Raw genomic sequence first — 57,671 nt, forward strand, 5'->3', positions numbered from 1 at the left:
ATATCTAAGTCTAATGATTTCATTTTTTAATTTTTTATTTACAAAATCTGAAACAATCCATTTATTCCCGTTTAAAAGTCTTTAGCACCATTCTTTTATTGACTTTAATGTCAGACTCCCTCTTTACGAGACAAGTTGTGAATAAAGTTCCTGCTGGTTTTATGTCATCCACACCTGGATGTAGTTTAATGATTGATGGCGGACTGGGTGGGATTTGCCTTACCTGCACCTGGCCCAAGGCTAATTCCGATAGCTATCGGAACCTAAGGGATCATTTCCAAACGCCTTGTCCTACCCTTTTATCCTTTCATCTTCGATAGACATCGGGATGCAATTTAGATTTTTATACCAAACACCCAAACGAAAGATAATTCATGCGAATTGAATTACATCCCGACAGCTGTATGGGATCTACTAAATAAAAAGGTAGGAGCGAGCCTTAAGAATAGCTTTGATGAAGCTATTTAGCAAAAAGCCATATTTCAGGAAAGAAAAACTATATCTATAGGTTAATCCTTTCTACACCCAGAGGGGGTTTCGTGCAACAGCGGTTTCTTGCTTGGGCTTGCAAGCCGCACGAAAACCTAGTTGTTAGCGGCTGTTTTATTTGTCCGTTAAATTCTCTTTCATATATTCTGCAATGATTATTTCGTTAGTGTCTTTGCTATTTGATAAAGTTTCAATGATTTTTCTTTGCTCCGTATCCGTTCTATTTTGGCTCAATTTCTTTTTAGCTTGTAAGTCGGTTACTAGGATTTCAAATGCAATAATTCCTTTTGACATTTTTAGTTTATATTCTTCTGGAAAATTGTCCCAATGTTGTCGATATGCTGTTTCGTAACTGTCAATTGTCGCTTCAAGAGTTTCAAAAGTTTTTTCTTGTTCAGTTATTAGTTTCCCTTGTCCATAGGCGTGAATTGAAATGTAGTTCCAAGTTGGAACATTTAGGTTATTGTCATAGTTTTTTGTCGAAATGTATGCGTGAGGTTCGCTAAAAATAACCAAAACTGAATTGTTTTCAATGTCTTGCCAATGCTCATTAGCTTTTGCAAAATGTGAAGTCAAAACTATATGGTCGTCTTTGGTTGTTACAACAAATGGTAAATGTGTTGCAGTAGGGAAATTGTTTTTTGAGGTTATAATAGTCGCAAAACTAAACCGTTTTATAAACTCAATAATTTCTGTTTTATCTGTTGCTAAGTTTACTTTTGGAATGTACATTTTTCCATTTCGTTTTAAATTTTCGGGTCTGTCAAAATATCCGCTAACGGTTTTCGGCTTGGCGATGAGGCGGGTTTTTAGTACAAAAGTTCAATAGAATTAGTACTTTTGAACCTTGAACAATGTTTCATAGAAGCACTTCAGCCGCCATATTGCCAAACCGATGTTAGCGGTTCGGGCTTTTTTATTTAGTTGTCTCAAACACATTATCAATAATTGTTTCTACCGCATTTTTTGTTCTCGGAACACCGTCGACTTTCAAATATTCTCTAAGTCTGTTGGCAATAATTTCAGGTCTTGGATTGTCAATTAATCTTGGGTTCAATTGTCGCAACCAAAGAGATTGGTTTAATCTTTCCCCAATTGTTGTGCAATAAGTTAAACTGTCAAGTGCTACCAAACTCAATGGTCGTCCGATTGTCAACCACTTATTTGCTCTGTCCCAAGTGAACCGTGAACATGCGGCAAGTTGTCCCCAGCTTGAAGAAATATTTTTTATTCTTTCACAAACTTTCTCAATCCAGTCAAGTGTCTTGTCGCTTTGGAAATAGAGCAGTGCAGAAACATTTTCGGATAAAAATTTGTCGTCTTTGCTTTCAAGTTCTTTGCTAAGAATTTCAAATGCTTCTTCAAAGTCAAGGCATTTTGTTATTGGCTCTGCAAAGATTTGAAGTTCATTTTCTCGTCTTTTAGTCCATTCATTTTTAATCCATTCTTCTGCTGTTCTTCCAACTACTTTTCCCGCAATTTCAAACGCTTTGTAATTGATTGCTCGGTTGTAACTTACCTTTTCTTTCAGTCTTTTAAGAACATCCAGTTTGTCAAACTTTTGAAGCTCGTTGATAACAAAATCGTCCGTAAAATACTGAACAAATGAAAAGTCAATAAGTCTGTTTAAATCATTTTTGATTTGTTCGAATTCTGGAAACGGAAAATTTTCAGCGTCAATTACTTCAATGTCTGGCTGAGTAGCTTCTCCTGTGTCGTAATCGTAAAAATCATCGTGTAAATAGTAACCGTGTCCATGTATTGAAGTTAAGTTGAAAAACTCCAAAGGTCTTAACGCTTTGTTTAATAGTCTGTCGTAGCAAGCCAAGCACAAACGATAAGGATTTTGTCCTTCTTCAGCGAGTTCTTCAACTTCTTGTATGTTACAACTTTCACATTTCATTGTCTGTGTCGTCTTTTAGCCTGACCGCTAACGTCTTTCTTTCTTCTATTTATAGTGGAAAGCATCCCGATTTAGGATGCTTTCCCTACTATTGAGGAAAGATTTTCTATAAAACTAAAGCAATTTTATTATAAATCTAAACCATCAAATGCACAATTTCTGATCAAAAATCCCAATAGACATTCTTTATCTTATAATAAAGTCTCTGCTACCTTTCTCCTATACTTCCCCTAACCTCCCGCCCACCTTCCCCTATAGATACTCCGACTCCCTCCTAGGGATACTCCGTGTCCTACTTAGGGATACTCCGTGTCTGGGTTACCCTTGAGCTACTTTTGGGAGGAGTATATTGGGGATTTTGGCTATAGGAGGTGCCTCAATCGTTCACGCCTCCTATTTCAAAACAATAAACTCAGGACACCACTCCCCAACCTCTAACCTCTAACCTCTTACTACTTACCTCATACCTCATACTTCCCACTTCAAACTTCCTACTTCCAAACTTCCCAACTTCCATACTTCCCACTTCCCACCTCTCACCATTTACCTATTACCTTCGTACTTTTCACTTCGTACTTCGTACTTCGTTCTTTTTCCCTATTTTAGATCCATGAAAAAGATACAGGATCAGGAAGTCCGTTGGGGGGTGTTGGGTGTAGGTAATGTATGCGAAGTCAAGTCCGCACCTGCTATGAAGCATATTCCCCACAGCAAACTTGTGGCCGTCATGCGCCGCGATGAAGCCAAGGTCAAAGACTATGCACTCCGCCATGATGTCCCCAAGTGGTATACATCCGCTGAGGAATTGGTCTACGACCCGGAAGTCAATGCGGTCTACATCGCTACCCCGCCACACATGCACCTGCCTCTCACAAGGTTGGTGGCTGCAGCCGGCAAACCTGTCTATGTCGAAAAACCCATGGCTAGGACCTATGCCGAATGCAGGGAAATGATCGCCGTCTGTGAGGAAGCCGGAGTTCCGCTTTATGTGGCGTACTACCGGAGGGCACTGCCCCATTTTTTGAAGATCAAAGAATTGATGGATTCCGGCTCCATCGGAGATATCCGAACTGTCCACATCAACCTGAAGCAGGTACTCAAACCAGATGTGGTCGTACATCTGGAAAACAACTGGCGCATCAATCCCGAAATTGCCGGTGGTGGATACTTCTTTGACCTGGCTTCCCATCAGTTGGATTTGTTGGATTTCTTTTTTGGTCCGGTGAGCAAAGCAAGCGGTTTTTCATCCAATCAAGCCAAAGCATACCATGCGGAGGATATAGTGACTGGAAGTTTTGTGTTTGAAAACGGCGTCTTGGGATCAGGAAATTGGTGTTTTACCACATCCCGCACCGCGGAGATCGATGAGGTCATCATTTATGGCAGCAAAGGGTTGATCCGATTTGAGACTTTTGGCAAAGGGGAGTTTACCCTGGAATCAGATCAGGAAGATCCCATCCATTACCATGTCGACCTGCCCAAAAACATTCAGCAGCCTTTGATCAAATCCATTGTCGAGGACTTATTGGGAACGGGAACTTGCCCAAGTACCGGACGTACAGCAGCAAGGACCAATTGGGTGATGGGGGAGATGGTGTAGGAGGAATCAGGAGGCAGTGTTCAGTATTCAGTAGGCGGTATTCAGTAGGCAGTGTTCAGTATTCTGAAGGCAGTCATCAGTCCCGACAACTTGACAACCTGACAACGCGCAGCAGACAACCTGACAACGCGAAGCAGACAACAATTAGAACCACTAAAACAATTAGAACCAAGTACAATGTACTAAGTACCAAGTGCGATCCAATCAACCCGACAACCTGACAACGCGCAGCAGACAACAATTACAACCACTACAACCATTAGAACCTAGAGATTCTTCGCTACACTCAGAATGACGGATACCAACCCGACAACCCGACAACCTGACAACGCGCAGCAGACAACCCGACAACAATTACAACTACTTCAACAACTACAACCACTACAACAATTTCCTCCAACATTCCCCCCTCCCTCCACCATTTTTTCTCAATTGGTTGCTATAAAGGTGAATAATAATATCTTTGTCGCATTAAAAATTTTAGGGTTAACCCAAGATAATTTATGGAACAAGCAATTGTATATCTCGTCCCCGTAATGGGGATTATCGGCCTCATCGTGATGGCCATCAAATCGGCCTGGGTGGTCAAACAAGACCCGGGGGATGCAAACATGGTTGAATTGGCGGGACACATCGCCAAAGGTGCCATGGCTTTTTTGAGAGCGGAATGGAAAATTCTTTTCTATTTCGTAGTTATTGCAGGTATTATTTTGGCTTGGTCAGGGACACTTGTAGACAACTCGAGTCCGATCATTGCCATCTCTTTCGTGATCGGTGCGGTGCTTTCCGCTTTTGCCGGGTACCTCGGGATGAACATCGCTACCAAGGCGAATGTCAGGACTACCCAAGCTGCCAAAACAAGTTTGAAAAAGGCACTTGATGTGTCCTTCACCGGTGGTTCTGTGATGGGAATCGGTGTTGCAGGTCTGGCAGTATTGGGAATGGGCTCGCTCTTTATCGTGTTCTACAACATGTTTGTAGTCTCTACAGGTGGCGATGTCAACGGTGCTGCCATGGCAACAGCCTTGGAAGTATTGGCAGGATTTTCTTTGGGTGCTGAATCCATTGCGCTTTTTGCTAGAGTCGGTGGAGGTATTTATACCAAAGCTGCTGACGTAGGCGCTGACCTTGTAGGAAAAGTAGAAGCAGGTATTCCCGAAGATGATGTGAGAAATCCGGCAACCATTGCAGATAACGTGGGTGACAACGTCGGTGACGTGGCAGGTATGGGTGCAGACCTTTTCGGTTCGTATGTGGCTACCATTTTGGCTTCCATGGTATTGGGAAGGGAAATCGTCTCTGATGATAATTTTGGAGGAATCGCCCCGGTATTGTTGCCATTGGTGATCGCAGGTATGGGATTGTTGTTTTCCATCATTTCCACCTTTTTTGTTAAGATCAATAAAGACACAGACAGTGTTCAGGCAGCCTTGAACAAAGGAAACTGGATTTCTATATTATTGACTGTTACAGCTTCCTATTTCCTGATTGACTACATGTTGCCTGCTGGTGAATTGGTGCTTTCAAGAGGAGGTTCCATTGCATTCACCAAAATGGGTGTTTTTGGAGCTGTTGTCATCGGTCTGATCGTGGGCGCACTCATGAGTGCGATTACTGAATATTACACTTCCATGGGAAAGCGTCCTGTGAATTCCATTATCAAGCAATCTTCCACAGGTCATGCGACCAATATCATTGGAGGTCTTTCCTTGGGTATGGAATCCACCGTTGCTCCGATCTTGGTATTGGCAGCAGGTATTTATGGCTCCTTCTTAAGCGCAGGTTTGTATGGTGTGGCTATCGCCGCAGCCGGGATGATGGCTACTACTGCGATGCAGTTGGCAATTGATGCTTTTGGCCCGATCGCTGATAATGCAGGTGGTATCGCTGAGATGTCAGGTTTGCCAAAAGAAGTAAGAGAAAGAACAGACATCCTTGATGCTGTCGGTAATACCACTGCGGCTACAGGAAAAGGTTTTGCCATTGCCTCAGCGGCATTGACAGCTTTGGCCTTGTTTGCAGCTTATGTTGGCATGGCAGGAATTGATTCTATCGATATTTACAAGGCAGATGTGTTGTCCGGATTGTTTGTCGGGGCGATGATTCCGTTTATCTTCTCTTCCTTGGCCATTGCGGCAGTGGGAAGGGCAGCGATGGACATGGTCAACGAAGTAAGAAGACAGTTCAGGGAAATCCCCGGCATCATGGAATACAAAGCCAAGCCGGAATATGAGAAGTGCGTAGAGATTTCTACCAAAGCATCTTTGAGAGAAATGGTTGCTCCGGGAGCAATTGCATTGCTTTCACCGATCATTGTTGGTTTTGCCTTTGGCCCCGAAGTATTGGGCGGTATGTTGGCAGGTATCACGGTTTCAGGCGTGTTGATGGGAATTTTCCAAAACAATGCCGGCGGTGCTTGGGACAATGCCAAGAAGTCCTTCGAAAAAGGAGTCATGATCAATGGAAAAATGGAATACAAAGGTTCTGATGCCCACAAGGCTTCAGTTACGGGTGACACTGTAGGTGATCCTTTCAAAGATACTTCCGGTCCTTCGATGAATATCCTGATCAAATTGACTTCTATCGTCGCTTTGATCATCGCTCCGCATATTTCTGAAGGAGATGGTCATGGCCATGTTCAGATCAAGGCTGAGGATATCAAAGTAACCCAAGAAATTACGCATGAAGACGGCAAGGAAATTGAAAAAACCGTTACCGTGACGATCACCAAATAATAGAATAAATCCGATTCTATAGAAGGCCACCTGTGTATAACGGGTGGCCTTTTTTGTTTTTTTGACGGAGGTTAGCCATATTTTTATTACCTTTTTAATTCAATAACCATCATCCTATGAAATTCCCAAAATCATTCCTTTTGTTTGTTCTCTGCCTTTTGGTAAACGGGCTTTTTGCCCAGTCCTTTACCATGGAGCAGGTTTCTTCCTTTTCCTTTCCTTCAGAATTGGTAACCTCTTCTGCCGGAAACAAAATGGCATGGGCCATGAATGAAAAAGGACTCAGAAATGTCTATGTAGCTCAGGCTCCGGATTTCAGCCCAAGGAAAGTCACAGCTTTTGACAAAGATGATGGACAGGAGATCAGCAGTCTTCAGTTTTCCCCGGATGGAAATTGGTTGCTGTTCGTCCGTGGCGGAGAGCATGGCAGCAATTGGGACCCAAATGTAGGTTTCAATCCTGCTCAATCTACTTCCATCCCGAAAGTGGAACTCTGGACGGTATCTTTCGAAGGAGGAAATGCCAAAGCCTTGACGGAAGGGGATTATCCCACTATTTCTCCTGACAGCAAAACCATAACTTACATCAAAGGAGGTCAGGTCTGGTCGATTTCCCCTCAGGAAGGCAAAGCTTCCCAATTGTTTGAAGCCAAAGGAAATATCCATTCCATTGAATGGTCGCCTGATGGAAAAAAGTTACTTTTTGTAGCCAACAGAAATACACATTCATTGATTGGAATATTTAGCGGTGCTTCCAATCCTATCCAATGGGTTGCCCCATCTTTCAGCCGCGATGTCAGTCCAAGATGGTCTATCGATGGCACCAAGATCGCCTTTGTGAGGTTACCTGGCGGCAAAGGGCAGGAATTGCCAATATTGGAGCAAAGACATAATCCTTGGGAAATCTGGGTGGCCGATGCCGATACCGGTACGGCTTACAAAAGGTGGAAAGCGCCGGAGACGCTTCGCGGTTCTGTTCCTACCACCAATGGCGGCTTCAACCTCCATTGGGCAGCAGAAAATAGAATTGTGTACCTGTCTTACGAAGACGGGTGGCCACACCTGTATGCCATGAATCCGGTTAGCGGTTCTTCTATGCAGCTGACCAAAGGCAACTACATGGTAGAGCATATCAGGTTGAGTCCCGATAAGAAATTTTTGGTTTTCTCGGTCAATACCGGGCCATCCAAAGAGGACATCGACAGACGACACATCGGTTTGGTGTCTGTCAATGGGGGAGAAATGAAACTACTTACCCAAGGGGAAGGCATTGAAGCCATTCCGTCTGTACTTTCTGATAACAAGTCGGTGGCTTATTTTTCTGCTACCGCAAAGAGATCTCTCCTTCCGACTATGGTTGGCATTGAGACCAATAAATCAAAGCTCATTGGAGAAAACATGATCCCTAGTGATTTCCCTTCAAAAAGCCTTGTGGTTCCAAAACAGGTAACATTTAAGTCCCCGGATGGACTTACGGTTCACGGGCAGCTTTTTGAGAAGGAAGGTGGTCCTGCCAAAAAAGCTGCGGTGCTTTTCGTACACGGCGGTCCGCAGCGACAGATGCTGATGGGCTGGAGCTATATGGATTATTATTCCAATACCTATGCTGTGAACCAATACCTCGCTGAACTAGGATTTGTAGTCCTTTCTGTCAACTTCAGGTTAGGCATCGGTTATGGGTATGAATTTCACAAACCTGCAAGAACCTATTGGCAGGGTGCCGAGGAATACTTGGATGTCAAGGCTGCAGGGGAATACCTTGCAGGTCTTCCTCAAGTCGATCCAGAAAGAGTGGGCATTTATGGTGGTTCCTATGGCGGGTATTTGACGGCTTTGGCATTGGGAAAAGATTCAGGTCTTTTTAAAGTCGGAGTAGATATCCATGGAGTTCATAACCTTTCCGGAAGGTTGGAAATGCCGGAAGGCTACGAAAAAGCCCCCGATTTTGATGAGGCCGTAAAGACAGCTTGGTTTTCATCTCCCCTCGCTTATCTCGAGACATGGACTTCCCCTGTTTTATTTATCCATGGAGATGATGATAGGAATGTTCAGGTCAGTCAGACCACAGATCTGATCAGGAGATTTGAGGAGCGAAAGAAGCCTTATGAGTACTTGATCATCCCTGGTGACAGCCACCATTGGATGGTGTTTTCCAATATGGTCAAAGTCAACCAAGCCACTGCTGATTTCCTTAAAAAACACTTAAACCCATAACTGACGCCTTTTATCAGTTATGGGACAAACATCGGTTTTTAATTTTCCAATATTTGTTCCATTCTTTGATTCCAATCAAATATTCCTGTTTTATTGAAAAACCCGGATTCGTCTGGATTTTATTGAAAATTCTTAGGGTTTGGCGACTAATTGATGATGAGGATCAAAGAATCGTTTGGGAACGACTACCTATAAAAAGCAATGCTTTGATCTAAAGGAAATTTTTATAATTAAATATTAAAAATATACTATTTTTTTCCCTTCTTTTTGACTTTTAGCAAAATAAATACCCAGTTCTGGGTATTGTTTTCAACTAAGCTGATAAATATATTTATGCCTATCATAATTGGTTATCGGAACTTTTAATTGGTTATTTATGGATTCGGATAGAAAACAATGTCATTATTGTGGAAAATCAATTCTTGGAAGAGTAGACAAAAAGTTTTGTGATGATTATTGCCGCAACAGCCATAACAACCAACGACGGATTGGCGACAGTCCGGATGTGAGAAACATCATGGCCTATCTCAAAATTAACCGCAACATTCTTGAAAGCATTCTTGTGGATGGGGTTGAGAAGGTCAAGGTTCCCAAAGAGCGTCTTCAGAGGCTTGGATATTTTTTTAAATACCATACCCATACCTATATCAATTGGAAAGGAAACGTGTACACCTACAGTTTTGATTACGGGTTTGTGGAATTGGAGGATGGTTGGGTCTTGGTGGTGAGGGACCTTGGAGATAACCCATCAAAAACCTCCAACAGAAATTAATTGGTTTTGGGTATCCGAAAATGGGTATATACCGTAAACTATACTGCATTATGAAATCATCCTCAATGCATTTTGGATTTGAACAACAAGAAACAATTGAATTCAGGAATAGGACAACCTTTGGCAAAGTCACTGTATAATGAACTCGCCTTTGCAGAACTGCAAGGATGGTTGTACAAAACCCGGAAAAAACCCGGATTTATAAACAAGCTCACCAAAAGCACCCAAGAGGGAATCAACAGCCTTATTCCGGAAAAAGTCCATCAAGTCATTACCTATGCGATAGAGAAAATGGTAAAGGGCGTTTTGTTCGGCACCATATACATTACTCCCTCACCACTGTATGCCATGACTTTGGAGGAAAGAGAGAATAAAGTGAGGAAAATCATCAAGATTTATCAAAACACGGCATCTGCAGAGGGAGCGATCACAGGGGCAGGGGGGATTTTATTTGGATTGGCGGATTTTCCGGCATTTCTCACCATCAAAATGAAGATGCTCTTTGAAATTGCTGCTGCATACGGGCATGACGTAAAACAATTTGAAGAGAGACTATACCTTTTGTATATTTTCAAACTGACTTTTTCAAGTCAGGAAACCAGAAACCAGACTTTGTCTTTGCTTGAAAATTGGCAGGATTATATATCCAAACTTCCTTTAGAAGTTTCTGATTTTGACTGGAGGGATTTTCAGTTGGAATACAGGGATTACCTCGATTTGGTAAAATTGGCCCAACTTGTACCGATTATTGGTGCGGGAGTAGGGGCTGTCGCCAACTACCAATTGGCCAACAAACTCGGAATCAATGCCATGCAGTGTTATAGATTAAGGCATTTTGATTGGGAAATTTAACTTTCCTTTATTTTTTGATTGATGAAAGTTGGCAGAATAATTGATTTTAATTTCTTTTATGTTAAATTTGTCGGTCTATCTCGGTATCAAACCGCATTGCTTAGTACCCACCTAAATTAAATTTTGTATGTTGAAACTTAAATTATTATCGCCAAAATCGATGGTGTTGATTTTGTTGAGCGCTGTTATCATTTTTTCTGGATGCGTAAAAGAAGAAAGTCCTGAGGATGTTACTATCGGCGAACCTTATCAAGGTGGCGTTGTTGCCCATATTTTTGAACCTGGCGAAGAAGGATATGTTGAGGGCAAAAAAACAGGGATCATCATCGCCCCTGTTGAAGAAGTGTTTTTGTCCCAATGGGGCTGCCAAGGAAGGGCTGTAGGAGGGACATCTCCGGAAGTTGGTTTTGGAAGATCAAATACGGAAAGAGTTCTTGCTTTTCATGATGCCTTGCCTAATTATTACAGTAACCCGACCCAATGTCATCCAGCAAATAACGGGACAGTGGCTGCAAGGGTAACCATTGATTTTAATTTGGGGGGATTCAATGATTGGTTTATGCCAAGTCAGGAAGAAATGAACTACCTCTATAAAAACAGAGATAAAATCGGAGGATTTTCTTCAGTAGAATACTGGAGCTCTTGTGAAAGCAATGCAGCCAATGCCTGTGTGATGTCTTTTGTTACCGGAGAATTGTTATCGAAACCGAAAAGCGAAGTCTTAAATGTAAGGGTTATCCGATTCTTCTAAATTTGAAAAACAAATAAGAAAAAAACCTGCGGATCAGTTCCGCAGGTTTTTTTTTGCCAAAGATTTTGATTTAAATTCAGGAAATTCCACTTCCGATATGTCAATGCAAATTCCTGATTGTTTCTATCGTGTATCAGTCAAAGCACTCGTCGTGGATTCTTCCCATAAGTTTCTCTTGGTCAGAGAGGACAATGGCTTGTGGGAACTTCCCGGTGGAGGATTGGATTTTGGGGAAAATCCTCAGGAAGGATTGAGGAGAGAGCTCTTAGAAGAAATGGCTTTGGAAGCAAAGTCGATTTCCGACAAACCCGAATATTTTTTTCCCGCCATCAATCCTAAAGGCCATTATATAGTCAATGCAGTTTACCAAACAGTGCTTTTTCACCTTGATTTTGTTCCATCACCCGAATGTCGTGAAATCAGATTCTTTAGCCCTGTTGAAGTATTTGAAATCAAAGAATGGATGTATCCAAATGTTTTGGAATTTGCCAGGCTGTATAAAATGCCTTGACAATCATTCTTGACCTCCGCTCATAGATCAGAAATCTGTTCCTTTTTCTCCAAGATCAAGGCTTTTGATCCAAATGTTCCGGTAAAGTACATTATGTCCTTCGGCTTGTAATTTGATACCACCCGGACGATCTGTGATACCTTTTCCGCCATCATTTCCGCCGTCTTGTCCTGAATTGGGACCTCCCCAAACCTGGCTGATGGACTTATCTTCATGGATTTTTTTGCCGTTGAAGTAGATGGTAACGCGGGCTTTTTCGACCAACTTTCCATCTTTAAATCTCGCTGCTTTGAAGTTGATATCGTACGCATTCCATTTACCCAATCCATTGTAAGCCTGAACTGTAGGGATGTGCTCATTGATGATGGCTGCGAGACCATGGTCCCCATAATCACCGTCAAGTATCTGGATTTCATACCGGTTTTGAAGGTATACTCCGGAGTTACCACCGGCCTCTTGGATCAGAAACTCAACATGCAACCTAAAATCCCTGAATTCTTCCTTGGTGACAATATCTGCCGCACCATACAATCCTCCTGCTGCGGCGGGGTCATTGCTGTTCATCGCTGTACCTTTGTTTACCGGATCTTTTACGATTTCCCATTTGATGGGTGGCTCGGCCTTTAATCTTGGGCCTTCCCAATAAGTCCATTTTTGGTCCAGCATTTTTCTGCTTCCATCAAAAAGCTGTTGCGCATCTTTGGGTTTCTTGGCACTCACCCCAATTTGGGCCATAGCCAACACAGGCGAGATGATGCAAATGGCAAATAGTATTGTTCTTTTTAAAATTTTCATGGTCATCTGGTTTGATTCAATCATCAAGATAATCAGCAATCGGTATTATTTGAAAATATATTATGCAGTCGGATTTTATTTACTTTTATTCCTGTTCAAGGCAGGAATTTTTTTGGAACGGATAATTTTTGGACAATAAGATTTTTAAATTGCCTCGAATACCAACCTATCCACCTATGAAACCATTCCGATTCTTTCTGATTTTAACTTATTTCACCATTGCTTTTGCCTGTGGTTCAAAAGAAAATAAAATCAGCACAGAGGACCACGCCTCAGAGGTGGAAGCTTGGTATCAAGAACGGATAAAATCCCTGAAAGCAGACGAAGGTTGGCTCAACCTGATAGGCTTACATTGGCTCGAGGTAGGAGAAACTACTTTTGGAACGAGTTCTGAATCCGGCTTTCGGTTGGAATCGGAGGGTTTTCCTGATTCGATAGGGGTTTTTTCTTTGGAAGAAGGAAAAGTTTACTTCACGCCGCAAACTGATAGCATCTTTATTGGTGAAAGTGAAGTGAAAGAAAAAATCAAGATTTTTGATACCGAGGGCCAACTGTCTGAGAAACTTTCCCTCGGAAGCCTCAGGTGGAACATCATCAAAAGGGCAGATGCGTATGGGGTTAGATTGAGGGATTTGAAGACAGCTGCAGTAACCCAATTCGAGGGCATTGAAAGGTTTCCTGTTGATATTGAATGGAGACTTGAAGCTAAATTCGTTCCTTATGTACCTGTCCGGGAAATCCCGATCACAAATGTTCTGGGGCAGACCACCCCAAATCCATCACCGGGTTATCTTGAATTTGAAAAAGACGGTAAATCATACAGAATCGATGCTTTGGATGCTGAAGACGAATTATACCTAATCATTGCAGACAATACCAGCGGTGGAGAGACTTATGGAGGAGGCAGGTATATGTATGTCAAAAAACCCGTTTCAGGAGATCTTGTGATTTTGGATTTTAACAAAGCCTATAACCCTCCCTGTGTGTTTACCCCACATGCCACTTGTCCTTTGCCACCAAGACAGAATATGCTTGATTTGCCGATTATGGCTGGGGAAAAGACATTTGGAGAACACTGATTGAAGCGAGATATGAGACATGAGACAAAAGTGAAAGTTGAAATTTTTTCAAACTTTTTGGGCCCGGAATGATTTTTTCTGTATGAAGAAATCGGAATTGCCAACCAAGACTTGCCCAGTCTGCAATCGGCCATTTGCATGGAGAAAAAAGTGGGAGAAGAATTGGGAGAATGTGAAATACTGTTCCAAAAAGTGTGCAGGTACCAGGAAAACATTGCAATAAAAAACCCGATTGAAGTAACTCAATCGGGTTTTCCATTTAAATAGGGATCATTTTTAATATTCAAAATCGCAACTCAAATCAGTGGTTCCGATAGGGGCACCGTCAGGTATGGCTAATTCTGCTGGAATGCTGAATTCCTCTTTTTCACTGAAGAAATTATTGATTTTGTCAGCCAAATATCTGTGGAAGTCGTCAGAGGTTCCTTTTGTAGAAACGGATTTCTTTTCATTTTTATTCCAGTTCCAATAGGCAATCTCCCTTAATTGGTTTCTTGTGATGCCTTTTACTGTGGCAGTCGCTCTTGGGTCTTTTGCAAGATTTATCAGGTGGTCTGTCAGCTTGTTTTGGACCAAAAGGTTGATTTCTCCCTGATAGGTACCATCATAGCCATTTTCAAAAACCTGTGCGGTAACCTTTTCCAATACATCAGAAAAAGAAGGTAACCCTGCATCAAACAGATGCTGTTGATGCAGCCTGTTAGCCCTTCCTGCCTCAAACAAGAATCCGAAAATGTGGTCCACTACGTTTTCGGCCGGGGCCAAAGGATCAAAGTTCAGTCCGTTTCTGGAAGGGAAAGTCTCTCTGTTTCTTGAATATCCCATCGGACGAGGGGGAATTCTGTCCAAAATCTGTGTCGGCACAGCCAATTGTTCCGACTGAATGGCGACCAGCAAAGCATCCAAAGCACTGTTTTGCTTGGATGCCTCGAGCCTGGATTGAACTCTTTGGTTATCTCCTTTGACTTTATAGGTGTAATCCAATCCTCCGACAAGCTTGGTCGTAGCTTCCAATTGGTACCTGTGCATCAAAAACAAAGGAACCATCACCTCTTCCATCAATGCTTCGGGCTGGTTTTCTTCTATGGAATTCAATCCAAACGAACTCAGTTTTTTTGCACGCATGGCCATCATCCTCATCAGCTCTTCCGGTGCGGAAGCCCCGTTGTCCCAAAGATGGGAAGTGGGATGGCTTCCACTGGGATGCCTGGAATCAGTGTCAGAGATAAAGGTATGTCCCGCAGCATAGGTGTCTTCAAGTAATTTTTTGAGATGCTCTTGCTCTGTTTTTCCGGCAGGAACGGTCTCATACCCATAGCGGATTGCCCATTTGTCCCATTCTCCGATTTTGTCATCATAGGCATCTGATATGTCAATGTTCCCATTGTCATCCATCTTGATCATCGGATAAGGATAATCCATGACTGAGGCGCGGTTGGTAGGGGAGGAGGCATACGCGTGTGCCAAACCCAAAGTATGTCCTATTTCATGTGCAGAAAGTTGTCTCAGTCTCGCCAAGGCCATTTCAAGCATCTTAGGGTTTTTTGGTTTTCCGTCCTCAAATGGCTGTAGCAGTCCCTGCGCTATCAAATAATCCTGTCTTACTCTCAGACTTCCCAAAGTCACGTGGCCTTTGATGATTTCACCGGTTCTGGGATCTGTGACCGAGGAGCCGTAAGACCAACCTCGGGAAGAGCGGTGAACCCATTGGATGACATTGTACCTGACATCCATCAAATCTGCACCTTCGGGCATCAATTCTACACGGTAAGCATTCTTGAATCCCGCAGCCTCATAAGCCTGTGCCCACCAATTTCCACCTTCCAACAAAGCTGAGCGGACAGGTTCAGGCGTACCTCTATCGAGGTAATAGACTATGGGTTCAACAACCTCCGAAACGGCAGCAGTTGGATCTTTCTTTTCTAACCTATGTCTTGAGATATATTTTTTGACCATAGGTTCGCCTATTGGGCTTGTAAAATCCATGTAATCGATATGGAAATATCCTGCCCTTGTGTCGAATTCCCTAGGGGTGTATTTGTCATCGGGAAGTTCGATAAATGAATGCCTTTGCCTTACAGTTACTGATTCAGGCGAAGGAGTTACAGACCTGATATAGGCACCTGTCGGGGTCCCAGTCAAAGTCACTATGGCTTCCACTTCTGTATTTTTAGGAAAATTTTTGGTCATCGGATAGTGAAGTGCGCTTCGCGAAGGATCAGGCTTATAGGTTCCCTGCCTTGCAGACCCAAGCTTTTCACCTACCATGTGCGCATCCTGCATGTAAAAATTGGTAGCATCAACTAGGTATTTGCCACCCTCAGAGTTGATGATTTCAAAACCCCAAAGTACGGATTCTGCAAATGCATCCCTGACGGATTTGACTTCCGAGGCATTGTCACTGAAAGCCCGGAAATCATAATTTTTGTGTACCAACAAAAGTTTGTTGCCGGCTTTTCTGAATTCCACGATCCGGGTTCTTCCAAGCTGTCCGCGATCAAGACCGATATCATTGGAGCCGATTCCTGCCGGCATAGAATTCACATAGAGAAATTCAAAGTCAAGTTTCTCTACTTCAAGGAAGATTTTTCCTTTGTCCTCATCTGTATAAAAGGTGAAGAAACCTTCTTTTTTGCTGAGCTTACTTTTGTCCACTGCCTGACCCAAAAGGGGTACAGAAAGTAGAGCCATACAAATTAGATGTAGTAAAAATATTTTTTTCATAGAATGGTGGTTTGATGCCTCAATTTATCAAAAACCCTGTTTGAGGGGTGTACCGATGGTGGAAATTATCGGTTGAATTGATATTGGAGCTGAAAAACAGTCTCAGTGATGGCGTTGCCTTGGATCTCCTGTAGACCACTTCCGATGACATCCCGATCGGTGTAAATGGTCCTACCAAACCTTGCCCAGAAAGTAAGTTTGGGGCTGATTTTATATTGGCCCAATATGTAATATCGCATTCCCTGACCGTTCAAGGCCGGGATGGAAAACAGCCATAGGACATTTCTTTCAAAAATAAATTGCCTGTTGTCATAATCCTCTGTGTCAAAAAGAACAATTCTCGTCGATAGCCGCCACTTTTGGTAATCTACGTTGATGTCTTGACTTATCGCAAAACCCCGTGTTTTCTTGCCATTGAAATCAAAAGTGCTCGACATAATCCTTGATTTGATGCTCCAATGATTGTCGATGGCATAGTCGAGGTTGAAGGCATAATTCCATTTTTTCCCCTGTGAAAGCTGGTAGCTTGACTGGAAGTTATTGGGTAGTTCAGAGACATTCCGGGCTTTGGATTCTTCCCTGATTTGGGCAAAAAGCAGAATTTTTCTTGATGGGGAATAAGTGAATCTTGTTAGCCATTCGTTACCCGAAGAAGGTGCATAAACCCGATATCTCAACCAAGGGAATTTGAAGTAATCGTAATATAATGCCCAGGTAAATTTTTGGTTGGGCTTGTAATTCAAACCAAAATAAACTCCATGTTCATTGATGGGTCTCGTTCCTTCCGAAAAGGCATTGCCATAGAAGCTATGGAAATCCCGGTCAAATCGTCTCCACAAAACCGAAAAACCAAGCTTTGGATGCAGGCTGCTCATCATTCCAAGGACAGAACCTTTTCCGCCGCTTTTCGATACTGCTGTTTCTCCGAAGAAAAAGTAGTTTTGAAAATTGTAAGCAAAGTAAAGGCTATGCAGGTGGTTTTCTTTTCCAAAGAATTCATACTGATTGTAGACTTGTCTGTTTCTTTGGAAATCCTGTCCGAATTGTGTGTAGAGGCTGTTTAGGCCAACCTGCAGGTCCCTTTTGCGACTTTGGAAATGGACATTAGCACCAAGATTTTTTTCACGGGTTCTGTTTTTGTAATTGATTTCTGTGGCAGTTCGGTGAAGTCCGCTGCTTTGGAGAGACGTGATGATTTCTTCCTTGGTTTCCAAGGTATCAAGTTGGATTTGGATGTTCCCGTCTCTTGGAGCATTGGATGCCATCAGAGTGATGTTGACTGGGCCGGCTTTGTATGTCGCCGATAATCCTCTGAAAAAGCCAAATTCCAAGGCAGCCGTATAGGGTCGGATCCCAATGGTACTCCGTCTGACTGTGGTGATGGTTTCGGCCCCTTTTCCCACACCAAATCCTGCTCCGAATACCAAACCCTGTCCGGTCTGCATCTGAAAATCCCCTACCGAAATCGACCTGAACTTCCCTTGATTGTATAGGGTGAAATGGTACGAAAAAAAATTGAAGCCATATCTTTTTGAGTCGGGATTCCAGATAAACTGCTCGCCGGAATCTTTGTCAATGGTAAACCCAAGGCTAAAATCCTTAGAATGTTGGATCCGAAATCTGCCGTATAGGTTACTGGGATCGCCCAAATACCTGCTGGTCAACCCACCATTTCCCAATGTATCAGCAGGGGTATATCCTTTTCGGGTTTCCCAAACTCTGTTTTGCCTGAAAATGAAATAGGCATCTTTTGACTCTATAATCCTGTCTTTCAGTGAACCCTGCATCCGGTCAGAATCTTCCAAAATCACGAAGGGCAGCAATTTATAGATGGTTTCTAAATCAAAATCAGGAATGGCCTGTAATTCATAGATTGAGATCAGTTTCCCGAACTGATTTCGATAGGCAATGAAACTGTTTACTTGCACTGGTGTCAGGATAAAAATGGATTTCAACTCCTCTGCATTTGTATTGTTGAGGTTGATGGGATTGAGAAAGACCTGCAAAAGACTTTCATAAAGGTCTTCGTAATTTTCATCTGTTCTCTGCATCCCAAATAGCTCCTCTACAAAATTCTCTATATTGATTTCATCTTTTCGATACGTCTGTGCCATGCTACAAAAGCTAAAAATCAGCATCAATATTCCTATGGCCAGCAAGGTTTTCATTTGCCAATAAATAGGTAATTAAAGGAAAAATGATGGGTATTTCCTAAGCTTGGATGTTGGGTCAAGGCATAGTCGATATGGAATCTTTTTGGTCTGAAGCCGATTCCAAAAAAGAATTTTCCCGGATTGGTATTCATTCCCACCCTTGCCCATAACCTTTCCAACAGGTTGTATTCCAATCCCATTTTCAATAGGGGATCAAGAAGAATGTCTTTTTCGGCTTCCAGATTAACCATTAATTTGGAAGATGGTCTGTATGAAATGCCCGCTTTGACAGTGGTGGGTAGCCGGTCATCTGAATTTTTTCCGAATTTTGCCCTAGTGATATTGTACACATGGGCTCCAAAAAACAGTTCGGGAGTCAATTCTGCTACCCCACCAAATTCGATGACTGCGGCCGCACCTCTTCCAAATCCCTCAATACTGGTCTGCAAATAGTTGACTTTGATCCCCAAACTTGCAATTCCTAACTGGTTGGATAAACCGATCCCGATTTGGTTTTGAGAGAAATACTCCGATCCGAAACTAGAAATCCCAAGTCCAAAAGCTTTGTTTTTTCCTTTGATGGCCGCGCCTGCTGCCAATGTGGTGAGTTCGTCGATACCAAGCCGGTGGTCATAGGAAAAGGTGGCCTGAGAAAAATCGATTTTGGACAGTCCTCCAATATTGTTAAAAATGCTCCAAACGTCTCCTATGGTCACGTTTGCATTTCCCATTCCCATACTCCTGCCACCTCTGGGAAATGCCTCAGTGCCTGTTTGGGCTAGTGCGATATTCCAAAAGGAAGTCAGCCAAAGAACAAGGAATAATTTATAACACTTTGCCATACCTTGCAAAACCGGCGAGAAACCGGTTCAATTAAAAATACAAGGACAAAAGGAAAGGAAAAAATAACTATCCGATCTTAAACGTTTAACATTCGACTAACTCAAAATGGCGCCCTGAAGTTTACGAAAAATGCCTGCTCACCTTGGTTATTGAGGGAGTATTCAAACCTGAAAACCATGTCATAAAGTGTCACAATATCAAGGCCGGGACCATAGCCAAAAAGGTATTTGTTTGTTAGACGGGCATTGTCGGGCAGGTTGTTTCGGTCGTTGACGAAGCCATGGTCGAAATTGAATCCCAGATACATTTGAAGTGGGAGGTAGGAAAACTCTTCTAACGGAACATACTTTCCTATATCATAACCCATATCGATAAATCTGAACCGGAAGCTGTTTTTGTGGACAAGTGTCTGTTGGCCTTCTACCACATTGAGTTCATACCCTCTTATAAAATAGGGGTTGTATCCAATACCTCTCACCAAGGTAAAGGGTTGTCTTTTTTCAAAAAATGAGCTGATAGACAAACCTGAAACGAAATTGAATTTTTCACCGATCAGAAAATACTTGTTAGCATTGATGGTAATTTCCGCATCATCTATGTCATCAGCGGTAAACAAACCAAATTTTGTCAAACCGATACTGAGCAGCTCGCCTTCTGTGGCATATTGGATATTGTTTCTCCGGTCATGCCTGAATGTATAACCCAAGACGAAATAATTAAGCTTGGTGCTTTCATGTAGGAAATAGTCGGGGTTTTGAACAAATACGTCAGGATTGATGATGGTATTGTTATAACCGAACGTTACAAAATGGAAATTATAGAAACTTGCCCGGTAGCTGTACCTGAAATAGGCGGAAGAGTTTTTCCTTAAGACTTCCTCATTTTCATTGGTATAAAAAACCTGTTTATTGAAAGCTGATTTGACAGGGATTGTTTTCTGTGTAAAATATGTAAACTGACCACTGATTCCATGATTTTGGTTCCTGTCGAGGTAAGGAATACTGTACATGACTTCAAATGCCTTTACGAAGCCAAATTGAGCTCCGACCTTCAATTTTTCATTCCTGCCGCCGACGTTGTTATGGACCAGTCTTGCTCCGTAATTTACCCTGGAGAAGTCACGGTTTTGGTTGGTCCACCATTCAGCTATGTTCCTGTCAGCAAGGTTGAAAATGATATTGGGAATGATGTACCACCTTTCGGTGACCGATACCAATAGCTCTATTTGCTCATTGTCGGTAAGGAGAGGGGTTATCTCCACACTGTTGAATAGCTGGAGGTTATAGATTTTTTGTTGATCAGCTTGTATCATCGACATCAGCTCATCCCAATCATAACTGACTCCTGTCTTTAGGTCTATTTCCCTAAGGATTATATTCTTACGTGTCTTTTCATTTCCGACAATAAAGATATTGTTGATCACGACCTTTTCAGGATGGTCTATTGCAGTGCTGTCCGGCTGTATAGGTTCCGTTTGGGCAATAGTCATCTTCACCTCAAAAAATCCAAGGAAAACGAAGAAAGCTAGAAGACTAAATTTGTAAAGTTTTTTCAATAGGAACAGTACTTAATTTAAATTTAAGGAACTTTACCTTGCCATATTTCTTTATCTCTGAAATATATCTGCTTTGAAGACAATTCTCCGCAAAATCGCCATTTTCCCTGTATTGGTATATCAATATGTGATTTCGCCGCTTTTTCCTGCCTCCTGCAGGTATACGCCTACATGCAGTCAATATACCAAAGAAGCCATATTGAAACACGGTGTTTTCAAAGGAGGATGGCTAGGAATCAAAAGAATTTTGAGTTGCAATCCTTGGGGAGGTCATGGTCATGACCCCGTTCCTTAGCTGACTTTTTCTTTAAATCCTTTTTTTAAGGCCAATCCCACCAAGAGCAGTCCTCCAACTACCAATGGAATACTTAGCCATTGACCCATATTGAGAGTGAGCCCCTGCTCAAAATCAACCTGGTTTTCTTTCAGGTATTCCCAGACAAATCGCATTCCAAAAACCGAGATTAAAAATAATCCCAACAACAATCCATCAGGAATTCTGGACTTATAGGTTATCCAAAGCCAAAGTAAAACAAGGAAAATCACAAAATAGGAGGCAGCTTCGTAGATCTGGGTTGGATATCTGGCAACACCAAATGTATAAACTGTAGCCAAATAGTGGTCTCCTTTATCCATTAAATCAAAATTCAAAGGAGTTTCGGGACTCTCGGCCATGTACTTTTGGGAGCTTTTGAATTTTGTCAAAACATATTTGACATCGGTATCCAAGGTTGTCTTGAGGTCTGCCTCGCTGAATCCCCCTTTTTCTATTTTGATGTCTATATTGACCGGTACTATTCCGGTACCTGTCAATTCTGCATCTCTATTTTCAGGTTTGTACGCGCGAACTTCTTGAACAGGAATCCGAAGTGTTTCCAAAATTTCTTCGCTGTCTCTGGCGTAAACGAAGCCGCTGTCGTCACCGGTTGGTTTGCCGCCGATTTCAGAATTCATCAGGTTTCCAATCCGGATCATGGCACCTGTCATGGCAACCACAATGACTATACGGTCCACCACCCAAAGGTAGGTTTGGGTAGGTACTTTCCTAGCATAGAGGTAAAGTGCAAATAATATGGCAATGGCTGCCCCGTGGCTGGCCAATCCACCTTCCCACACTTTGAGAATTTCAATCGGGTTGCTGAGGTATTTTTCAGGTTCATAAAAAAGCACATGACCCAATCTCGCTCCAATGATGGTGGCCAATACCATGTAAATCGTCAGCTTGTCAACAAGCTTATCGTCCTGTCCTTCTTTGCGGTAAATGTAGATCATCACCTGTTGGGAAATGATAAATCCTAAAGCAAATAACAAGCTGTACCACCTTAATCTTTCAAAACTTGGAAAAACCGCAGGATTTGGACTCCATACGATATAGTCAATTATCAATTGTAATGTCATATTGTTATCTTTTTTTGGATCAGGTGATTTTTTATAGATTAATTATCATCCAATTCTTTCAATTCCTCAACGTAGCCTCCGGACAAAATCGGGAACCTATACCAGGTTTTGGGATCTACATTGAACTCATCCAAATGAAAGGAAGGCGCAAGACGTTCCCTTTTCCATTGGTTTCGCGACCAAAGCCGGAAGAATTTTTTGATATAAATTTTAAGTAATTCACTTTCTACGTTGATTTCCTCTTTTAGGATTAGGAAAATATCGACAGGGGATCTTTTATCCCGGATGGCAAGCCTCTCTATTTCGACAATAATGGAATAGGGCATCAGATCGGCCTCATCGGTCTGTTGGTTTTCTGAAGGACGGAGTTCAGCGGTCGGCTGAAGACCGTTGACTTTTTTCAAACCAGGATAATGGAGTTCAGTCTCGGCCCACCTAAGCCATTGAATTACAAAATGCTTGTCAATTCCTGCTATGGGAGAGATACTTCCACTTGTGTCACCGTCCATAGTTGTATAGCCCACATCCCCTTCACTTCTATTGGAAGTACTCAAAAGCAAGGCGTTTTTTACATTGGCCAGCATCCAAATAATCGGAGACCTAGCCCTTGCCTGAATGTTTTGAAGTGCTATGTCATCTTCCTTCCAAGACAGTTTCCTTCCTATGGATTTTTCGATTTTTTCTGTGTATGATTTGACCTCATCGGTGATTTCCCAATGAAGGAATTCCGCCCCTAAACTTTCCGCCAGATTCTTTGCACTTTGATAGGTGGCAAATGATGAGTTGTCGGATGCCTGATAAGCAGTGGTGAGAACCTGTCCAATGATTTCTTTGACGGGATTATTTGTCAAAGGAATAAATGTTGATCCTAACTTTTGAAGGAAGGCAGGTACTCCGAGTTCTTCAACCCCACGTCTTACCATTTCCGAAACCAACACAGCAATGGTTGATGAATCTGCTCCACCGCTGAGTGAAAGCACAAAACCTTTGCTTTTGCTTTTTCTCAGGTAATCAAAGAGGGCTAAAGCAGAAGCCTTTACAAATTCCTCGTTCTTTTGATGCAGGCTTTCGATTTCTGGATAGTCTTCGGTTTGTTTGTTATAATCGAAAATCAAAACCTGAAAGTCATCAAATGAAAGCAGTTTGTTTTTGAAAATAAGCCTCCCGTTTTTGGAAGCAAGGATTTCCCCATCAAAAATCATTCTTCCGGCCTCATTTCCAAGGAGGTTGATATAAAAATAAGTGGCGTCAAAAAACCTTGAGCTGTCATTTACTAGCTGTTCCCTCAACAGGCTTTTTCCCATAGCAAAGTGACTTGCACTTGGATTGAAGATAATGTCTACTTTTCTTTCTTTGAGTCGATATCCGGGTCTGACCTTTCCCCTCCAGGCATCTTCACAGATTTCAAAGCCATATTTTAATCCTTTTTTCTCTAAAACCAGGTCACCGAATGGCACCTGATTTCCGTGAAATTCAAAACTGACCACTTTTCCATGTTCCCATGGGGTAAACCAGCGAAACTCATAATGTACACCATCTATGGCCATAAATTGCTTGGCTACAAACCCGGTGACTTTTTGGTCTTCCAGGATAGCCACACAATTGTAGACTTTTTCCTGTATCCTTACCGGAAGCCCTACCGCAATGGTGATTCCATTGGAATAGGGAATTAGCTGTTCAAGTTGTTTAAGTGCTTTTTGGGGATACCAATAGCTTAAAAATAAATCTTCACTTCCATAGCCTGTAATGGCCAATTCAGGAAAACAGATGAATTCGGCATTCAGGGATTTTGCTTTCTCTATCGCCTGTGTGATGTGCCCAAGGTTTCCCGTCCAATCTAAAGGTGTTTGGTTGACAGTGGCACAAGCGATTTTTAATGTTGACATTTTACCGGAATAAAAATTTAATTCAAGCCTCAAAGATACTCTTCTAAACAGCTATTTGGAGAATTTCACAGGCATTTTTAGCAGCTTCCTGTTCGGCTTTCTTTTTTGTTGCCCCTTTTCCAATAGCCAAAAGTTGCCTATTGACATGGAGTTCGACGATAAATTCCTTAAACCTCTGCTCTCCGTTTACTGAAATGGTTTTGAAATCAATTTCGGAATTTTCTCTTTGTCCCCATTCAATGATTTTACTCTTGAAATTGGTCGTAGTGGTAATTATATTATCCAAATCGAAATGGATGATGATCCTTTTCAAGATGAATTTCTTACAAAAATGAAAATCCCTATCCAAGTAAACGGCCCCTACAATAGCTTCAAGAGCATCTCCATAAAGTGATTTGTGTGAACTGAGATTTTTGCCCTTGTATTCCTCGCTGATGATTTTTGAGAGTCCGATTTTTATGGCAATCTGGTTGAGGGCTTCCCTGTTTACCATCCGGCTTCTCGTTTCTGTAAGGAAACCTTCGTCTCTGTAGGGGTATTTGATGAAAAGAAATTCAGCCACTACCGCACCCAAAACAGCATCACCTAGGTATTCCAGCCTTTCATTGGAAATTTTCATTCCATTGATTGATTCCTCTGCTGCGGATGCATGCTTGATGGCAAGTTTGTAGAGGGTCAAATTAAAAGGCTTGCTTCCAACCATATGTTTGATGGAGGAGGCAAGCCTTTTTTCGTATTTGGAATAAAACAGTGACCTAAGCCGTAGTAATCTGGACAGTTTCAATGTTACTCGGTTATTTTTTTGAAGATGATGGAAGCATTATGCCCACCAAATCCAAAGGTATTACTCAATGCTGCCCTGATTTCTCTTTTTTGGGCTTTATTGAAAGTCAGGTTCAATCTAGGATCAAACTCCTCATCATCCGTAAAGTGGTTGATGGTAGGGGGGATGAGACTATTTTTAATGGCAAGGATGGAAGCAATAGCTTCGATGGCACCTGCCGCACCGAGGAGGTGCCCTGTCATTGACTTGGTACTGCTTATATTGATTTTATAAGCATGTTCGCCGAATACCTTTTGAATTGCTTTTACCTCACTGATATCTCCGAGAGGAGTGGAAGTACCGTGTACATTGACATAGTCAATATCCTCGGGCTGCATTTCTGCATCCTCGAGTGCATGCTTCATCACATTGGACGCGCCTTCTCCTTCAGGATGGGGAGCGGTTATATGATAAGCATCAGCAGTCATTCCGCCACCTACCAGTTCAGCGTATATTTTTGCCCCACGGGCCTTTGCATGTTCATAATCTTCTAAGATCAGACATCCGGCGCCTTCACCAAGGACAAATCCATCTCTGTCTTTGTCAAAAGGTCGGGAAGCGGTCGTGGGAGAATCATTTCTTTGGGAAAGGGCTTTCAAGGCATTAAAACCGCCTACACCTGCTTCGGTAATGGTAGCTTCTGTACCACCTGTGATGAAGATGTCTGCTTTGTTTAGCCTGATATAATTGAAAGCATCAATAATGGCGTTTGTGGCTGAAGCACAAGCCGAAACTGTTACAAAATTTGGTCCTCTAAATCCGTATCTGATCGAAATGAAACCTGCGCAGATGTCAGCTATCATTTTAGGGATAAAGAAGGGGTTGAATCTCGGGGTGCCATCTCCTCGTGCAAAGTCGGTCACCTCATCCTGAAAAGACCTGAGACCGCCAATACCCGAACCCATGATCACTCCGGCTCTGTGTAAGTTGATTTTTTCTAGATCAAGACCTGCATCTTTGATCGCCTCATCAGCGGCAATAAGCCCCATCTGAGTAAAAAGATCCATTTTTCGGGCTTCCTTTCTATCAATAAACTGCTCGACGTCAAGATTCTTGACCTCGCATGCAAATTGGGTTTTGAAAAGGGTAGCATCGAACCTAGTAATAGGTGCAGCACCGCTTACACCAGTTGACAAACTGTTCCAGAATTCCGGAACAGTATTTCCAATCGGTGTAAGGGCACCTAAACCTGTTACTACAACTCTTCTTAAATTCATAAATGAATTTTGAATGAATATTTTATTTTACGTTTGCCTCCAGATAGCTGATAGCCTGACCCACTGTACCGATTTGCTCAGCTTGGTCATCTGGAATAGAAAGGTTGAATTCTTTTTCGAATTCCATAATGAGCTCAACTGTATCCAGTGAGTCTGCACCAAGATCATTAGTGAAGCTAGCCTCGGGAGTTACTTCAGATTCTTCAACGCCTAATTTATCAACGATAATGGCTTTAACTTTTTGTGCAATTTCAGACATTTTTCGAATAGTTTAATTTAAAACACTTCGCAAAGAAATAGATTTAAAACCTTATTGCCAAAAAAATGCCGTACCTAAATTGAAGATATTATTTAGGGCGTCAGAAGTTGATAGATTATTTTTAATTTTGTTTGGTTAAATTCTTCCACAAATGAGGAAAAGCAGATTAATTGTAGAACACCTGTATGAATTTGAACTTCTTGGTTTTGTGGCCCCTGTCAAGGACTACAAACTGGCCTGGATCGTCAATACTTCTTTAGATTTGAAATTGGCCAAAATCGAAGATTATGAACTCGAATTTATAAACGGTACCAGACTCTGTGTTTCCCAATATAAATGTGAAAAAGAAAACGGATTCATTCAGCTACTGAAAAACAAATCCTTTGTCCCTGATACCCATTCCTTATACCTCATTCCTGAATTGAAAATCTTTGATTACTTCCTTCTCATCCAAGATTTTACTTCAGAAGTAGATATTAATGACTATATTGAGCGCCTTTCGAGCAATGCATTAATCCAAAATGTAGTCAAACTCGACATCGACAAAATCAAATCAAAAGAAAATCTATTAACCTATTAAAACCCAATATTCTATGAGTATTGCTCTTTATAATAAGACAAAAATATTAGCTACTATCGGTCCTGCGTCCAACAATATTGACACTTTGAGAAGTCTAGCCAATGCAGGGGCCAACGTTTTCAGACTTAATTTTTCTCATGGTACTCACGCCCAGCATGCTGAAGTGATCAAAATGATCCGTGAAATCAATGAAAAACTTACCGTCAAAATCGGAATTCTTCAAGATCTCCAGGGTCCAAAAATCCGCGTAGGCGAAATGGAAAACGGTGGAGTGCAGATCGTTCCGGGAGGAAAAATCACCATCACCAACGATCCTGTTGTCGGCAATGCCGAGCTTGTCAGTACCGTCTATGAAAATCTTCCAAATGATGTAAAATCAGGCGACAGGATACTGATCGATGATGGTAATATCGAACTTGCTGTCAATAATACAGACGGCAAAAATGTCCGCTGCGTGGTCATCCATGGCGGTATTTTGAAATCAAGAAAAGGCATCAACCTACCCAATACCAAAGTTTCCGCACCTTCTCTTACTGAAAAAGACCTTGAAGACTTAGAGTTTGGTTTGGCCAATGACGTGGACTGGATTGCACTTTCATTTGTGAGGTCCGTGGATGATATCATTGATTTGAGGGAAAGAATCACCAAAGCTGGAAAGAGCTGTAAAATAGTGGCCAAAATTGAAAAGCCCGAAGCCCTACAGAATATAGAATCCATCATCGAGGCGACAGATGCCATCATGGTGGCGAGAGGAGACCTCGGGGTGGAAATGCCAATGGAAACCGTTCCACTATGGCAGAAGAAAATGGTAACGCTATGTAAAGTTGCCTGCAAGCCGGTAATCATCGCCACTCAAATGCTTGAAAGTATGACCACCCATCCAAGACCAACCAGGGCAGAGACCAATGACGTTGCCACTGCTGTATTGGATGGCGCAGATGCAGTGATGCTTTCTGCAGAAACAGCCTCAGGGCAGTTTCCTGTCAATGCTGTCAAAGCAATGAGTACCATTATCAATTACATTGAAACCAACGAGGATGTTTTCCATCATCTTTATAAAATAGAAGAAAACGATCCCAATTTCCTCAGCAAAAACCTCACTTTGATGGCTGCAAGGCTTTCTAGAAATGTGAAAGCCAAAGCCTTGGTCGGAATTACAACCTCAGGTCAGACACCATTGAGATTGGCTTCCTTCCGACCTCTTGCCAATCTTTTGATATTTACCAGAAACAAAAACCTTTTGACCCAATTGAGTTTGGTTTGGGGAGTGAGGGCTTATTATTATGAGAGTAGCACTTCGACAGATGCCACTTTTATGGATATCCAAGACCAGTTGAAAAAGGACGGCTATGTCAAAATCGGTGACATCATCATCAATACTGCCAGTATGCCTTTGAAAGAAAAAGGAAAAACCAATATGCTTAAAATCCACCTTGTGGAATAAATTCAGTCAGATTGCATTAAAAAAGGCTTCCATCTCGGAGGCCTTTTTTGTTTGTTTTATTGCTTAATTTTTTTCTTACTGATGTTAATTATTGTCTTCTTTTGGTCCGGTAGGCTTTACCATCAGCACATTTTCTTTTTCGACCATTACTGCTCCGGGTGGTGTTCCTTTTACTTTTCTCACAAACTTGGCCGGAGTATACATCACAGGAGAAAGGCTTTCGTTTTTGTTTTTTGAATAATACGCTGCCAATTCAGCCGCTCTTTCCAAAACTGTTTTCGGAAAATTGATGCCTGAGCGGTATTTGATCAGCACATGTGATCCGGATACGTCTTTGGCATGAAGCCATAAATCTTCCTTCCAGGCAAAATTGCGAAGCATATCGTCATTGGATTTTGCTGATTTTCCGACAAGAACCTCAAAGCCTTCGATTTCAAATCTTTTGAACGGTACCTGTTCCTCCTGTTCCTTTGATTTAGGAGTCAGGTGGTTGTTTTTGACAAAATCCCGAAGGCTCCTAAAGTCTTTAAACCCTTCGATTTCTTCTAGCCACGAAGCTGTCTGTAGGGATAGTTTTTCTTTTTCCGCAAGGTTTTGGGAAAGTTGTTCAATTTCTTTCTTTCTGTTTTTGGATTTGCGATAGAGGTTTTCGGCATACTTTTGAGGACTTTGTCCCACCTTGAGTTTGAAAATCTCCTTTTTTCCTGAGTAGAAATTAAAAAGCGATATCTGTTCGGTATTGGGTTCTATCGCATGGAGATTGGCCATGATTACATCTGCCACTTGAGAAGGCGGGGTCTCATGGAGAAGTTGCTCCAATCTTTCCCCGGTCTTTTGGATGTAGGACTTCGTTCTCTTTTGTTGTTCCTGAAGCTGCTTCAGCCAAGAATGTTTTTCTTTTTCAAATGACTGGATGACTACCCTATATCTGAAAAGTTCATTACATGCTTTGATAGGATCAGAAGTCTTAAATATTGCTTCCTTCTCAGGGAGCAAAGACAGGAGATATTCATTTTCATCGCTGATGATGGCATATAGCGGGCTCTCCAACATATCCAAAAGTTCCTGCATCAACTCCCATTTCTCTTCTAATCCGGCCTCTATATAGCCTTGGTTTTTGAGCCATTCTCTTGGGATTTTTCCCAGAGTCGGCAAGAATTTTGAGGCATTGCCTTCCAATGAGGAGAAAGTATTCCAGTCTAATTGGAGGTTTTTTGAAAGATCGGAGACCAACAGGTTTTTGTCATCCCTCAATTCGTTCCTAAACAACAAAGACGGTAAGGCTTCTTCTTTTGGATAAAAAAGGATGTTACTTCTCGTTCCGTGAAGCTTGAAAACTATTTTGTCACCGGAATCCAAATAGGCTATAAATGCCCTTTCAAAATTGATGACATCGATCTTGCTGATCTTTTTTCCGATGATTTCAGGGAAAAGGGAAACAGTATTTCTTTTGCTTCTTTTGAAATTGTCGGGAAAGGAAAGACAGGAAATTGAAGGAAGCAGGTTGGCCCGAATGAAAATATCCTCACCATCTTTCGTACAGCCGATTACCAATTCGTCTTTATTTTGGGAAAAACATTCCACAATCTCAGCGCCTGAAAAGGTTTTATCCAGCTCTGGGCAAAGGAATTTTAAAAAGTGGAAATTGAAGTGCATCGTTAAAGGGAGATTTTCAATCCATCAAAAGCGAGATGGATATGAGGAGGTAATGTTTTTTCCACCTCTTGGTGCGTGCCCAGGCGGTGGCTGATGTGTGTAAAATAGGCCAATTCAGGCTTGATCAGGTGCACGAGTTGGATTGCCTCCTCCAAGGTGAAGTGAGAAAGATGGTGTGATTGCTGTAGGGCATTCAGCACAAGGACTTTGGTTCCTTTTATTTTTTCAAGTTCAGTGTCATCAATGTATTTGGCATCTGTGATATAAGTAAAATCTCCAAACCTAAACCCAAATACAGGTAATCTATAATGAAGCACCTGAATCGGGACGACCTGGATTCCTTCTGCGGAAAAAGGTTCGTTGACGATTTCATGGGTAATCACCGAAGGAACTCCAGGGTACCTCACTTCCTCAAATATGTAGGCAAATTCACGCTTGATCTGATTGAGGACTTTTTTGGTCCCATAGATTGGCATGTCTTTTTTTTGAAGGAAATTATAGGAGCGGATATCATCCAGTCCGCCCGTGTGGTCTTTATGCTCATGGGTAAAAAGTACCGCATCCAGATGATGGATTTTTTCCCTGATCATTTGTTGTCTGAAGTCGGGACCTGTATCTACGACAAGGCTTTTGCCTTCTATTTCCAGGTGGATCGAACTTCTCAATCTTTTATCCCGGTAATCAAGTGAACTGCACACCGGACAGTCACAGGCTATCACGGGTACGCCCTGAGAAGTGCCTGTGCCTAAGAATGTGACCTTCAAAGTTTTAGTTCGGTTTGTTGTAATTCGGAAATTAAATCCTGCAGTTTTTTATCTGAAAAATCTTTGGGGCTGAACCCCAACTCTTTGATAATATCGAGCAAGGTATTGATCTTGCCTTCTAAGGTATAATATTTATTGACGATGACGATCTTGTTTTCTTTGAGAACACAATATCCTGATTTGAAATTTCCTTTTTCATACCTCAAAATATATTCTGATGAGGCAAAGAGATCTTCGATTTTGTCCAGAAAGTTTTTTGTGTATTTGACTGTCATTCCGGTTCTTTCTATTTAAGAAAGGTGTTTTCTTACAGTTGCAAGTAACAAATCATAATCCAATGGTTTTTGGATGTAGTCATTGAGGCCTGCTTTTTTGAAATCATCCAGCGTGTAGTTTTTGTAATTCCCTGTAATAGCGACGATCGGAATGTTTGCTTTGTTTTTGTCCTCCAGGGCCCGGATGGTTTTTGTACATTCTATCCCGTCCATGACAGGCATGTTGATATCCATCAAAATCAAATCAAAATCCTCATTCAAAAGTTTTTCCAAAACTTGCTTGCCGTTTTTGACAGCTGTAATTCTATATTTCTCGAAAAGGAGTACGTTCTTGGTAAGGTTTATTATAACAGAACTGTCTTCTGCTACCAAAACTTTCTTATTTTCCGTCATGGATTAAGCAATTGAGATGATTTGATTTTTGAACTAAATGACTGAATTAAGTCTGTCAAATATAAATATTCTTCTGTGGTATTCTCAAAGTTGGAAGATTTTATGTTTTTTTCAAATTTTTGACAAAAATAGAAAATGTCCATCGCGCCAAGCGTTCCGGAGTTTCCCTTGATGATGTGGAGCTTTTCACCTATTTCCGAAAAATTTTCTGAGGCTATCAAAATCTGGATTTCACTTAACAAATTTATACTCTCTTGCACAAACTCTTCATATACCGACCTGATGTTATCCGCATTGTTAAATTTGAGCAAGGTATTTACCACCTTGGGGTCCAATTCCGAATCGGGAGTTTTAATATACTCTTCTGTTTTTGTGGGCTGTTCGGATTTTCGCAAATGCCTGTCAAGTGTTTCAAGTAGATTACGGGGTTTGATGGGTTTGGCAATAAAGTCATCAAACCCGGTCGAAATAAAATATTCCCGGTCACTATCATTGGCGTAAGCCGAAACCGCGATAACAGGAATATTTGAAAGTTTTTCGTTTTTGATGATGTTCAAAGTATTGATGCCGTCTAGGGTAGGCATCTGGATGTCCATCAAAACAAGGTTGTATTCTCCCGTCTTGATTTTTTCCAAAGCCTCGCTGCCATCAGATGCGGTTCCAAATTGATATAGCTGACCGATGATATGCTCAAAAACTTTTCTATTAAGCGAATTGTCATCTACAATAAGTACCTTTTTGGTTTTCATTATTGAATATTGATAATTTTGATCCCGACTTATTGTATCCCAAAGACTTTGGAACCGAAAAATAAACATTTATTGGTAATTGCTGGCCCTACTGCTGTGGGTAAAACGGAAATCTGCCTCCAACTTGCCGAAAAATTTCATACAGAAATCATTTCTTCAGACAGCCGACAGTTTTACAGGGAGACCAATGTGGGTACAGCCAAGCCTTCTGTTGCTGAATTGGAACAGGTTCGGCACCATTTCATCAATTCACTCTCTATTTTTGATGCCTATGATGTCAAAAAATTTGAAAGTGACGCCATCAAACTTTTGGATCAACTATTTATCAAACACGATATAGTGATCATGACAGGAGGATCGGGACTTTATCTCGATGCTATCTGCTTTGGTTTTGATGAAATCCCTGACGTAAACCCCGCCATCAGAAAAGAACTGATTTTGGATTTTGAAAATTTGGGGATCCAAAATTTACAATCGAGACTCCAAAAACTTGATCCCGATTATTTTGAGAAAGTGGATATCCACAATCCCCAAAGGCTTATGAGGTCATTGGAAGTATGTATCGGAACAGGGAAAACGTATAGCTCATTTAGAAAAATGAAAAAAAATACCAGGCCTTTTAATATTATTTTTATAGGTCTGGAAAGGGAAAGGGAAGAGCTGTACCAAAGAATCGAGGAGCGGATGGATAGAATGATCGACCAAGGGATTTTTGAGGAAGCTGAAAAATTATTTCCTTACAGGGATCTGAACGCCCTTCAGACGGTCGGCTATTCTGAGATTTTTGGGTTTTTGGAAGGGAATTATGACAGGGAAGAAGCCCTGAGGTTGTTGAAAAGGAATTCCCGCAGGTACGCAAAAAGGCAAATGACCTGGTTCAAAAAATACGATCAAATGGCTTGGTTCCATCCTTCAGACCTAGAAGGAATTACAACCTTTATTGAAAATAGAATAGAACAAGGTCAGTGAAAATAGAATTTTAGAATTCACCGACCTTGGTTTTATAGATTTACTCTAATCATACAATCAACCAAGATGTCTGTGCCCCATCATCTTGGCCACAAAACTGTATGGCTTTTTCACAATTAACTTGTTGTATTGGGAAACGGTGATTTTTAAAGATTGAAATATTGGCCTGACTTCAGTTTCAAACGGTGATTTGCTTTTAGGGCTATTTTCAGATTTTGCTTTAGCGAATTCTTCATCAATTTTCTTCAGGACAACAGCATCAAGTCCCACTTCTTTTTGATGCACAATTCCCAATTTTTCTAATTCATTAAAGAAAGCTTGCTGGATTTGAAGTATCGATTTTTTTTTGGCTATCAGAGATTGGTTGACAACCAAAAAAAACAACCCAATAAAACAGGAAAGTGTAATGATAATTGGCAGATACCCCATGTTTTTAAATACTTAATATTTCAATTAATTTCAAATGGTCGGGATTTAAGGCTTTGCTTTTTCCGATGCAATCAGCAAATGGTGTATATACGACCAGGCCGTTCATGACACCGGCCATACAGTTCGATTCTCCCGCGATCAATCCTTCAACAGCAGCCATTCCACACCTTGAAGCCAAAACCCTGTCACGTGCGGTTGGGCTACCGCCTCTTTGGATGTGTCCCAATGTTGTCACTTTGAATTCTTTATCTGGATCATTTACTTTTTCCCTGACTTTTTCCATGATTTCTTCAGCACCGCCATCTACATCGCCTTCTGCCACCACTATAATGCTTGAGGATTTGGATTTCCTCAGGTTTTTGAGGGATTTGACTACTGCATTTAGGTCTGTGGAGGTTTCCGGGACCATTACAAATTCTGCCCCTCCGCCAATACCACATTCTACTGCAATGTAACCGCTATCCCGTCCCATCACTTCTATGAAGAAAATCCTGTCGTGGGCAGCAGCAGTATCCCTGATTTTGTCTATAGCATCCAAAGCGGTATTTACAGCAGTATCAAATCCTATGGTATAATCAGTGCCATAAATGTCATTGTCGATTGTACCCGGACAGCCGATAATTGGAATTCCGTATTCTTCAAAAAATATCTTTCCTCCTGTAAAAGTGCCATCGCCCCCGATCGCTACCAGGCCTTCTATCCCGTTTGCTTTTAGCTGTTGATAGGCTTTCTCCCTACCTTCTTTGGTTCGGAATTCTTCACTTCTTGCAGATTTTAAGATCGTCCCTCCGCGTTGGATGATGTTGCTTACTGAGTGGGATTGCATCCTTTTGATGTTTCCATTGATCATCCCGTCATAGCCGTATGTTATTCCATACACTTCCAGATCTCTAAAAATTGCTGTTCTGACTACAGCTCTGATGCAGGCGTTCATTCCCGGGGCATCACCGCCCGATGTGTATACTGCTATTTTTTTCATGTTTAATAGGTTTTCAAACCTCAAAAATACGCTTATTTGGATGTCATTGTAATACAATCCGAAAATCTTTTGAATTGTTCAAGTTTCTTGAGCTGTTTGGTTCTTACGAAAAAAATAATGCATGATTTTATAGAATCAGGAAAAATTTGGCTTTAATAAAAGTCTGGTTTTTGGGCTCTTTGTTTTTTTAAAGCAACCGTCATCCTGAAAGGATCACTTTGAGGATGACGGCGGTTTTGGTAGGTCAGGCGGAAGTGACTTTTTCACCGAGCAGCAATACCTCTTCAGCCACTACCTCAGTAATATATTTCTTTTGGCCATCCTTGTCTTCGTAGGACCTGTTGGTAAGCTTGCCTTCAATCGCAATTTCAGAGCCTTTGTCAGTATATTTTTCGATGACTTCGGCGGCGTTTCCCCAGGCGATGATGTTATGCCAAGTGGTTTCTTCTACTTTTTCCCCTTTGGCATTTTTAAAAACATCCTTGGTAGCAATGCTGAAGGATGCCTTTAATTTCCCTGAATCAAAGCGTTTTGTTTCTGCTTTGGCACCCAATCTCCCGATCAGTTGTACCTTGTTTCTCATGTTGCCCATGTTTTTGTGTGTTTTGGTTTTGAAGAATACATGTTGCCGGTTTTGTTTGGCAATGAGTCAAAGGTCTGCAGGGAAAAATGGCTTAGTCGGTATTTTGTCGTTTCTAGTCGATTATAAGCGTTTGTGAAACGGATAATTTGGCCCCCTCAAAAAATCAAACTGAGGAAGTTTCTTTTGTAAGCACTCAAGGCGGAATTAAGGAGGGTCTTTCGGTCGAAATAATTCCCTTGAAATTTTATTTTGAAAATTATTAGATTGCCTGACAAATGACCATCAACCAATCTGACAGAATATGAAAAAACCAATTTTACTCCTTTATGTTTTTCTGCTCTTATCCATAAGCGTAATTGCCCAAGAAAAGCCTGCTGAAAAGCCCATTCCGGAAGGCGAAGTATTTACCTCTACCCAAACGGTAAAAATCAACGGTGCCACCCACAGTCTAAAAACGCGGGCAGGTACGCTTCAACTCCGTGATGAAAACAATGAACCGATTGCCTTGCACGGCTTCACAGCCTATTTCAAAGAAGATGGACCATCCAAGAGACCGATTATTTTCTCTTTCAACGGCGGCCCCGGTTCCTCTTCCTATTGGCTTCACATGGGTGTTATGGGACCAAAAAGGATTGTTGTCAACGATCCCGGATATACCAAAGCTGCTCCTTATGAATTGGTCAACAATGATTATTCCATCCTCGATGTAGCTGATGTGGTGATGATGGATCCGATTGGGACGGGATTGAGCATGCCGATTGGAAAAGCGGAGGGAAAGGACTTTTGGGGAGTGGATCAGGATATCCGTGCTACAAGCCTGTTTATCATGCAGTTTTTGAAAGAATACGACCGCATGCAGTCACCCAAATACCTCTTGGGGGAAAGCTATGGGACATTTAGAAACGCCGGAGTCATGAGTTATTTATTGGACAAAGGATATGCCCTCAATGGTGTGGTCATGGTTTCTTCGGTATTTGATATCAGGTCATTGGCTTTTCCTGTCCAAGAAAGTACTTCCTACCTTGTTCATTTCCCATCCTATGCTGCTACTGCTTGGTATCATGACAAGATTCCCAACAAAAACCCCAACTTGGAAGCTTTTGTCGATGAAGTGAGAAAATTTACCGAACAGGAATATTTGCCGGCATTGTTTAAAGGAGGAAGGTTGAGTGATGCAGAAAAAAACAGTGTTGCCGAAAAAATGGAAAAGTTTACCAGCATTTCTAAAGATATCTGGTATCGTACCAACCTGAGAATGACCGCAAGCGAATTTTTCAATGAATTGCTGAGAGAAGAGGGAATGACTGTGGGTAGATTGGATTCACGATTCAAAGGCATCAATCCTTTTCCACAAAACCAGTATGCCATCACTGACCCTCAAAGTGATGCTATTTCGCCCGCGTATACCACAGGATTCTTGGATTACTTCCACAGGGACTTGGGTGTAAGCAAAAAACTGACCTACAAAACTTCCGCCTATGCTTCTCCGGGATTTAAATGGGATTGGTCTCACCGAGGGAATGAAGGTTGGGGCAGTATGATTTCTGTGAATACGGCCATCGATATGGCGGATGCAATGAATAAAGATCCAAATGTAAAAGTGCTGCTTATGAACGGTTACTACGATTTGGCTACCGTATTTTATGGAGTGGAACATACCATTGACCAAATGAACCTGAGACCTGAAATCAGAAAAAACATCATCATGACCTATTATGAAGGCGGTCATATGTTCTATACCCATATGCCGTCTCTGCAAAAATTCAAGAAAGATTTGGCGGACTTTATCAAGGATACGACCCATTGATTTGGGATTTTGATTATGACAAAAAAGAGGGCGAGCAATCGCCCTTTTTGTTTTTTCTTAATTTGAAATGAAAGTTTTTTGATTCGATCAAGGCAAAGATATTGGTGAAGAATAATCAATAACTTTTTCGTTCTTTACACCAAAAAATCAAAGGATTTTATGTATAAAATATTTTTTGTAGATTGTTCTTTTCCACCAAAACAACCTTTAAATGAACTACTTATCAATTTTGAAATTGTGGGCTTTTGTGCTGATTCCTGTGTTTTTTGGGACAATTTATTTCTTTAAAGAAGAAGAGGAAAAGCCTGCGGTCATTACCTTTTTAGGAGAAAATAACCTTGACCAGTTGATGGGGATCACCCTTTGCCGGGAAATGGCCTATGTCCCTGAGGATTTTCTGACCAAACCGATAGGGGTTTCAAATGTCCAAATAGGTTCCATTGATTTCCCGATCAGTACCGCTTCAAGGGAGGCGCAGGAAATGTTCAATCAAGGCATGGCGTATTATTACAATTTTGACTACGTCCAGGCGGCCCGGTCATTTCATGATGGCGTGAGACTAGACCCGGAGGCTGCCATGATATGGAATGCTTTGAGCGTTACTTACACCAACCTCGCAGATACTGTCAAATCCAAGGAATTTGGAACCAAAGCTTTTGAATTGGCAAGAAAATCAGGAAATAGATTTGAATATCTTTATACAAAATCTAATTTTTTGGCTTTGGAGCCGCCAAGTGGAATGGAAGGTTATCAGGCACTTTATGACAGTGTTTACGCCGTAAAAGACGCCCTGATTTCCGAGTTTCCTGACAATGTAGAGTCTTGGGTATTGGCAGCTGAAATCCGCCTTTACTTTAGGGGCCTGGAAGAAAGCGAAGTGGAAGGGAATATTGCCAACCTGGAAATGTTGGAAAAAGCCCTTGCCACCGATCCTGACCATTTTGGCGTTTGGCATTTGCTCATTCATTCCAATGAAAGTTTGTCCAGATTCGAAGATGCTTTGAAATATGGGAAAATGTACACTGAGGCCGCACCGGATATTCCACATGCCTGGCACATGTATGGCCATGACCTTATGAAAACAGGAAATATCGATGAAGCCATCATTAAGTTTAGTATAGCGTTGGATCTGGAAAAGAAGAAGTATGACCGGGAAGATATGCCCTATCACTATGATTGGCACTATCCACACAACCTTGAACTGTTGGCTTATTGTTATCAATACAAGGGACAGTTCGAAAATGCCAAAGCGATTTTTGTTCAGCTAGATACCATCCAGGCTTTCCAAGAGGAAAGTGAAGGAAAAATCCGAAAGGGCCACCCTTTTTTCCTTTTACAAAATGGAGAATATGACGAGGCGATTTATTTAGCTGATAAGCTGGCCAAAGGCGAAGGTATCAATACCAAGTTGGTGGCGAATATTTCCTCCGGTTTGGCCCATATGATGAAAAGGGATGAGAAAAACGCAATGAAATCTGCCGGAGAAATCCAGATATTATTAGATTCTCTAGTGAATGAAGTATCCAAATATGGGATTCCGGAAGAAATGTTCACCTCATCTTCCTATTTCCAGTTTTATAAAGGATTGCAGGACCTCATTGAAAATGGTCTGGTGCTCCAAAAAGATCCTGATAATAAAGAAATAAAGGAAAAAATCGAAACCTTCCAAAAACAGATGCTCAGCCAGACCGGTCCTGACCCATGGATTGAATCCCTGTATTTCCTACAGTTACTTTCCAACATCACTTATTCCACAGGCAATATGGAATTGGCCGAATCTTCCGCCAAAGCCCTCCTCGAACATGATCCCGAATTTGGTGGAGGACACTACGCCATGGCTAGAGTTCAGAAAAGAAAAAACAACGAAGCCGCAGCCTCTGAATCTATGGCAAAAGCCAAACTTGCCTACCAAGATGGAGATGGGGAATTTTTAAAAAGTTTGGGATTTTGAATTCAGGTTTAAAGAAAATGACAAAGTTCAATTGACAATATTCCTAAAGACTAACTGAAATAATTTCTGTGGATATTAGGGTTTTCAAAATTTATAAAACACATTCTTGGATCTGATCGGTTTTAAAAAAGCTCAATTGAAAAGATTGAATTGGGTAAACCCTCAAAATATTTCTCATGAAAAATATAATTGCTTTTGTTTTTGGATTTTCAATCCTGTTTTCTTGCAAGGAAAAAACTGATCCTTCACTATTTTTCTTCCCTGCAGAATGGGAACCTCAAGAAGCAATCTGGATGGGTTGGGATGGTAATCTTAAAAAAGATGACACTTTGCACATCATTACTTCCAATATTATCAGGGAGTTGCAGAAGGACATAGATGTGGTGCTGTGGGTGACTTCTGATAGTTTGGCGGACAATGCCCGCAGTTTTTTGAGCAAGCTTCAAGTACCCATGGATAGGGTAGAGATAGCTGTGGTCCCTGCTGACAATGTTTTTTGGTCAAGAGACAGTGCGCCGGCTTTTGTCATCAACAGATTGGGGGAAAGAAAAGCAATTGATTTCAACCATACAGGGTTTTTCAGGTATATCAAAAGGCAAACCGACATGGCCGCAGATTCAGCGGCTTTGGCTAAAACCATCAAAGAAACTCATTTGATGATGCAAATTGACAGTTTGGTGGCTGTGGAGAAAAATGAGGTTTTGGATAAATCATGGATGTTTATCGAAGGAGGTGCTTTTGATGTCAATGGCAAGGGGTCGCTTTTGGTCTCGGAGTCCTTTTTGTTCAGAAATATTTCTGATGCGATGCGTGATACTTTGACCAAAAAACATTTTGAAGAGGAGTTTAACAGGACCTTGGGAGTAAATAATGTGATTTGGCTTTCAGATGGATTGGCGGAAGACAGCGGTGGAGGATTTTTTGGAAAATATACTTCAAGCGGTACAAATGGGCATACAGATGAATTTGCCCGGTTTATAAATCCAAACACGATTCTTTTGGCATGGGTGGATGAGGAAGAAAAGAACCTCAATCCTATCAAAATGGCCACTTATGAACGTATGAATCGAAATTATGAAATTCTCAAAAACGCAAAAGACCAGGATGGCAAGCCTTTTAATATCATCAAATTGCCAATGCCTGACCATGTGATTGAAGACAGGGTTTTGAATGCTCAGATAATGTCCAAAGACGGGGTACGTAAATTTTATGAAAATAATGGTTTTGTAGAGGGGGATACCTTGAAGCTTGTGGCGGCAACGAGTTATATGAATTTTCTTTTTACCAATGACAAAATTATCATTCCGTCTTATACCGCTCAAGGAAGTTCAGTCCACAAGGAGAAACAAGTACAACAGATTTTTAGGGAACTTCATCCCGATAAAAAATTGGTATTCATTGACGCCACCTATGTCAATGCAAATGGTGGAGGCATTCATTGTATGACCCGACAGATACCCCAAAGAATTCTAATAGGAAATAATAAATAGCAATCCAATTACCAAACAGATATTCCTCCAGACCTCCAACTCATTCACAGCACCATGAATATTCAGACCACCACCGAAACCGAATTGGTTGACAAATCAAGTAAACCGGCAGTTCAAATTGACAGAATCGACATCATTGACATCATCCGCGGTGTCGCCCTTTTGGGGATTTTACTTTTGAACATCCCGTATTTTGCCATGCCGGAATATTTCGAAGAGGCCTGGATTCAAGATACTTCTAATACCAACTTCTGGGTAAATGCTGTCAATACCGTTTTCTTTGAAGGAAAGATGCGAGCGCTTTTTTCAATGGTTTTTGGGGCAGGGATTATTCTTTTTACCTCCAACAAAGAAAAAGCAGGGAAATCTGCCACCTGGCTTTTTTATAAAAGGATGATCTGGTTGACCATATTCGGATTGATCCATGCACATATTCTATTGTGGATCGGGGATATCCTTTATTACTATGGAGTAATTGGGATGTTGGCTTTTTTGTTTAGGAAAATGAAACCCAAATACCTTGCCTTGGGTGTTCCGATTGTGGCTATTATCGGTTTTGTGGCCAACACCCTGTTTATGCAAAATATCAGGGGAACATACCTGGAATACAAAGAAGTGAAAACACTGCAGGATCAGGGAATTGCACTCAGCCCAACTCAGGATTCCATTGTCCTGGAATGGACAGAAATCCAGAAAGAATTTATTCCCAACAAGGAAGAGGCGGCCGAACATACCGCTTTGATGAAAGGAAGCTACTCGGATGTGGCGAGCTACATCAGGCCAAAATCCTGGGATGGTCAGTTCAAATACCTGATTTTTAGTATTTGGGACATGCTTGCCCTGATGATGCTGGGTATTGCCCTTTACAAATGGGGTTTTCTGACACTCAAATGGACCAAAGCCCAATACAAAAAGACTGTTTTGATTGGTTATGGAATCGGTCTTCCTTTGGTAATTTTCGCCTTTGTTTATAATACAATCCATTTTCCGAATGTCGAGGCGGGATTAAAACACATTGAGGAGCATGCGGTCAATTGGGTTTCTTTAATTTACGATTTTCAACGGATCGCGATCATGATGGCTCATGTTGCTTTGGTGATGTTGATCTATCAGGCCGGTTATCTGAAGAGGTTGATGAATGGGCTGAGGGCAGTGGGTCAGATGGCATTTACCAATTATATCATGCATACTGTGATTTGTAGCTTGGTGTTTTTCGGATATGGATTGAACCAATATGCCGAATGGGAATATTACCAACTCTATTATTTGGTCATAGGAATCTGGATTTTTCAGTTGATCATCAGCCCGATATGGTTGAAATATTTCCTTTTCGGACCTTTGGAATGGCTATGGAGATGCCTCACATATAGCAGGATTCAGCCTTTTGTCAGAAAATAGACAGCCAAAAAATAGCGCTGTATCCCTATTATCATTTTCCTATATTTGCGCACTATTCTCTAGCAGCTATGAATAAATCAATCCAAACCATTTTAATTATCCTCACAGGAATGAGTATCGCATGTTCTCAACAAAAGCCGGAATTCACTTTGCCGGATGTAGCACCGCCTTTGGCTACAGTCAAACCGTTTGAAATCACTTCCAAGCACGGACACAAAAGAACTGACAACTACTATTGGCTCAATGACCGTGAAAACCCTGAAGTCATCGATTACCTGAATGCTGAAAATGCCTATTTGGACACCATGATGGCGCATACCAAGGGCTTTCAGGTAGAATTGTTCAATGAATTGCGTGCAAGGATCAAAGAAGACGATTCGTCTGTTCCATACAGATTGGACGATTACTATTACTACACCCGCTATGTGGAAGGAGGAGAATATCCGATTTATGCAAGGAAAAAAGGCTCTCTCGAAGGTGCTGAAGAAATCATCATGGATGGCAATGAACTGGGAAAAGGGAAATCTTTCCTCAACTTTTTTACTTCAGTAAGTCCTGACCATAACCTCGCCGCCATCATTATGGATACGGTGGGTAGAAATTTCTACACCGTGATGATCAAAGACCTCCGTACCGGAGAAATACTTCCTGACAAAATCGAAAATATCAGAAGTTCGGCAGTCTGGACCAATGACAACAAATCATTTTTCTATTCCATCCCGGATCCGGTTACCCTTAGAAATTTTCAGGTGAAGCGACATTTCCTTGGCCAAGACTCCTCCAAAGATGAGGTGGTGTTTGAGGAAAAAGACCAGACTTTGAGCTGCGGTGTCGGAATTACCAAATCCAAGAAATACATCATCATTGGTTCAGGCCGTACAGATGCTTCCTATGCCATGTTTATGGATGCAGACAATCCCGGCAAACCCAAACTGATTGCTCCGGTGCAGGACAATGTGCAGTACAGTGTGGACCATGCTATTGGCGATAAATTCAATATCTACACCAACCTGAATGCAGTCAATTACCGATTGGCAGAAGCACCTGTTGCTGATCCGTCTGTTGCCAATTGGAAAGATTTGATCCCACATAGGGCAGATGTTTTCTTAGAAGGAGTGGAATATTTCAAGGATTATTATGCTGTGCAGGAGACCTTAGAGGGCCTTGCCAATATCCGCATCATCAAGTGGGCTGACAATTCGGAACATCAGATGGTATTTGAAGAGCCTGCTTATTCTGCAGGGATAGGTTATAATCCTGAGTTTGAAACCAAGACTTTGCGGTATTCATATACTTCAATGACCACGCCAAATTCCACTTACGACTATGACATGGAAACCAAGGAAAAAACCTTGATGAAAGAGCAGCCTGTCTTGGGGGATTTTGACAAAGCCAATTACAAGACAGAAAGAATCATGGTTCCTTCCCGTGATGGAAAAAGAATCCCCATGTCCATTGTGTACCGTGCCGACCTATTCAAGAAAGACGGTACTTCTCCAGGATGGATTTATGGTTATGGGTCTTATGGCGCATCCATGGATGCATACTTTAGCAGTTCGAGGTTGAGTCTGTTGGACAGGGGTTTTGTCTATGCCATCGCGCATGTGCGTGGAGGTCAGGAAATGGGTGGAGATTGGTATGAGGATGGCAAGATGATGAATAAGAAGAATACCTTCAATGACTTCATCGATTGTTCCAAATGGCTTCAGGATAACCAATATGTGGCCAAAGACAAACTCTTTGCCTCTGGTGGAAGTGCAGGAGGATTGCTGATGGGAGCGATCGCCAACATGGCCCCGGAATTATATAGGGGTATTGTTGCAGATGTTGCCTTCGTGGATGTGATCACCACGATGATGGATGAGACGATTCCTTTGACCACTTTTGAGTGGCAAGAGTGGGGAAATCCAAACATTCAGGAGCAATATGAATATATGCTTTCCTATTCGCCGTATGACAATGTCGAAGCAAAGGATTATCCTAATATCCTGGCGACCACAGGACTTCACGATTCACAAGTTCAGTATTGGGAACCTGCAAAATGGGTAGCTCTACTCAGAACCAAAAAAACAGATAAAAACCGCCTTTTCCTCAAAACCAATATGGATGCGGGACATGGTGGCGCAAGTGGCAGGTTTGAAAGTCTGAAAGAACTGGCGTTTGAGTATGCTTTTGTGTTTGATATTCTTGGGATTTCTAAATGAAATATGCTCAATTAGAGCGAAATAAATTGAAATAAGCCTTCGGCGAAATAACTTCAGCACCAATCTTTTTAATAAGGATTGGTGCTTTTTTTTGATCGTCTAACCTTCCTGCAATAACATATGAAATTGAGGTAAAGGATCTGAACTGATCCAATATCAACTAATATCCAATATCAATGAATATCTGTGCCTAATCCAATAAACATCAAGTTTGATGCTTTTTTATTTCCATTTTATTTCAATGTATTTCTACCTTATTTCAATTTAGCCATCCAATATCAAGTAATATCCAATATCAATGAATATCTAATGGTTGATGCCTTTTTATTTCAATTATATTTCAATTTATTTCTATCTTATTTCAAAATTTCTATAATCTCATGTCCCATTCAATTTTTAATAACCAAGTCATCTGGATCACCGGCGCTTCCTCGGGATTGGGGAAGTACATGGCCTTTGAATTTGCGAAGCAAGGCGCAAAACTTGCCCTCAGTTCGAGAAGAGTTGATAAGTTAGAGGAGGTTTTAAAAAAAATCCAAGAATTAGGAGCTGAGGGAATTGTTGTCCCCTGCGATGTGCTGGAGGAGGAATCGTTAGAAAATGCGGTAAAAGAAGTCATCCGGCATTTCGGTAAAGTTGATGTGGCTATTGCAAACGCAGGTTTTGGAGTATTAGGAAAAATAGAAGAGTTGTCAGCCAAAGACTGGAAAAGGCAATTGGACATCAACGTCACGGGCTTGGCTTTGACTTCAAAGTATGCCATCCCTTACCTAAAAGCCTCCAAAGGAAGATTAGCCTTGATCGGAAGTGTGGCCGCTTACGTTCCCAATCCCAAAACCGGTGCCTATGGTGCATCTAAAGCTGCCGTCCGTTCTATCGGACAGACTTTGCAGTTGGAATTAAATGGAACCGGTGTAAGCTGTACGGTAATCCATCCGGGATTTGTGGATTCTGATATTACGCGGGTGGACAATGAGGGAGTTTTTCATGAAGATTACAAAGACCCAAGACCGAAAAATCTCATGTGGCCAACGGATAAAGCCGCCCGGGTTATGTTAAATGCAATTTCAAAGAGGAAAAAATCTTTTGTCTTTACCGGACATGGCAAATTTATCGCTTTTATCGGTCAGCATTTTCCAAGACTAGGGGAGTGGATAATCGGGAAAATGGGCAATTAAAATAGAAAAAGTGTAACCTTTTATAATTAATAATCCTGTAAATTCAGGTCATCAAACCTGTCTCATATGAAATACTTCAATGCTATTTTTTTAGGGTTAATATTTGTTTTTAATTTTTCCTGTGACTCTTCCCAAGAGTCTGTCTTCCCGAAAAGAGAAAGTATCTCGGAATCCGTCTATGCCTCCGGTCTTATCAAAGCACAAAACCAATATCAGGCTTTTGCTAATGCTAACGGGATTGTTCAGGAGATATTTGTCAGTGAAGGTGATTCTGTAAAAGTAGGAAGCCCGATTTTGGTCATTTACAACCAAACTGCCAGGCTGAATAGGGAAAATGCCGAACTGACTCGGGCATTTGCAGACCGAAAAGCGAATCAATCCCGGCTGCGAGAATTGGAAAACAACATTGAAAATGCAGAAAATAAATGGCGGAACGATTCCCTTCTTTATGAAAGGCAAAGAAGGTTGAAAGAACAGGGGGTGGGATCAGCTGTTGATTTGGAACAGAGACAACTGGCATTCGAAAATTCCCGAAATGCCTATCAAAGTGCCAAGCTCATCTATCAGGATGTCAAAAGGGAAATAAACTACAACGAGAAAAGCGCTACCAAAAACCTCTCTATCTCCAAAGCCCTGGAAAGTGACCTTGTCTTGAAAAGTGAGGTGAATGGAAGGGTTTATGATTTGCTCAAAGAAAAGGGTGAAATGGTCAATGCCCAGACACCCTTGGCAGTATTGGGAAGTGCTGATGAGTTTGTTTTGGAGATGCAGGTGGATGAATATGATATCGTCAAGGTAAAACATGGACAAAAGATAGTCGTGACTATGGACAGTTACCGGGGAGAGACATTTGAGGCGGTAGTGTCCAAAATCAACCCTTTGATGAATGAAGCGTCCAAGAGCTTTTTGGTGGAAGGGGTTTTTGTACATGCACCTCCTGTTTTGTATCCCAATCTCACCTTGGAAGCTAATATTGTGATAGAAGTAAAGGAAGACGCGCTGATTTTGCCAAGGTCCTTTATCCTGAATGATGCTTTTGTGATCAATGCTGCAGGGGATACCTTACCGGTCAAATTGGGGCTGAAAGACCTCCAAAAAGCCGAAATATTGGAAGGAGTTGACGAGAAAACTGCTGTAATCAAACCTGCCAAATGAAAGTTTCCCTCATCCTAGAGATTGCCAAGGCGCTGATGCTTGCCCGGTTCAAACAAACCATGATAGCTGCAATAGGCGTAGTATTCAGCATTACCATGTTTGTGGCTTTGCTAGGATTTATGAATGGCTTGAACAAACTCTTGGATGGCTTGATCCTCAACCGCACACCCCATATCCGATTTTACAATGAAATCAAACCATCGGTTAACCAGCCGATCGACCTTGCCGATGAATTCAGCAATTTTTACAATATCATCAGGTCAGTCAAACCCGCTGCCAGCCGCTTAAGCATTTATAACAATGAGGCCATTATCAGGACACTTGAAGAAGATCCAAGGGTTTTGGGTGTGGCACCAAAGTTATCCGCACAGGTTTTTTACAATGTTGGAACCATTGATATCACCGGTGTCATCAACGGCATAGACGTCGAAGCTGAGAGCAAACTTTTTGCTTTCACAGATTACGTGACGGCGGGGAATTATATTGATTTAAAAAATACCTCCAACAGCATTATTTTGGGAAAAGGCGCTGCGGACCGGATGATGGCAGAAATAGGAGATGTCATCCAAGCGACTACTTCTCAAGGCAACAGGGTTCAATTGAAAGTTGTGGGTTATTACCAATCCGGTTTGGGGGATTTGGACAATGTGCAATCTTACGCCTCCATTGGCACCGTCCAGAAAATGATGGGAGAAACCGCTTCTTACGTGACTGATATCCAAGTCAAACTGAAGGATTTTAACCTTGCTCCCGCTATGGCACGGGACTACAGGGATATCTTTGGGATCGATGCGGATGACATACAGACTGTAAATGCACAGTTTGAAACGGGAACCAATATCAGGACTTTGATCAGCTACGCCGTGGGAATTACCTTGCTGATTGTTTCAGGATTTGGGATTTACAATATCCTGAACATGATGATTTATGAAAAAATGGACACCATCGCCATCCTGAAGGCCATTGGCTTTTCGGGTAGGGATGTGAATAATATTTTCATCACCATCGCCTTGACCATCGGTTTTGTAGGAGGAACTATCGGATTGATTCTTGGATTTATGGCTGGTTTGGGCATTGAGCGGATCCCTTTTGAGACGGAGGCACTTCCGACGGTCAAAACCTTTCCGGTAGATTTTAACCCGAAGTATTATATCATCGCGGCGATATTCAGTATTGTGACGACGTATTTTGCCGGATATTTCCCTGCCCGCAAGGCGAGTGGGGTCGATCCGGTTGAGATAATTAGGGGAAAATAATGAGAAGCGAAAGACGAGTAGCGAGGGACAAGTTGGCAGTCATAGAAAACGAGGTTAGTTCAAGTGCAGGCCTAGTTCAAGTCTCCAGACTTGGACTTACATTGCTTGTAAATCTAGTTCAAGTCTTCAGACTTGGACTTGAATCTCGACTTATTTCAAAGCAGTCTGAGACTGCAATATTCTGGTCCAAGTCAGAGACTTGAACCATTCTTGCAAGAATACCGACTTCTCAACCCGATAACCCGACAACGCGAAGCAGACAACAATTATAACGACTACAACCATTACAACAAATACAACAAATACAACAATTACAACCACCAACATGCTTGAAACACCTGTCCTAGAAGCACAAAAAGTAAACAAATACTTTTTCAGCCCTGATAAAACCCAGGTGCTGAAGGAGGTGACTTTTCAGGTGACCAGGGGAGAATTCGTGTCCATCATGGGAAAATCAGGCTGTGGCAAATCAACCCTCCTTTATATCCTCAGTACCATGGATACAGATTATGAAGGTAAATTATTGATTGACGGTGAGGTGATCAGTGGAAAAAGCCCAAGTTACCTTTCCAAAATCCGGAATGAAAAAATCGGATTTGTTTTTCAGTTCCATTATTTGCTCAATGAATTTTCGGTTTTGGAAAATGTCATGATCCCAGGCCTCAAACTCAACAAGAAATCCCGGCCCGAACTCGAACACATCGCCATGGAAAAGCTGAAAATTTTTGACATGCAGGACCATGCGCTCAAGAAAGCAAACCAACTTTCCGGTGGGCAAAAACAAAGGGTCGCTATCGCACGCTCCTTGATGAATGATCCTCTCATTATCATGGGAGACGAACCGACCGGCAATCTTGACAAAAGAAACTCAGATATTGTCTTTAATATTTTCAAAGAACTGGCAAAGGAATTCAAACAGACCATGCTCATCGTCACCCATGATGCTGAATTTGCCGCAGGCACCGACAGGATTATCGAAATGGAAGACGGCTATATTATCAAACAATAAACTTTTGTTATTAAACCTGACACTTTTGGTAGTGTCTAATGGTCAAATCTTTTTTTAAAAAAATCTATCTCATCACCCATGAAAAACCCCTTCATTGTTCTCCTTTTTTTGGCAGTATTATTTTCCTGTACCGAAAAAGAAACCCCCAATCCCAATCCTTCTGCTTTGTATTTTCCACCTTTGTCCGGCAATACCTGGGAGACTACCACACCCGCTTCCCTCAATTGGGACTTGGAAAAACTGGAAGAACTCAAACAATTATTGGAAAACAACAGCTCCCGTGCTTTCATTATTCTCAAAGACGGGAAGATCGTCGTAGAAGAATATTTCGGAACCAAAATCAGCGGAGGCCAGCCTTTTGACCAAAGTTCTCTGTGGTATTGGGCATCAGCGGGGAAGACCCTCACCGCAACATTGGCCGGAATAGCACAGGAAGAAGGAAAGCTGGACATCCAAAAACCGAGTTCTATATACTTGGGCAAAGGTTGGACTTCGCTGAACCCTACTCAGGAAGATAAAATCAGGGTCTGGCATCAACTCACCATGACCACAGGATTGGATGATGCCGTGGCAGATAGGGATGATTTTTCGCCGGAGGCGCTCCTCTATAAAGCCGAACCGGGTACAAGATGGGCCTACCACAATGCACCCTACACACTTTTGGACAAAGTCATCGAAGGGGGAACAGGGAAAACCTTCCCCCAATATTTCAGTGAAAAACTGGGTTCAAAAATCCGTATGACAGGGGCTTGGCAGCGGGTTGGTTCCAATAATGTTTTCTTTAGCGATGCCAGGTCGATGGCGAGATTTGGGCTTTTGATATTGGCAGACGGCGACTGGGACGGGGAAAGCATTATCAAAGACAAAAACTACCTGAAAGACATGGTCAACACCTCCCAAAATATCAACCTAAGCTATGGTTATCTTTGGTGGCTGAATGGGAAAGATTCCTTTATTCCGCCAACTGTTCAGGTCAAAGTCCCCGGTTCATATGCTCCAAATGGCCCTGATGATATGTTTTGTGGCTTAGGCAAGGACGGACAATACGTTTGCGTGATCCCTTCACAAAATCTCGTTTTGGTGCGAATGGGGGAAAGTCCCGATCAGGCTTTGGTTCCTTTTACTTTTTTGGATGATATCTGGGGAATCCTGAGAAATATCATTCCGGCCAATTAAGGACTTCAGTCAAATGATTTGTATCTTCGGGCCATAACCAAAATACCAGTTTTTATGAGCAAGAAGACCGAATACAGTTTGTTTCAGGATGTTTGTGGGTTTGTGGATGAGGCAGCCAAGTACATGGATATCCATCCGGGATTATTGGAGCAGATCAAAGAGTGCAACAGTATTTATAAATTCAATTTTCCGATCCGAAACGACGATGGGACCTATGAAACCCTGACGGGCTATAGAATTCAGCATTCCCATCACAAACTTCCCTGCAAAGGAGGTATCCGGTATAGTGACCATGTAGACGAAGAAGAGGTAAAAGGACTTGCTTCCCTGATGACATACAAATGTGCTTTGGTCAATGTGCCTTTTGGTGGCGCAAAAGGTGGAGTCAGCATCGATCCAAAAAAATATACAGTCAATCAGCTCGAAAGAATTACAAGAAGATATACCTCTGAGCTGATCAAGAAAAAATTTATCGGTCCGGCCATCGATGTTCCTGCTCCTGATTACGGTACAGGTGCCCGCGAAATGGCTTGGATTGTGGATACTTATGAGGCTTTCAATCCCGAAGTCATCAATGCCAAAGGCTGTGTCACAGGAAAACCACTTTCCCAACACGGGATTGATGGCAGGACCGAAGCTACTGGACAGGGAGTATTTTTTGGAATCCGGGAGGCTGTCAGTGTTGCTGAAGACATGGCTCCACTTGGACTTTCCACCGGATTGAGAGGGAAAACAGTCATTGTTCAGGGACTGGGTAATGTAGGATTTTATTCAGCCAAATACCTGAGCGAAGCCGGTGCCAAAGTGATCGGCATCGCAGAATGGAATGGGGGTATTTACGATGAGAAGGGAATCAATATCGAGGCTTTAAAAAAATACCAAACACAAACAGGCAGCTTCAAAGGCTATTCTTCAGGAGAATTCATAGAGAAAAGTAAAGAATTACTTACTTATCCCTGTGATATCCTAGTGCCTGCTGCCTTGGAAAACCAGATCACCAAAGACAATGCCGCCAAGATCCAAGCAAAGATTATCGGTGAGGCTGCCAATGGTCCGGTGACCCAAGAGGCTGAAAAAATATTGGTCGAAAAAGGAATAATGATCATCCCTGATATGTATCTCAATGCCGGTGGGGTAACAGTTTCTTACTTCGAATGGCTCAAAAACCTTTCCCGTGTATCTTTTGGTAAACTCGAAAAGCGCTATGACCAGGAAAAATACAGGAAACTTCTCGGCACTATCGAAAATGCCACCGGAGAGGAGTTCACAGATGATGAAAAAGAACAGTTGATCCAAGGAGCATCTGAAAGGGACTTGGTTCTTTCCGGTTTGGAAGAGACCATGGTCAATGCCTACCATGCCATGAATAAAGTGAGGCAGGAAAAAAACATCAAAAGCCTCAGGACTGCCGGATTTATCCTGGCTTTGGAGAGAATTGCAGTGAGTTATACCGATTTGGGAATTTTTCCTTGATCAATTTTGGTTAAAAGGAAAAAGTTATTGGGTTAATGGGATTTGATTCAAAGGTTGGAAAGTTCCAAGGTTGGAAAGTTGAGACCTGCCAATTTCTTTGTACTTAATTCTATGTTCTTTTTTCTTCCATCTCATGTCTCAAGTCTCCTGTCTTTTGTCTTAAAAAAAATGTTAACAAAAAGAATAATCCCTTGCCTCGACATCAAAGACGGCAGAACAGTCAAAGGAGTAAATTTTGTCCAGTTGCGCGATGCTGGAGATCCGGTGGAGTTGGCCAAAATTTACTCCGATGAAGGGGCAGACGAGCTTGTTTTTTTGGATATCACTGCTACCGTGGACAAGCGTAAAACCTTGGCAGAATTGGTAACCAAGATTGCAAAGGCTATCAATATCCCATTTACAGTCGGTGGTGGAATATCTACCGTGGAGGATGTAAAAGTCCTGTTAAACGCCGGTGCGGATAAGATCTCGATCAATTCTGCGGCGGTCAACAATCCACAGATCATCAATGACATGGCACAGGAATTCGGCAGTCAGTGTGTAGTAGTGGCCATTGATACCCGAAATGTCGATGGATTAGACTTTGTTCATACCCATGGAGGAAGAAAGCCGACCCTACTCCAAACCCAAGCTTGGGCCAGGGAAGTATGTGACCGTGGTGCTGGAGAAATCCTCCTTACTTCCATGGACCATGATGGTACTAAAGGAGGCTTTGCCAATGAGATTACAGCAGAGATTTCTTCCATGCTTTCGATTCCGGTAATCGCTTCAGGTGGTGCGGGAAACAGCGAACATTTCAAAGATGTGTTTACCTTCGGCAAAGCGGATGCGGCATTGGCGGCAAGTATCTTCCACTTTAAAGAGATCCCAATTCCTGAACTCAAGGCCTATTTGAATTCAGAAGGAATATCTATAAGGAAATAATGTTGAAATATGCTTCGCGAAATAAAAACTGAAATAATGTAGAAATATGCTTCGCGAAATAAATAGAAATAAGCTTCACCTATTTGCCTTATTTCCATTTATATCAACCTTATTTCCACTTTATATCGATTTAATGAAATAATGTTGAAATATGCTTCGCGAAATAGATAGAAATAAGCTTCACCGATTAACCTTATTTCTATTTATATCTACCTTGTTTCCACCATATATCAATTAAGAGAAATAATGTTGAAATATGCTTCGCGATATAAGTTGATATATACCTCTCTACTTAGCCTTATTTCCATTTATATCAACCTTATTTCCACTTTATTTCTACCATATTTCTTTTTCCCGTAACCCTACTTAGATTAAAAAATGAATAACCTAAATATAGATTTTGACAAAGTAGATGGTCTGGTGCCTGCCATCATTCAGGATGAGGTCACAGGTGCTGTCCTGATGCTTGGCTATATGAACCAAGAATCTTTGGACCTGACCATTTCTACCCAAAAAGTCACTTTTTACAGCCGGACCAAACAACGGCTTTGGACCAAGGGTGAAACCTCCGGTAACTTTCTGATGCTGAAATCCATCAAACTTGATTGTGACAAAGACACGCTTTTGGTCAGGGTAAATCCTGTAGGACCTGTTTGTCACAAGGGCGATGATACCTGTTTTGCTGAAGAAAATAAAAGCAAAACACTTTTTATCGACCAACTCAGGGAGATCATCAAGGACAGAAAAGCCAACCCAACCGAAAAATCCTATACCGCCTCGCTTTTTGCAAAAGGGATCAACAAGATTGCTCAAAAAGTAGGAGAAGAGGCAGTGGAAATCGTCATTGAAGCCAAAGACGACAACAAGGATTTGTTTTTAGGTGAAGCGGCCGATTTGCTTTTCCACTACCTTATCCTCCTGGAAGCAAAAGAAATCGAACTCGACGAGGTGATGGAAGTTTTGATTAAGAGGCATAAGGGAGGGAAATAATACCTGCATTATGGCTGTTTGAAATTGCCAAGACAGATTTGAAATTCTGTTTTGGGTTAAAAATCCCGCGCATCTTTATCCTGGATCCACCAGAAAACAAAAGATTTTTTGATTTCTTACCACTGATATCAAGGATTGCAAAAATCACAATACATAGGGTCCTCGTCCTTCTTCTTGTGGGGAAACATTTCTTCCTCTAAATAGTGACAATGAACACATTGGCGAATGTAGGATAATGTTGATCGAGTCGGAGACCCGCACAAGCTACATTTTAAACCACTTTTGGCATCAGTAATTCCAAAGCCAGGCATTCTACATTGGGGACATTGAGAATTTATTTTGTCCAGTAATTTTTTTGTAGCTTCTTCAATGACGCCCATTCGGGTGGGGTTGTACAAAGCTCTCATATCTGTTTCAACATAAAGGGAACCGTATTTCTGTTGAAGATGACCAAACACATTTTTTAACTGTTTTTCATCTGTGATGCCTTTAAAAATATCTGCGTTTTCTTCTCTCCCTTTACGAAGTATGAGACCATGTGAGGGGAAACCAACCGAATTGGCAAATTCAAAAAGCGCTTCTTCGGTTTTTATTTCCCTACCGTTAAAGTTGGTTTCAGTACTTAGCTCTCTGCTGATAATTTCAAGGTTGTTTTTTTTATCGATGAAAATCAAAAATTCTTCGTCTGCATTGACAAAATATAACGATGGATGTTGCCCAAATGATCCTTCACTTGCAATGGCTAAATCGCAATTTGTCATTTCCATGGCAATCAGACATTTTTGCCTGGCTGTCGCAATAGGATCAAGTTTACGGTCTACTTCACCTGTGAAGGTGCCCAAAAGGTCAGAATCAAAATCTTTAGGGACAAAGCAGGAGACTCCCAATGCTTTTTCTGCAAGAGGGGCAATGACGCATTCTTTTTCATGTTTTGTGGCAATGAGTAACCTTCGGCCTTGGAACATTGTGACTCAGATTTTTTGGTTTTCCTGAACCGACAGAGCCTGACCTTTTACCTTTTCTGAAAAAGAGCCATTGTCAAAAACCAAAATTCCGTTTACGAATGTTTTTTCAACTTTGGAATGAAAAGTCGTTCCTTCCAAAGGAGACCAAGCGCACTTATAAAGAATGTTTTCTTTAGATACTGTCCATTCTGTGTTGAGGTCAACCAAAGTTAAATCCGCACAATAGCCTTCCCGGATAAACCCTCTTTTTTGGATTCTGTACAATACAGCAGGATTATGACACATCTTTTCAACAATTTTCTCCAACGATATAAGCCTTTGATGATAAAACTCCAACATACAGTTTAAAGAATGTTGCACCATAGGTGCGCCGGACATGGATTGGAAATAGGGTTTCAGTTTTTCTTCTAAGGTATGTGGTGCATGGTCTGTAGTGACAAGATCAATCCTGTCGTCCAATAATGCCTTCAAAAGTCCTTTTCGGTCTGCTTCGGTTTTTATGGCAGGATTCCATTTGATCAACGTTCCCAATTTTTTATAGTCTTTGTCACAAAACCACAAATGGTGAACCGAAACTTCGGTAGTTATATTTTTTTCTTGTAAAGGAATATCGTTACGAAAAAGATGGGTCTCGGCTTCCGTTGTCAGGTGCAGGATATGGAGTCTTGCTTTGTGTTTGTTGGCAATTTCAATGGCTCTTTTGGTTGCTTCAAAGCAAGCTTTTTCACTTCTTATCAGCGGGTGAAATTCCACCGGGACATTATCACCATATTTTTCGCGGAAGATATTTTCATTCTCTTCAACGATTTGTTCCTTTTCAGAATGAATGGCAATAATTGATTTGCAATTCGCAAACAGCTTTTCCATTGTATCGGGATTGTCTGCGAGAAGATTTCCTTTTTTTGTAAAGTATAGCCCGTCATCGGAGACTCCCAAAAGTTTTGAGGTATCCAGTGCGATGACTTCATCAAGATTGTCGCCATTGACTCCCAAGAAAAAACCGAAATTGGCCAAAGACTGCTCTGAGGCAATCCGGTACTTTTCATTCAGGATGTCCATCGTCAATACATTAGGACTGGTATTGGGCATATCGATGAATGAAGTAACACCTCCTGCAACCGCAGCCTTACTTTCTGTGTACAGGTCTCCTTTGTGGGTCAGTCCGGGTTCACGGAAATGTACCTGTCCATCAATAATACCCGGTAATAAAAACTTACCTGTCCCGTCAATCACATTTGCAGAATCGGCTTCGTTGAGATTTCCTATTTTTTGGATGATCCCCTCGTCAATAAGAAGGTCTGCGACGGTTATTTTTCCCTCATTTACGATGCTGACATTTTTTATCAAAGTCCTTGCTGCCATCTTAATTTCTTTTTCTTTTTTGGGCGATTTGTCTTTTGTGAAGCAATTGGTATTCACACTAATTTCTCAAGCAAAGAAATATCAAAGCAACTCTAATTCCAAGGAGAACAACTAAGAAAGCGCTGTCTTTTTCAATGATGACAAGCCATAATTATACCGATGGATTATCGGGATTAATGTCTCATTTCTCCCATCTAATTATTGTTTACAAAAAGAATAATCCCCTGCCTCTCTACTTAGCCTTATTTCCATTTATATCAACCTTATTTCTACCATATTTCTTTTTCCCTTAACCCTATTTAGATTAAAAAATGAATAACCTAAATATAGATTTTGACAAAGTAGATGGTCTGGTGCCTGCCATCATTCAGGATGAGGTCACAGGTGCTGTCCTGATGCTTGGCTATATGAACCAAGAATCTTTGGACCTGACCATTTCTACCCAAAAAGTCACTTTTTACAGCCGGACCAAACAACGGCTTTGGACCAAGGGTGAAACCTCGGGCAACTTCCTGATGCTCAAATCCATCAAATTTGATTGTGACAACGACACGCTTTTGGTCAGGGTCAATCCTGTAGGATCTGTTTGTCACAAGGGTGATGATACCTGTTTTGCTGAAGAAAATAAAAGCAAAACACTTTTTATCGACCAACTCAGGGATATCATCAAGGACCGAAAAGCCAACCCTACCCAAAAATCCTATACCGCTCCGCTTTTTGCAAAAGGGATCAACAATATTGCTCAAAAAGTGGGAGAAGAGGCAGTGGAAATCGTCATTGAAGCCAAAGACGACAACAAGGATTTGTTTTAGGTGAAGCTGCCGATTTGCTTTTCCACTACCTCATTCTCCTCGAAGCCAAAGAAATCGAACTCGACGAGGTGATGGAAGTGCTTATAATGAGGCATATAGGAGGTTAATGTTCAAAATTTCTGTTCTACTCTTTCTTTTTTTCCAATGAAAAAAAATTGGTTGTTTGAAAATAAGCAAAATGTCGACTTACCTTCTGAAATATGTCTTTAAAACTGCTTATTCAAATCATGGTATTCTATTTTTGACATAAAAGGAAAGTATGGCAATGATTCAATAAGCTTTTTGCTATTGGGTTCATCTATGTCTTTGAATATTAAAACAGCACTTTTCTTTGAAACTGAAATAAAGAAATTTTCCAGAATGCTTTCTTTTTTCCATTGATTTATTAATTCCATTTCTTTTTCCGGCAATTCATGATTGGACTTAATAATTTCTATACCACTGTCTGAGAGTGTGATTAAAACCAATATTCTATGCATGTTATTTAATTATTTTAAAATTTAATTTAAATCATTTACTAAATTAAAGAATAATATTTTGTGTTTTTAAGCAATTTGTTTTATAAAAAATTTGTCAGCAAATATTTCCCCCAAAAGGATTACCTGTCATTTGCTGAATTTACTCTTTAAATATTCCTCCAATCGTCCTTTATTATTTATTCAAATTGTCAGTGTTTTAGCAATTTAGAACTTATCGAAAACAACGCCACTGAAGTAGGGATGATCAGAATTTCCCAATCCAATGGTCCGTTTGCCCTCAAAACATGGGTCCCGAAAGTGATGAGCAATGTCAGCAAAATGGCATTCCATGTTAAGTTTTTAAGTTCAAAGAAATTATTGATGAGAAGCCATGGCAATTCCAATTTTTTGAACCCGCCAAAATCAGGATAAAACAATTTCATGAAGCCTAAGGAGAGAATAAGAAAAACCAAAGCTACCAAAAACAGGTCGAGAGATTCGACAATTTCAAGTCCAGGTTTTCCTTTTATTCCTTCAGAATACAAAATCGAATAGGCATGTATTGTTTTATATACTCCCAAACCTGCCGTAAAAAGGAAGTTTGAAAACATGGTTAAGGAAATAATCAAAACAGTAGATTTATATACCTTAACCATGATTTTGTTTATTTTTTACCTTCTTATT

Annotated in this window: 52 protein-coding genes and 1 pseudogene (1 of these 53 cut by a window edge); 28 read left to right on the forward strand and 25 right to left on the reverse strand. The window is 41.4% G+C overall.

All coding sequences use genetic code 11. The features are described 5' to 3' along the window. From DQW11_RS17760 to DQW11_RS17770, 3 genes are all read right to left on the reverse strand, one after another. Nucleotides 1–23, reverse strand: partial view of a pyridoxal phosphate-dependent decarboxylase family protein gene (locus DQW11_RS17760; RefSeq protein WP_113925454.1) — the 5' portion only. 1,417 nt of this gene lie to the left of the window's left edge; the window shows 23 of its 1,440 coding nt (coding positions 1–23); its start codon is at nucleotides 21–23; its stop codon lies off the left edge, out of view. A 580-nt stretch (nucleotides 24–603) separates the two neighbouring features. Beyond that, nucleotides 604–1,221, reverse strand: coding sequence for an FMN-binding negative transcriptional regulator (locus DQW11_RS17765; protein WP_113925455.1), 618 nt, complete (start codon nucleotides 1,219–1,221; stop codon nucleotides 604–606). Between the two features lie 184 nt (nucleotides 1,222–1,405). Continuing rightward, entirely contained in the window at nucleotides 1,406–2,392 is a 987-nt protein-coding gene (locus DQW11_RS17770; RefSeq protein ID WP_113925456.1) for a hypothetical protein, read from the reverse strand. Between the two features lie 610 nt (nucleotides 2,393–3,002). On the opposite strand from DQW11_RS17770, the gene DQW11_RS17775 reads away from it, so the two are divergent. The 7 genes from DQW11_RS17775 (at nucleotide 3,003) to DQW11_RS17805 (ending at nucleotide 11,826) form a co-directional block, all read left to right on the forward strand. Then, nucleotides 3,003–3,992: a Gfo/Idh/MocA family protein gene (locus tag DQW11_RS17775; protein WP_113925457.1), complete on the forward strand. Its 990-nt coding sequence runs from the start codon at nucleotides 3,003–3,005 to the stop codon at nucleotides 3,990–3,992. 503 nt (nucleotides 3,993–4,495) lie between these two features. Beyond that, nucleotides 4,496–6,727 carry a sodium-translocating pyrophosphatase gene (locus DQW11_RS17780; RefSeq protein WP_113925458.1) on the forward strand — a complete coding sequence of 744 codons (2,232 nt, stop codon included), beginning with the start codon at nucleotides 4,496–4,498 and terminating at the stop codon, nucleotides 6,725–6,727. 116 nt (nucleotides 6,728–6,843) lie between these two features. Continuing rightward, nucleotides 6,844–8,940, forward strand: a complete 2,097-nt coding sequence (locus DQW11_RS17785; RefSeq protein ID WP_232826787.1) for a S9 family peptidase — start codon at nucleotides 6,844–6,846, stop codon at nucleotides 8,938–8,940. A 376-nt stretch (nucleotides 8,941–9,316) separates the two neighbouring features. Beyond that, complete coding sequence (locus DQW11_RS22505; RefSeq protein ID WP_232826788.1) at nucleotides 9,317–9,712, forward strand: DUF2116 family Zn-ribbon domain-containing protein; 396 nt, start codon at nucleotides 9,317–9,319, stop codon at nucleotides 9,710–9,712. Between the two features lie 78 nt (nucleotides 9,713–9,790). Further along, a complete protein-coding gene (locus DQW11_RS17795) occupies nucleotides 9,791–10,564 on the forward strand; it encodes an EcsC family protein (RefSeq protein ID WP_232826789.1) in 774 nt (257 codons plus the stop codon). A gap of 127 nt (nucleotides 10,565–10,691) precedes the next feature. Further along, the gene (locus DQW11_RS17800) at nucleotides 10,692–11,315 is read left to right on the forward strand and encodes a DUF1566 domain-containing protein (RefSeq protein ID WP_113925459.1); all 624 of its coding nucleotides are present in this window, start codon (nucleotides 10,692–10,694) and stop codon (nucleotides 11,313–11,315) included. A 97-nt stretch (nucleotides 11,316–11,412) separates the two neighbouring features. Beyond that, nucleotides 11,413–11,826: an NUDIX hydrolase gene (locus tag DQW11_RS17805; protein WP_113925460.1), complete on the forward strand. Its 414-nt coding sequence runs from the start codon at nucleotides 11,413–11,415 to the stop codon at nucleotides 11,824–11,826. A 27-nt stretch (nucleotides 11,827–11,853) separates the two neighbouring features. On the opposite strand, the gene DQW11_RS17810 is transcribed toward DQW11_RS17805, so the two are convergent. Then, nucleotides 11,854–12,621 carry a 3-keto-disaccharide hydrolase gene (locus tag DQW11_RS17810; protein ID WP_394337149.1) on the reverse strand — a complete coding sequence of 256 codons (768 nt, stop codon included), beginning with the start codon at nucleotides 12,619–12,621 and terminating at the stop codon, nucleotides 11,854–11,856. 176 nt (nucleotides 12,622–12,797) lie between these two features. Between DQW11_RS17810 and DQW11_RS17815 the strand changes: the two genes are divergently transcribed. Together DQW11_RS17815 and DQW11_RS17820 are read left to right on the forward strand one after the other, a co-directional pair. Beyond that, complete coding sequence (locus DQW11_RS17815) at nucleotides 12,798–13,700, forward strand: DUF1684 domain-containing protein (RefSeq protein WP_113925462.1); 903 nt, start codon at nucleotides 12,798–12,800, stop codon at nucleotides 13,698–13,700. Between the two features lie 82 nt (nucleotides 13,701–13,782). After that, complete coding sequence (locus tag DQW11_RS17820) at nucleotides 13,783–13,923, forward strand: DUF2256 domain-containing protein (protein ID WP_113925463.1); 141 nt, start codon at nucleotides 13,783–13,785, stop codon at nucleotides 13,921–13,923. 53 nt (nucleotides 13,924–13,976) lie between these two features. Here the strand turns inward: DQW11_RS17820 and DQW11_RS17825 are convergent, their stop codons facing one another. The 4 genes from DQW11_RS17825 to DQW11_RS17840 all read right to left on the reverse strand — a co-directional run bounded on the left by DQW11_RS17825 (nucleotide 13,977) and on the right by DQW11_RS17840 (nucleotide 20,975). Then, entirely contained in the window at nucleotides 13,977–16,424 is a 2,448-nt protein-coding gene (locus DQW11_RS17825) for a zinc-dependent metalloprotease (RefSeq protein ID WP_113925464.1), read from the reverse strand. A 65-nt stretch (nucleotides 16,425–16,489) separates the two neighbouring features. Then, the gene (locus DQW11_RS17830; protein WP_232826790.1) at nucleotides 16,490–18,592 is read right to left on the reverse strand and encodes a ComEA family DNA-binding protein; all 2,103 of its coding nucleotides are present in this window, start codon (nucleotides 18,590–18,592) and stop codon (nucleotides 16,490–16,492) included. Then, complete coding sequence (locus DQW11_RS17835) at nucleotides 18,589–19,419, reverse strand: PorV/PorQ family protein (RefSeq protein ID WP_232826791.1); 831 nt, start codon at nucleotides 19,417–19,419, stop codon at nucleotides 18,589–18,591. The genes DQW11_RS17830 and DQW11_RS17835 overlap by 4 nt, the downstream gene beginning before the upstream one ends. A gap of 101 nt (nucleotides 19,420–19,520) precedes the next feature. Next, a complete protein-coding gene (locus DQW11_RS17840; protein WP_232826792.1) occupies nucleotides 19,521–20,975 on the reverse strand; it encodes a POTRA domain-containing protein in 1,455 nt (484 codons plus the stop codon). Between the two features lie 73 nt (nucleotides 20,976–21,048). On the opposite strand from DQW11_RS17840, the gene yidD reads away from it, so the two are divergent. Continuing rightward, the gene (gene yidD, locus DQW11_RS17845; protein WP_113925465.1) at nucleotides 21,049–21,270 is read left to right on the forward strand and encodes a membrane protein insertion efficiency factor YidD; all 222 of its coding nucleotides are present in this window, start codon (nucleotides 21,049–21,051) and stop codon (nucleotides 21,268–21,270) included. On the opposite strand, the gene DQW11_RS17850 is transcribed toward yidD, so the two are convergent. Genes DQW11_RS17850 through DQW11_RS17870 form a run of 5 tightly spaced genes read right to left on the reverse strand, consistent with a single transcriptional unit; the run spans nucleotide 21,267 to nucleotide 26,558 of the window. Continuing rightward, nucleotides 21,267–22,373 (reverse strand): prolipoprotein diacylglyceryl transferase, encoded by a 1,107-nt coding sequence (locus DQW11_RS17850; protein WP_113925466.1) that lies wholly within the window; start codon nucleotides 22,371–22,373, stop codon nucleotides 21,267–21,269. The genes yidD and DQW11_RS17850 overlap by 4 nt on opposite strands. 38 nt (nucleotides 22,374–22,411) lie before the next feature. Continuing rightward, a complete protein-coding gene (gene nadE, locus DQW11_RS17855; protein WP_113925467.1) occupies nucleotides 22,412–24,259 on the reverse strand; it encodes an NAD(+) synthase in 1,848 nt (615 codons plus the stop codon). A 43-nt stretch (nucleotides 24,260–24,302) separates the two neighbouring features. Further along, complete coding sequence (gene rnc, locus DQW11_RS17860) at nucleotides 24,303–25,043, reverse strand: ribonuclease III (RefSeq protein ID WP_113925468.1); 741 nt, start codon at nucleotides 25,041–25,043, stop codon at nucleotides 24,303–24,305. Between the two features lie 2 nt (nucleotides 25,044–25,045). After that, complete coding sequence (gene fabF, locus DQW11_RS17865) at nucleotides 25,046–26,299, reverse strand: beta-ketoacyl-ACP synthase II (RefSeq protein ID WP_113925469.1); 1,254 nt, start codon at nucleotides 26,297–26,299, stop codon at nucleotides 25,046–25,048. 22 nt (nucleotides 26,300–26,321) lie between these two features. Continuing rightward, nucleotides 26,322–26,558 (reverse strand): acyl carrier protein, encoded by a 237-nt coding sequence (locus DQW11_RS17870; protein ID WP_113925470.1) that lies wholly within the window; start codon nucleotides 26,556–26,558, stop codon nucleotides 26,322–26,324. 151 nt (nucleotides 26,559–26,709) lie between these two features. Between DQW11_RS17870 and DQW11_RS17875 the strand changes: the two genes are divergently transcribed. Both DQW11_RS17875 and pyk read left to right on the forward strand, forming a co-directional pair. Further along, on the forward strand, nucleotides 26,710–27,138 hold the full coding sequence (locus tag DQW11_RS17875; protein ID WP_113925471.1) for an IPExxxVDY family protein: 429 nt from the start codon (nucleotides 26,710–26,712) through the stop codon (nucleotides 27,136–27,138). Nucleotides 27,139–27,151: 13 nt separating this feature from the next. After that, on the forward strand, nucleotides 27,152–28,582 hold the full coding sequence (pyk, locus tag DQW11_RS17880) for a pyruvate kinase (protein ID WP_113925472.1): 1,431 nt from the start codon (nucleotides 27,152–27,154) through the stop codon (nucleotides 28,580–28,582). 84 nt (nucleotides 28,583–28,666) lie between these two features. Here pyk and DQW11_RS17885 read toward each other — a convergent pair whose 3' ends face one another. Genes DQW11_RS17885 through DQW11_RS17905 form a run of 5 tightly spaced genes read right to left on the reverse strand, consistent with a single transcriptional unit; the run spans nucleotide 28,667 to nucleotide 32,419 of the window. Continuing rightward, nucleotides 28,667–30,238 (reverse strand): NFACT RNA binding domain-containing protein, encoded by a 1,572-nt coding sequence (locus DQW11_RS17885; RefSeq protein ID WP_113925473.1) that lies wholly within the window; start codon nucleotides 30,236–30,238, stop codon nucleotides 28,667–28,669. A gap of 2 nt (nucleotides 30,239–30,240) precedes the next feature. Continuing rightward, complete coding sequence (locus DQW11_RS17890; RefSeq protein WP_113925474.1) at nucleotides 30,241–31,002, reverse strand: MBL fold metallo-hydrolase; 762 nt, start codon at nucleotides 31,000–31,002, stop codon at nucleotides 30,241–30,243. Next, nucleotides 30,999–31,277, reverse strand: coding sequence for a hypothetical protein (locus DQW11_RS17895; protein ID WP_113925475.1), 279 nt, complete (start codon nucleotides 31,275–31,277; stop codon nucleotides 30,999–31,001). Before DQW11_RS17895 ends, DQW11_RS17890 begins: the two co-directional genes overlap by 4 nt. Before the next feature lie 15 nt (nucleotides 31,278–31,292). Further along, the gene (locus tag DQW11_RS17900; protein WP_113925476.1) at nucleotides 31,293–31,670 is read right to left on the reverse strand and encodes a response regulator; all 378 of its coding nucleotides are present in this window, start codon (nucleotides 31,668–31,670) and stop codon (nucleotides 31,293–31,295) included. Continuing rightward, nucleotides 31,667–32,419, reverse strand: coding sequence for a response regulator (locus DQW11_RS17905; protein WP_113925574.1), 753 nt, complete (start codon nucleotides 32,417–32,419; stop codon nucleotides 31,667–31,669). Before DQW11_RS17905 ends, DQW11_RS17900 begins: the two co-directional genes overlap by 4 nt. Before the next feature lie 72 nt (nucleotides 32,420–32,491). On the opposite strand from DQW11_RS17905, the gene miaA reads away from it, so the two are divergent. After that, a complete protein-coding gene (gene miaA / locus DQW11_RS17910; protein ID WP_232826793.1) occupies nucleotides 32,492–33,388 on the forward strand; it encodes a tRNA (adenosine(37)-N6)-dimethylallyltransferase MiaA in 897 nt (298 codons plus the stop codon). Between the two features lie 57 nt (nucleotides 33,389–33,445). On the opposite strand, the gene DQW11_RS17915 is transcribed toward miaA, so the two are convergent. The 3 genes from DQW11_RS17915 to DQW11_RS17925 form a co-directional block, all read right to left on the reverse strand. Further along, nucleotides 33,446–33,817 carry a hypothetical protein gene (locus tag DQW11_RS17915; RefSeq protein ID WP_113925478.1) on the reverse strand — a complete coding sequence of 124 codons (372 nt, stop codon included), beginning with the start codon at nucleotides 33,815–33,817 and terminating at the stop codon, nucleotides 33,446–33,448. Nucleotides 33,818–33,821: 4 nt separating this feature from the next. Beyond that, complete coding sequence (gene pfkA / locus DQW11_RS17920) at nucleotides 33,822–34,796, reverse strand: 6-phosphofructokinase (protein WP_113925479.1); 975 nt, start codon at nucleotides 34,794–34,796, stop codon at nucleotides 33,822–33,824. A gap of 244 nt (nucleotides 34,797–35,040) precedes the next feature. Continuing rightward, entirely contained in the window at nucleotides 35,041–35,388 is a 348-nt protein-coding gene (locus DQW11_RS17925; RefSeq protein WP_113925480.1) for a single-stranded DNA-binding protein, read from the reverse strand. A gap of 292 nt (nucleotides 35,389–35,680) precedes the next feature. On the opposite strand from DQW11_RS17925, the gene DQW11_RS17930 reads away from it, so the two are divergent. The 14 genes from DQW11_RS17930 to hisIE (DQW11_RS17990) all read left to right on the forward strand — a co-directional run bounded on the left by DQW11_RS17930 (nucleotide 35,681) and on the right by hisIE (DQW11_RS17990) (nucleotide 53,390). Continuing rightward, complete coding sequence (locus DQW11_RS17930; protein ID WP_113925481.1) at nucleotides 35,681–37,186, forward strand: S10 family peptidase; 1,506 nt, start codon at nucleotides 35,681–35,683, stop codon at nucleotides 37,184–37,186. A gap of 211 nt (nucleotides 37,187–37,397) precedes the next feature. Further along, nucleotides 37,398–39,137 carry a UDP-N-acetylglucosamine--peptide N-acetylglucosaminyltransferase SPINDLY family protein gene (locus DQW11_RS17935; RefSeq protein WP_113925482.1) on the forward strand — a complete coding sequence of 580 codons (1,740 nt, stop codon included), beginning with the start codon at nucleotides 37,398–37,400 and terminating at the stop codon, nucleotides 39,135–39,137. A 176-nt stretch (nucleotides 39,138–39,313) separates the two neighbouring features. After that, nucleotides 39,314–40,627, forward strand: a complete 1,314-nt coding sequence (locus tag DQW11_RS17940; protein WP_113925483.1) for an agmatine deiminase family protein — start codon at nucleotides 39,314–39,316, stop codon at nucleotides 40,625–40,627. Nucleotides 40,628–40,681: 54 nt separating this feature from the next. After that, the gene (locus tag DQW11_RS17945) at nucleotides 40,682–42,025 is read left to right on the forward strand and encodes a DUF418 domain-containing protein (protein ID WP_113925484.1); all 1,344 of its coding nucleotides are present in this window, start codon (nucleotides 40,682–40,684) and stop codon (nucleotides 42,023–42,025) included. A gap of 68 nt (nucleotides 42,026–42,093) precedes the next feature. Continuing rightward, nucleotides 42,094–44,229 carry a S9 family peptidase gene (locus DQW11_RS17950; RefSeq protein ID WP_113925485.1) on the forward strand — a complete coding sequence of 712 codons (2,136 nt, stop codon included), beginning with the start codon at nucleotides 42,094–42,096 and terminating at the stop codon, nucleotides 44,227–44,229. 380 nt (nucleotides 44,230–44,609) lie between these two features. After that, complete coding sequence (locus DQW11_RS17955) at nucleotides 44,610–45,407, forward strand: SDR family NAD(P)-dependent oxidoreductase (RefSeq protein WP_232826794.1); 798 nt, start codon at nucleotides 44,610–44,612, stop codon at nucleotides 45,405–45,407. A 66-nt stretch (nucleotides 45,408–45,473) separates the two neighbouring features. Further along, the gene (locus DQW11_RS17960; protein WP_113925486.1) at nucleotides 45,474–46,562 is read left to right on the forward strand and encodes an efflux RND transporter periplasmic adaptor subunit; all 1,089 of its coding nucleotides are present in this window, start codon (nucleotides 45,474–45,476) and stop codon (nucleotides 46,560–46,562) included. Further along, on the forward strand, nucleotides 46,559–47,818 hold the full coding sequence (locus DQW11_RS17965) for an ABC transporter permease (protein ID WP_113925487.1): 1,260 nt from the start codon (nucleotides 46,559–46,561) through the stop codon (nucleotides 47,816–47,818). The genes DQW11_RS17960 and DQW11_RS17965 overlap by 4 nt, the downstream gene beginning before the upstream one ends. Nucleotides 47,819–47,950: 132 nt before the next feature. Then, nucleotides 47,951–48,151, forward strand: a complete 201-nt coding sequence (locus DQW11_RS22415; protein WP_198669918.1) for a hypothetical protein — start codon at nucleotides 47,951–47,953, stop codon at nucleotides 48,149–48,151. Beyond that, entirely contained in the window at nucleotides 48,144–48,827 is a 684-nt protein-coding gene (locus DQW11_RS17970) for an ABC transporter ATP-binding protein (protein WP_113925488.1), read from the forward strand. The genes DQW11_RS22415 and DQW11_RS17970 overlap by 8 nt, the downstream gene beginning before the upstream one ends. A 78-nt stretch (nucleotides 48,828–48,905) precedes the next feature. After that, the gene (locus DQW11_RS17975; RefSeq protein ID WP_113925489.1) at nucleotides 48,906–50,003 is read left to right on the forward strand and encodes a serine hydrolase domain-containing protein; all 1,098 of its coding nucleotides are present in this window, start codon (nucleotides 48,906–48,908) and stop codon (nucleotides 50,001–50,003) included. Nucleotides 50,004–50,057: 54 nt separating this feature from the next. After that, nucleotides 50,058–51,476 (forward strand): Glu/Leu/Phe/Val family dehydrogenase, encoded by a 1,419-nt coding sequence (locus tag DQW11_RS17980; RefSeq protein ID WP_113925490.1) that lies wholly within the window; start codon nucleotides 50,058–50,060, stop codon nucleotides 51,474–51,476. A gap of 168 nt (nucleotides 51,477–51,644) precedes the next feature. Further along, nucleotides 51,645–52,400 carry an imidazole glycerol phosphate synthase subunit HisF gene (gene hisF, locus DQW11_RS17985; RefSeq protein WP_113925576.1) on the forward strand — a complete coding sequence of 252 codons (756 nt, stop codon included), beginning with the start codon at nucleotides 51,645–51,647 and terminating at the stop codon, nucleotides 52,398–52,400. A 378-nt stretch (nucleotides 52,401–52,778) separates the two neighbouring features. Further along, on the forward strand, nucleotides 52,779–53,390 hold the full coding sequence (hisIE, locus tag DQW11_RS17990; RefSeq protein ID WP_113925491.1) for a bifunctional phosphoribosyl-AMP cyclohydrolase/phosphoribosyl-ATP diphosphatase HisIE: 612 nt from the start codon (nucleotides 52,779–52,781) through the stop codon (nucleotides 53,388–53,390). Nucleotides 53,391–53,518: 128 nt separating this feature from the next. Here the strand turns inward: hisIE (DQW11_RS17990) and DQW11_RS17995 are convergent, their stop codons facing one another. Both DQW11_RS17995 and DQW11_RS18000 read right to left on the reverse strand, forming a co-directional pair. Continuing rightward, nucleotides 53,519–54,355, reverse strand: coding sequence for a DUF6671 family protein (locus DQW11_RS17995; protein ID WP_113925492.1), 837 nt, complete (start codon nucleotides 54,353–54,355; stop codon nucleotides 53,519–53,521). A 6-nt stretch (nucleotides 54,356–54,361) separates the two neighbouring features. Continuing rightward, the gene (locus DQW11_RS18000; RefSeq protein WP_113925577.1) at nucleotides 54,362–55,717 is read right to left on the reverse strand and encodes a dihydroorotase; all 1,356 of its coding nucleotides are present in this window, start codon (nucleotides 55,715–55,717) and stop codon (nucleotides 54,362–54,364) included. Between the two features lie 311 nt (nucleotides 55,718–56,028). Between DQW11_RS18000 and hisIE (DQW11_RS18005) the strand changes: the two are divergent. Further along, nucleotides 56,029–56,636, forward strand: a pseudogene (gene hisIE / locus DQW11_RS18005) (bifunctional phosphoribosyl-AMP cyclohydrolase/phosphoribosyl-ATP diphosphatase HisIE). 99 nt (nucleotides 56,637–56,735) lie between these two features. On the opposite strand, the gene DQW11_RS18010 reads toward hisIE (DQW11_RS18005), so the two are convergent. Together DQW11_RS18010 and DQW11_RS18015 are read right to left on the reverse strand one after the other, a co-directional pair. Further along, the gene (locus DQW11_RS18010; protein WP_113925493.1) at nucleotides 56,736–57,008 is read right to left on the reverse strand and encodes a hypothetical protein; all 273 of its coding nucleotides are present in this window, start codon (nucleotides 57,006–57,008) and stop codon (nucleotides 56,736–56,738) included. Between the two features lie 188 nt (nucleotides 57,009–57,196). Continuing rightward, nucleotides 57,197–57,643 (reverse strand): YqhA family protein, encoded by a 447-nt coding sequence (locus DQW11_RS18015; protein ID WP_113925494.1) that lies wholly within the window; start codon nucleotides 57,641–57,643, stop codon nucleotides 57,197–57,199. Between the last annotated feature and the right edge of the window lie 28 nt (nucleotides 57,644–57,671).

The sequence above is a fragment of the Cognataquiflexum aquatile genome (assembly GCF_003316845.1).
Taxonomy (GTDB): Bacteria; Bacteroidota; Bacteroidia; order Cytophagales; family Cyclobacteriaceae; genus Cognataquiflexum; species Cognataquiflexum aquatile.

Coding starts and splice junctions, on each gene's coding strand:
- DQW11_RS17785 (WP_232826787.1), top strand. CDS start 6,844: ATGAAATTCCCAAAATCATTCCTTTTGTTTGTTCTCTGCCTTTTGGTA.
- DQW11_RS17905 (WP_113925574.1), bottom strand. CDS start 32,419: ATGAAAACCAAAAAGGTACTTATTGTAGATGACAATTCGCTTAATAGA.
- DQW11_RS17975 (WP_113925489.1), top strand. CDS start 48,906: ATGAAAAACCCCTTCATTGTTCTCCTTTTTTTGGCAGTATTATTTTCC.
- pyk (WP_113925472.1), top strand. CDS start 27,152: ATGAGTATTGCTCTTTATAATAAGACAAAAATATTAGCTACTATCGGT.
- DQW11_RS17935 (WP_113925482.1), top strand. CDS start 37,398: ATGAACTACTTATCAATTTTGAAATTGTGGGCTTTTGTGCTGATTCCT.
- DQW11_RS17800 (WP_113925459.1), top strand. CDS start 10,692: ATGTTGAAACTTAAATTATTATCGCCAAAATCGATGGTGTTGATTTTG.
- DQW11_RS17820 (WP_113925463.1), top strand. CDS start 13,783: ATGAAGAAATCGGAATTGCCAACCAAGACTTGCCCAGTCTGCAATCGG.
- DQW11_RS17950 (WP_113925485.1), top strand. CDS start 42,094: ATGAATAAATCAATCCAAACCATTTTAATTATCCTCACAGGAATGAGT.
- DQW11_RS17940 (WP_113925483.1), top strand. CDS start 39,314: ATGAAAAATATAATTGCTTTTGTTTTTGGATTTTCAATCCTGTTTTCT.
- DQW11_RS17770 (WP_113925456.1), bottom strand. CDS start 2,392: ATGAAATGTGAAAGTTGTAACATACAAGAAGTTGAAGAACTCGCTGAA.
- hisIE (WP_113925491.1), top strand. CDS start 52,779: ATGAATAACCTAAATATAGATTTTGACAAAGTAGATGGTCTGGTGCCT.
- DQW11_RS17835 (WP_232826791.1), bottom strand. CDS start 19,419: ATGGCAAAGTGTTATAAATTATTCCTTGTTCTTTGGCTGACTTCCTTT.
- DQW11_RS17850 (WP_113925466.1), bottom strand. CDS start 22,373: ATGACATTACAATTGATAATTGACTATATCGTATGGAGTCCAAATCCT.
- DQW11_RS17885 (WP_113925473.1), bottom strand. CDS start 30,238: ATGCACTTCAATTTCCACTTTTTAAAATTCCTTTGCCCAGAGCTGGAT.
- DQW11_RS17780 (WP_113925458.1), top strand. CDS start 4,496: ATGGAACAAGCAATTGTATATCTCGTCCCCGTAATGGGGATTATCGGC.
- DQW11_RS17870 (WP_113925470.1), bottom strand. CDS start 26,558: ATGTCTGAAATTGCACAAAAAGTTAAAGCCATTATCGTTGATAAATTA.
- DQW11_RS17930 (WP_113925481.1), top strand. CDS start 35,681: ATGAAAAAACCAATTTTACTCCTTTATGTTTTTCTGCTCTTATCCATA.
- DQW11_RS17960 (WP_113925486.1), top strand. CDS start 45,474: ATGAAATACTTCAATGCTATTTTTTTAGGGTTAATATTTGTTTTTAAT.
- DQW11_RS17970 (WP_113925488.1), top strand. CDS start 48,144: ATGCTTGAAACACCTGTCCTAGAAGCACAAAAAGTAAACAAATACTTT.
- DQW11_RS17830 (WP_232826790.1), bottom strand. CDS start 18,592: ATGAAAACCTTGCTGGCCATAGGAATATTGATGCTGATTTTTAGCTTT.
- DQW11_RS17775 (WP_113925457.1), top strand. CDS start 3,003: ATGAAAAAGATACAGGATCAGGAAGTCCGTTGGGGGGTGTTGGGTGTA.
- DQW11_RS17765 (WP_113925455.1), bottom strand. CDS start 1,221: ATGTACATTCCAAAAGTAAACTTAGCAACAGATAAAACAGAAATTATT.
- hisF (WP_113925576.1), top strand. CDS start 51,645: ATGTTAACAAAAAGAATAATCCCTTGCCTCGACATCAAAGACGGCAGA.
- pfkA (WP_113925479.1), bottom strand. CDS start 34,796: ATGAAAAAAATAGCAGTATACACATCGGGCGGTGATGCCCCGGGAATG.
- DQW11_RS17925 (WP_113925480.1), bottom strand. CDS start 35,388: ATGGGCAACATGAGAAACAAGGTACAACTGATCGGGAGATTGGGTGCC.
- DQW11_RS17875 (WP_113925471.1), top strand. CDS start 26,710: ATGAGGAAAAGCAGATTAATTGTAGAACACCTGTATGAATTTGAACTT.
- DQW11_RS17995 (WP_113925492.1), bottom strand. CDS start 54,355: ATGTTCCAAGGCCGAAGGTTACTCATTGCCACAAAACATGAAAAAGAA.
- DQW11_RS18015 (WP_113925494.1), bottom strand. CDS start 57,643: ATGGTTAAGGTATATAAATCTACTGTTTTGATTATTTCCTTAACCATG.
- DQW11_RS18010 (WP_113925493.1), bottom strand. CDS start 57,008: ATGCATAGAATATTGGTTTTAATCACACTCTCAGACAGTGGTATAGAA.
- DQW11_RS17955 (WP_232826794.1), top strand. CDS start 44,610: ATGTCCCATTCAATTTTTAATAACCAAGTCATCTGGATCACCGGCGCT.
- DQW11_RS17815 (WP_113925462.1), top strand. CDS start 12,798: ATGAAACCATTCCGATTCTTTCTGATTTTAACTTATTTCACCATTGCT.
- DQW11_RS17805 (WP_113925460.1), top strand. CDS start 11,413: ATGTCAATGCAAATTCCTGATTGTTTCTATCGTGTATCAGTCAAAGCA.
- nadE (WP_113925467.1), bottom strand. CDS start 24,259: ATGTCAACATTAAAAATCGCTTGTGCCACTGTCAACCAAACACCTTTA.
- DQW11_RS22505 (WP_232826788.1), top strand. CDS start 9,317: ATGGATTCGGATAGAAAACAATGTCATTATTGTGGAAAATCAATTCTT.
- DQW11_RS17900 (WP_113925476.1), bottom strand. CDS start 31,670: ATGACGGAAAATAAGAAAGTTTTGGTAGCAGAAGACAGTTCTGTTATA.
- DQW11_RS17895 (WP_113925475.1), bottom strand. CDS start 31,277: ATGACAGTCAAATACACAAAAAACTTTCTGGACAAAATCGAAGATCTC.
- DQW11_RS17915 (WP_113925478.1), bottom strand. CDS start 33,817: ATGGGGTATCTGCCAATTATCATTACACTTTCCTGTTTTATTGGGTTG.
- DQW11_RS17945 (WP_113925484.1), top strand. CDS start 40,682: ATGAATATTCAGACCACCACCGAAACCGAATTGGTTGACAAATCAAGT.
- DQW11_RS18000 (WP_113925577.1), bottom strand. CDS start 55,717: ATGGCAGCAAGGACTTTGATAAAAAATGTCAGCATCGTAAATGAGGGA.
- DQW11_RS17980 (WP_113925490.1), top strand. CDS start 50,058: ATGAGCAAGAAGACCGAATACAGTTTGTTTCAGGATGTTTGTGGGTTT.
- fabF (WP_113925469.1), bottom strand. CDS start 26,299: ATGAATTTAAGAAGAGTTGTAGTAACAGGTTTAGGTGCCCTTACACCG.
- DQW11_RS17810 (WP_394337149.1), bottom strand. CDS start 12,621: ATGAAAATTTTAAAAAGAACAATACTATTTGCCATTTGCATCATCTCG.
- DQW11_RS17825 (WP_113925464.1), bottom strand. CDS start 16,424: ATGAAAAAAATATTTTTACTACATCTAATTTGTATGGCTCTACTTTCT.
- DQW11_RS17965 (WP_113925487.1), top strand. CDS start 46,559: ATGAAAGTTTCCCTCATCCTAGAGATTGCCAAGGCGCTGATGCTTGCC.